Origin of the sequence: Mucilaginibacter gossypiicola, from assembly GCF_900110105.1 — a bacterium.
GTDB lineage: Bacteria > Bacteroidota > Bacteroidia > Sphingobacteriales > Sphingobacteriaceae > Mucilaginibacter > Mucilaginibacter gossypiicola.
Genome location: NZ_FOCL01000013.1, coordinates 57,672 through 115,342 on the forward strand (window position 1 = coordinate 57,672; position 57,671 = coordinate 115,342).

Here is a 57,671-nt window from a genome sequence, read left to right on the forward strand (position 1 = left end):
CTCCCAGGCTGGCGGCAAAGTGCCCGCCATTAACAGATACTACGTCAATAATATACTGGCGTAGCTCCTTGCATACCTGTTCAAGCTCTGTTTCGTTAAGTAGCTTTAAATCAGATGGATAATTTATTTTTTGTAATAAATTCCCGGCCGGTACCTGCATTGACATTTGTAAGGGTATTTAACCTGCAAAATAAACTAATTATTGTTAAAATCAGGGTATATAAATATATTAAATTACTTAACAAACAGGATATGCCAAACAAAATGGTTTGATTAATGCATATTGGATGATGAACAGAAGCAGGGGATTATTTGTTTTTAAGTCTGAAATTCTGGGTTTTGCCCTTTCATTCGTACTGTATTGAATATGGCCGAAATGTGTATTTTTGACCCTTTATGACCGACGATAGTTTTGCCATTAGGTTACCCCAGTTTGAAGGCCCGTTTGACCTGCTGCTGTTTTTCATTGAACGCGATGAGCTGGATATTCATGATATCCCGATAGCCAAAATTGCCGATGATTTTCTGCACTACCTGCACCAGATGACAAGCCTCAATATGGAAATTGCCAGCGAATTTATTTTCGTTGCGGCAACGCTTATGCGCATTAAGGCCAAAATGCTGCTGCCGCGTTATGGTACCGAAGAAGCAGGAGATGATCCGGATACTAAAGAAAACCTGATCAGGAAACTCATCGAGTACAAGAAGTTCAAAGAAGTGTGTGAAGAGATAAGGCCGATGGAAGATGAGCGTTTTAAACAGGAAAAACGGGGCAATATCAAACACGATCTCGAGCAGGTTGAAAAAGTGGCCGTGCCCGGCGAGGAACTATCCGAGTTAACCCTTTACCGCCTCATGGTTGTTTATGAGCGAATGGTCCGTAATTTCACCCGGCGCAGTGAAGAGGTGAAACATACAGTAGTACAATATCCTTACACCATCGAAAAGCAAAAGAAAGCGGTAGCTGACCTGCTCAAAATCAATAAGATGCTTGATTTTAAGGCCATCGCCAAAGAATCTGAAAATAAGGTGCACTTTGTATATAACTTTTTAGCCGTGTTGGAAATGCTGCAACAGGACCTGATCGATATTCAGATAGGGTTGGGATATAATAATTTCTGGATCTCATCGAAAGCCGGGGCCGAAGCAGAAAGCTAAAAGCTTTTTTGAGCTTAAGGCAGAAGGCTTAAAGCAAAAAGCTTTTGTGAAGATTTATAGAAAAGCTTTGAGCCTTTAGCTTTAGGCTTTCAGCTTTTTAATGACCTGTACTCCTGTGGTGTATGGCCAACCCGCTTTTTAAACAGGCGTGCAAAATGCTGCGGGTATTTAAACCCCAGTTCATAAGCTACCTGGTTAATGTTTTTGCTGCCGTCGAAGATCTTTTCCTTGGCCATATCAATCAGTTTGGCCTGGATATATTCCTGGGCAGTTTTGCCTGTTTCCTTTTTGACCAGGTCGCCAAAATAAATGGCCGAAAGGTTCAGTTGCTCCGCACACCAGGCAACAGCGGGCAAGCCAATGGTTTGTGGCTTGTCCGACCCGAAATAATCGTTTAACAGGTTTTCAAATTTTGCTAAAATTCCCTGGTGTATATGATCACGGGTGATGAACTGCCTGTCGTAAAAACGGGTGCAGTAATCCATGAACAATTCGATATTGGCTACGATCAGGCGCTTGCTATGCTTATCCACCCCTCGTTCCAACTCATAATCTATTTTGGAAAAACAATCCAAAACGATATTTCTTTCACGCTCTGACAAGTGCAATGCCTCGTTAGACTGGTAGCCGAAAAAAGTAAACTCCTGGATCCGCTTACCCAGAGAGGTGCCATGTATGAGGTCGGGATGAAAAGCCAGAGCATTTCCTTTAGGCTGATAGATTTCACCATTGCTGTTTATTCCGGCCACCTGCCCGGGGGCGAGTAAAACCAGTGTCCCTTCCTGGTAATCATAGGTGTTTCTGCCGTACACCATGTCGCCACATTTAACATCTTTTAAAAACACAATGTAAAAGCCAAAATACATCCGGGAGCCCGACCGCGGGTCGGCCTTTGACAGATCAACAATGCTTACCAATGGGTGTTTGGTTTCGTTGTTGTTAAATGCATTGTATTCACTTATCGTATTGAAACGGCGCATGCTATCCATATCCACTTTATTTTAGTTCGAATTTACGCTATTAATCAATGCGTTGGCACCAGGGCATACCCAATCGGTAATAATGGTATAAACATCCGTAATCTGTATCCTGTTTGAGCAAATAAAAGACCTCAACTTTGTGATGTTAAATATCAGCTATGCAAAAAGTTAAATTAAATAATGGTGTCGAAATGCCCATCCTCGGGTTTGGTGTGTTCCAGGTAACAGACCTGGCAGAGTGTGAAAGAAGTGTAAGGGACGCTATAGAAATAGGTTATCGTTTGATTGATACGGCGGAGTCTTACATGAACGAAGAAGCTGTAGGTAAGGCTATCAAAACCAGTGGTGTTGCCCGAGAAGAATTGTTTATCACGACCAAGCTCTGGATTCAGTCGGACGGTTATGCCGGGGCAAAAAAAGCTTTTGAAGGCTCACTGAAAAAATTGCAGTTAGATTACCTCGACCTGTACCTGATGCATCAACCATATGGTGATGTTTACGGCGAATGGCGGGCGATGGAAGAACTGTACAAAGAAGGAAAAGTAAGGGCTATCGGCGTAAGTAACTTCCATCCCGACAGGCTGATCGATCTGATCATTCACAACGAGATTGCCCCCGTAGTAAACCAGGTTGAAACCCATCCCTTCCATCAGCAAAACGAGGCACAGCAATTCATGATCGATAATCAGGTGCAGATTGAATCATGGGGCCCATTTGCCGAAGGTAAAAACAACATTTTTCATAATGAACTGCTACAGTCCATCGCCGGGAAGTATAATAAATCAATTGCCCAGGTCATCCTTCGCTGGCTTACACAAAGGGGCGTTGTAGCTATTCCCAAATCGGTACGAAAAGAAAGAATGGCGGAGAATATCAACATTTTTGATTTTGAACTAAGTGCCGAAGATATGGACGCCATTAAAACGTTGGATACCAAAGCAAGTAGCTTTTTTGACCACCGGGATCCGGCGATGGTGAAATGGCTTGGAGAAAGAAAATTGAATAATTAAACCTGCAAAAAATCATGAAAAAAGTATTGTATGTAATGATCCTGTTAGGAGCGATGGCTTCTACCCCTGTAATGGCGCAAACAGCGCCTGTTTTTACAAGAGGCGAATTATCTAAAACCAATAACCATACCGGCGATGTGTGGCTTAGGGAATTGAACAAAGCCGATAGCGTAATTGATTGCAATATCGCTACGGCCACTTTTGCACCGGGGGCTAAACTGGACTGGCATATCCACCCGGCCGGGCAAATCCTGATGATCACCGAAGGCACCGGCTATTACCAGGAAAAAGGTAAACCAATCCAGGTAGTTCATCAGGGTGACGTGATCAAATGCGTTCCCGGCGTAGCGCATTGGCATGGCGCATCGCCTAAATCAACCTTCACTTACATTGCCGTTAGCACCAATGGGGCAACAAATAAAACCCAATGGCTGCAAAAGGTAACCGATGAGGAATATAACAGCGTGAAATAGTTTATCAATACCAATAATCCTGTAAAAATTATGAAAGTATCAATTATCACATTATTCCTGTTAATTGTCGGCGTGCAATTAGCCAGTGCACAAACGCCAAATACATCTCCTACTCCTACCAAAGCAGAACAAGAGATCATCAATCTGTCAAAAACAAAATAGACCTGGATGGCAGATAAAAATGCAGATTCATTAAATGTGCTGTTTGATGAAAAATGTGTGTTTGTTCATATGGGCGGAAGTTGGGGAAAACCACAGGAACTCAACGTCATTAAATCGGGAGGCATCTGGTATAAAAAAGCAGCAGTTTACTCCACTTCAGTGAACATTTTTGGTAACACGGCCATCATGTTAAATGATATCGACCTGCTGGCAGTAGTTGGTGGAAATGAAGTTACCCACGCTTTTATGGTGACCGAGGTATACCTTAAAGAAAGTGGCAAATGGAAGATGGGTTCACTCACTTTCTCGCAATTGCTAAGGCCAGTTAAAATGGAAGCACCGGGTAAGCAATAAAAAATCAAACCTATGAAAAAAGGATTCTTTGTTTTGATGTCAGCTGTACTCTGCTTCATATCTGCCTGTTCCAGCGCGCAATCCACATCGGCAAAAAAGATATTAATCGTATACCTGTCCCGAACAAATAATGCCAGGGCGATAGCCAATATCATACATGAGCAGGTAGGCGGAAAGCTGGTAGCATTGGAGCTGGAAAATCCGTATCCTGAAAATTACCAGGCCATTGTACAACAGGTTGCCAAAGAAAATGAAACCGGCTACCTGCCGCAATTGAAAACGAAAATTGATAGCATCGATCAGTATGATGTGGTATTTGTTGGTTTCCCCACCTGGGGAATGAAGCTGCCCCCGCCGGTGAAAGGTTTTTTAAAGCAATATAATCTGAGAGGGAAAACCATCGTGCCATTCAATACCAATGCGGGCTATGGCATTGGCAGCACTTTTGAAACGGTAAAAGAATTATGCCCCAATAGCAAGGTATCAGATGGCTTTACGACCAAGGGCGGCATTGAACGGGACGGTATTTATTTTGTAATGCAGGGCGAACGGGAAAAGCAAGTGCGTGAGGAAATTAAAGAATGGTTGCAGAAAATTAAGGTTCAGCGGTAATAAACTGTATTGGTTTAAAAATACGGTTAGGAACTTGAGAAATAGACAAGACTTCGGTGTTTACTTAAAAACCGTTATCTTTATATAATTTTTAAGGTTATGGATATCGCATTAAAGTATAAAATAGTGGAAAAAATCATTCAAAGCAATGATGATAATATACTTAATGAAATAAATTCATTGTTGGGTTTGTCCGAAAATGATTTTTGGTCAGACCTTCCAACACCAATTCAGAGAGCTATTGATAAAGCAAAGAATCAGCTCGATCAAGGTGAAGGTATTCCTCACGAAGAAGTAATGGCTAAAATAAAATCCCGTTTTTTGAATAAATAATGCAGCACCAAATTGTTATTTGGTCGCCTGTTGCGGAGCTTACCTATTATGAAATATTGAATATCTTGATGAGAACTGGACTATCAAAGAGGTAATTGCCTTTGTTAAACGTACAGACGAAGTGATTGGTCATATATCAAATAATCCACTACTTTATCCTTACTCTAAACAAAGTGATACACATAAATGTGTTGTTGTAAAACAGGTAAGTTTATTTTACCGTGTAAAATCCAATAATATAATCGAGCTTTTAATGTTCTGGGATAATCGCCTTGATCCAGATAAGCTTAAATTCTAAACCTGCCATGTATAAGTGATTTACAATCATTGTGCTTACATAAACATTTCCTGATAATTTATTCGTTGCAACCACTTGAGTGGCAAATAATATTGTGTTTACTTTTAATTAAGTAAAATCTAACATTGCTTGCGTCTCAAATCTAATATCTCATATCTCAAATCTATCTTTTTCGTTAACTTAGCGCCGTTAAAAACACACAATGAAAAGAGACAAACTGATATTTAAGCTATTGGATGAAGAGCAGCAACGCCAGGAAGAGGGCATTGAACTTATAGCATCTGAGAATTTTGTAAGCAGGCAGGTTATGGAAGCAGCAGGTTCTGTTGCAACCAACAAATATGCCGAAGGTTTACCGGGCAAACGCTATTATGGCGGCTGCCAGGTGGTTGACGAAATTGAAACCATAGCTATCGAACGCGCTAAGCAATTGTTTAATGCCGAGTGGGTTAACGTACAACCACACTCAGGTGCACAGGCAAACGCAGCAGTTATGCTTGCCGTGTTGCAGCCGGGCGATAAAATATTAGGTTTCGATCTTTCTCATGGTGGTCACTTAACCCATGGTTCGCCTGTTAACTTCTCTGGTAAATTGTATGAGCCTCATTTTTATGGTGTAAATAAAGAAACCGGTTTGGTTGACTATGATCAGTTAAAAGAAGTAGCGCTGCGCGAAAAACCAAAACTGATCATCGCAGGTGCTTCGGCATACTCACGCGATTGGGATTATGAATTTATCCGTAAGGTAGCTGATGAGGTTGGTGCTTTGGTACTGGCTGATATTTCGCACCCTGCAGGTTTAATTGCCCGTGGTTTATTGACCGATCCGCTGCCGCATTGCCACATTGTTACTACTACTACCCACAAAACTTTACGCGGTCCGCGTGGTGGTTTGATTATGATGGGCAAGGATTTCGAAAATCCGTTCGGTATCAAAACTCCAAAAGGCGAGATCAGGATGATGTCGTCATTGTTGGATATGGCTGTATTCCCAGGTACACAGGGTGGCCCGTTGGAGCATATCATTGCCGCTAAAGCTGTTGCTTTTGGCGAAGCTTTGAGCGAAAACTACATGAAATACATTGTACAGGTTAAAAAGAATGCCGACGCCATGGCCGAAGCATTTGTGAAACTGGGCTACCAGATCATATCTGGCGGTACCGATAACCACTTGATGTTAATCGACCTGCGCAACAAAAATATCACAGGTAAAGCTGCCGAAAATGCGTTGGTAACTGCGGATATCACCGTGAACAAAAACATGGTGCCTTACGATGATAAATCACCGTTTGTAACTTCAGGTATCCGTGTAGGTACAGCTGCTATCACTACCCGTGGTATGAAAGAAAAACACATGGAGCATATTGTTGAATTGATAGATGCTGTAATTACCGATCCTGAAAATGAACATTCTATCAAGAAAATCCGTAAAAGGGTTCACAAGTTAATGTACGACTTTCCGTTGTACAGAGATAAGGACTCAGAATAAAAAATGACACCAAGGCAGGAAGATCCATCAAACATAGAAGATAAGCGCTTAGCCGCGCTTAAGTCATACAATGTTTTGGATACCATGCCCGAAAAGGAGTATGACGCTATTACGCGTTTAGCTTCCTACATATGCCAGGTACCGGTAGCGTTGATAACACTACTTGATGCCGAAAGGCAATGGTTCAAATCAACATACGGCGTCGACGTGGGGGAAACACCCCGCGCCGACGCTTTTTGCAACCGCACTATCCAATCCGACGCGCTTCTTGAAATAACAGATTCCAAACAGGATGAGGAGTTTAAGGATAACCCCATAGCCAATGAGATGGGCGTTCGCTTTTATGCCGGCGCACCATTAATAGACCCAGATGGTCACAGGCTTGGCTCGTTATGCGTGATTGACACAAAGCCCCGAAAGCTCACTGCCGAACAACGTGATGCACTCCGCACACTGGCAGATGAAGTAATGTCGCACCTGCTGCTCCGTAAGCAAAAGTTGGAGTTAGAGTTAACACTCAAAAGTCACCAGGAATTTCATAATCTCTTTGATAGCTCTCCTGATGTTCATTGTATAATGGACAGGGATTTTAATATCGAGCAAATCAACCGCTCTGTCAAAAATGTTTTAGGTTATTTGCCAGCCGAGGTTATAGGTAAACCTATCTGGAGCTTTTTTCAGGAAGAAGAGCGGGCTAAATCATTGTCGATATTAAAAAATGGCTTAAGCAGGCAACAACGTTATTTTGAAATAGAAGCACATATTATAACGCCACCGGGCGATATTAAATGTGTAAGCTGGACGGTAAGTTTTAAAAATGATAAATGGTTTGCCAGCGGGCGCGATATCAGCTACCAAAAAAAGGTTGCCGATGAACTGGCGTTATTATCACTGGTAGCAAGTAAGGTTACCAGCGGCGTGGTGATCAGCAATGCGGCCGATGAAGTGATGTGGACCAATGAAGCTTTTGAGCAGATAACGGGCTATAATCAGGCCGATGTGGAAAACAGGCGCTTACGCGATGTGCTTAAGGGAGTTCCGTTGGATGCCGAAGCAGTAAAAAGGCTTGATGAAGCCATCCGTAAACAGGTATCTTATGAGGTTGACTTGTTGATAGATAAAAAAGATGGCGAACCGGTGTGGATCTCGGTATTTAATTCAGTGATCCGCGACAGGGCCGGGCAAACAGATAAATTTATCAGGGTTATCATTGATATAACCCAGCGAAAAAAGATTGAGCAAGACCTGGAGATCCTTTCGTTTGCAGCCCGCAAATCGCCAAGCGGTATCCTGATCCGCAGTAATACCGGCGAGGTGGTATGGATGAATGAAGCCCTTGAGAACATAACCGGCTATACCTTTAATGAGATGCAGGGTAAAATGTTTGGTACCATGTTACTGGGCGAAGATACCGACCTTAATGTGTTTAATGCGGCGGTAAAAGCTGTAGAGGAAAAGCGGGGCTATGAGATTGAAATAAAAATATATAAAAAAGATAAAACACCAATCTGGGTGTTTTTGTCGAATAGTCCGCTGTTTAATGAAATAGGCAGCGTTGAACGGCAGATAGCTGTCATGGTTGATATTACGGAGCGCAAGAAAACCGAAGAGCAGTTAACCATGCTTTCGTTGGTGGCCAGCAGTACGGCCAGCGGCGTCGTAATTAATAACAGCGATGGCAAGGTTGAATGGGTGAATAAAGCCTTTGAACAGATCACAGGCTACACTTTGCTTGATGTAGAGAACAACCATCTTGGAGATGTGCTTAAAGGCGAGCTTACGGATGTATCCATTATTCAAAAGGCACGCGAGCTGTCACGCAACAAACAATCGTTTGAGGTTGACCTGCTGGTTTACCGTAAAGACAGGCAGCCATTGTGGATTTCGGTCATTAACTCGGTGATCATTAACAGCAAAGGCGAAGTTGATAAATACATAGAGGTTATCATCGATATCACTGCTAAAAAGAAAGCCGAAATTGAACTGATCACAGCCCGAGAAGAAGCTATACAGCTAAGCCGTGCTAAAGATATGTTCATATCTGTGATGAGCCATGAAATCCGTACACCGCTAAATGCCGTAATTGGTATGTCGCATTTGTTATTGGAGGATGATCCGCTTGACGGGCAAAAAGAGAATTTGAATATCCTGAGGTTCTCTGCCGAAAACCTGATGACGCTGATCAATGATGTGCTTGATTTTGCCAAGATCGAAACCGGAAATGTGGAGCTTGAAAAGGAGCGGGTTGATTTGACAGAGCTTGTTCAAAGCATAACAAGTTCAATGCAATATAAAGCCGGCGAAAAAAATATTTATATTAGCAAAAGCATCGATGAGGCGATACCCAAAGTTGTTTTGGGCGATCGCACCCGGCTGATCCAGATATTATTAAACCTGGTTGGTAATGCCATTAAATTTACTGATAAAGGTGGTGTTACTATCGACCTGCGGGTGATACAGGAAACCGAACAGGATGTACGCATCAGGTTTGCTGTAATTGATACGGGCATAGGCATTGCGGCCAATAAATTGGGCACCATATTTGAACAGTTTAAGCAGGCCGAAATGGATACTACGCGTAAGTACGGGGGCACAGGCCTGGGCCTGGCTATCAGCAAGCGCTTGATAGAGCTGCATGACTCGCGCATAAATGTTGACAGCGTGCCGGGGCAGGGTTCAACCTTTTGGTTTACTATAGGTTTTAAAAAGGGTGATTACCAGTTAAACAGAAATAGCAATAACGTGGAAGAAGGACTTAAAATTAATGTTTTAGTAGTTGATGATAATCAGATAAACCGCCTCCTCATTAACAAAATTTTAAAGAAGTGGGGTGCCAACGCTGATTTTGCCGAAAACGGTATTGAAGCTATTGAAAAGGTTGAAGCAAACCGTAACTATAATGTAGTACTGATGGATATTCACATGCCTGAAATGGGCGGTTTGGAAGCCACAGGCATTATCCGTGCTAAAACAGACAGCTATTTTCAGCAATTGCCAATCATAGCCCTTACGGCCTCCATGCTCAGTAACCAAATGGGCGAGATCAACAATGCCGGTATGAATGATTATATCCTCAAACCTTTTGATCCACGAGTGCTTTATGATAAATTAAGCAGGTATCAGCAGCAGTAGCTTTTAGTGGTTAGAGATTGGTCAAAATCCATGTCATTGCGAGGTACGAAGCAATCGCACGGAAGTATGGCCGCCCTGTATAGCATGCGATTGCCACGTCGCGCCCTTACACCACATTTGCTGCTCCTCGCAATGACAAAGGTTATACCATTAGCAACAAATTAATCCTACACCGCATAAGCTATAGCAGCTATGCTCAACTTCAACCCGGGTACTTTCAATAACTCGGCACCGCAGGCCTCAAGTGTTGAGCCTGTGGTTACTATATCGTCAACAAGTAAAACGTGTTTACCTTCAAGTGCGGCAGGATTTTTAACCGCAAATACATTCTGCATGTTTTCAAACCGGGCAAAGCGCGACCGCTGGGTTTGCGTTTTAGTAGCTACTGTACGCACCAGGCTCTGCTCATCAACAACAGCTTTTAGCTTTTCCGCAAGGCCGTAAGCAAAACAGGCGCTTTGGTTATAACCCCGTTCGCGCAGGCGGCTTGTATGCAGGGGGACAGGAATTATTACATCTGTGGTATTAAAAATATCATTTGAGGCCAGTTGCGCCCCGGCTATACTGCCAAGCAGGTTGCCTATTTGATGCATGCCTTTGTATTTAAAGTGGTGCATCAGGTTCTGGATCTTTCCTCCTTTGTGAAAATAATAAAGTGCATAGACGGCCTCTACATTAATTTTGCCCCAAAACTGCTGGGCTACAACATTGGCAGGCTGCTGATGAAAATTGGTAAAAGGTAAATTAAAGCGGCAATCGCTGCATATAATGTGCTCTCCGGCTACTAAACTTGCCTGGCAGGCCGGGCAAAGCTCAGGAAACAGCAGGGCAGCAAAATCAGCAAGGTAGGCACGCAGTAATTTCATGCCCTTAATTTAATACGGATTTTTTAAACTTCGGCCAGTTTGTCTTTTTCTTTAATGGCAAGCTGCCCGCAGGCCGCATCAATGTCTTTACCACGACTGCGGCGCAGGTGTGTGTTGATGCCTTGTTTGGTAAGGTAGTCTGCAAATGCCTCAACCTTATCTTCGCCGGCGTTGATGTAGCTGGCAAAGGCAATGGGGTTATATTCAATGATGTTAACCTTACAGGGCAGGTGTTTGCAAAACTTGGCAAGTTCTATCGCATCCTGGATGCCATCGTTTACACCATCAAAAATGATGTACTCGTAGGTAACCGGGTTTTTGGTTTTGGCATAGTAATATTTCAAAGCTTCGGCCAATGCCTTTAATGAATTTTGCTCATTAATAGGCATAATGGTATTACGCTTTTCATCGTTTGCAGCATGGAGGGAAAGGGCCAGGTTAAATTTTACCTGGTCGTCGCCCAGTTTTTTGATCATTTTAGCAATGCCGGCAGTTGATACGGTAATCCGTTTAGCAGCCATATTAAGCCCATCTTCAGAAGTAATGCGCTCTATAGACTTCATCATATTGGCATAGTTAAGCAATGGTTCGCCCATGCCCATGTAAACAATATTTGATAAAGGCTGATTATAGTTTTCGCGGGCTTGCTGATCAATTAAAACTACCTGATCGTAAATTTCGTCGGGGTTGAGGTTCCTTTTGCGTTCCATATAACCTGTAGCGCAAAATTTACAGGTAAGGCTGCAACCCACCTGCGATGATACACAGGCCGTCATACGGCCGGGAGTAGGGATTAAAACACCCTCAATTAAATGGTTATCGTGTAAAATAAAAGAATTTTTTATAGTTTTATCAGCACTAACCTGTGAAGAATTAATTTTTACATTATTAATTACAAAATTTGCATCCAGTTTAGCACGGAGTTCTTTTGAAATATTGCTCATCTCGTTGAAAGAAAAGCAAGATTTTTTCCAAAGCCATTCATAAACCTGTTTTGCCCTGAAGCCTTTTTCATCCATGCGGATAAAATGCTCCTGTAAAGCATTCAGACTCAGGCTGCGGATGTCAATTTTATCTTTTGTATTGTTCACAGTGCAAAAGTACTTAAATTTAAAAAAATCTATCTTTTTTTAAAGTCATTCTTTTTGGCTGAATAAAAAACAATAACTAAAAGTTAATTGTACTTATTTTGCAGGATAGTTTGTTTTGAAAAACGTTATGTGTTACGATACCAAGTTTAAATTTTAATGAAAAGTTTTAGAGCCGATTACGTTTTTCCAGTTTATGCCGATCCGATTAAAAATGGTATAGTCACTGTTGATGATCAGGGGAAGATCATCGCTGTTGCCGATAGTAATAAGCACCCGGGAGGAAATGTACAGCAGGTAAGCGGTATTATTTGTCCCGGATTTGTTAATACACACTGCCATACCGAACTTTCACACCTAAAAGATAAAGTAAAACCCAAAGGCGGCCTGGTAAGTTTTATAAAAGACGTACAATCCTTACGCAATACCGATCAGCAGGCAGTTCTTGACGCAATTGTTAAAGCCGATCAGGAAATGTATGATAATGGTATTGTGGCCGTTGGCGATATCTCCAACACTAATAACAGTGTTGAGATGAAGAAACAAAGTAAATTGTACTACCATACCTTTGTTGAAACCTTTGGTTTTTTGCCCGAAAAGGCGACCGAGGTTTTTGAAAAGGCGCTTATCCTGCTCAATGAATTTAAGCCCGGTTCGTGCTCTGTAACCCCGCATGCTCCGTATTCGGTATCAAAAGAGTTATTCAAACTCATCAAAAGACATAGCGATACCGACGATGAAAACCTCATCAGTATCCATAATCAGGAATGTGAAGACGAGAATAAATTTTATCGTTATAAACTTGGTGCGTTTTTAGATCTGTACGAACATTTTGGTATGGATATATCCTATTTTAAGCCGCAGGCCCGTAACTCGGTACAATCTATTATTCCGCTGCTTACCAATAAGCAAAAGGTTTTGCTGGTGCATAACACATGTACCAATTTGAAAGATATTTACTTCATCAAGCGGTTTGACAGGAAGATTAACTGGTGCTTTTGCCCCAATGCAAACCTTTATATTGAAGGGCGTTTGCCTAAAATAGATTTGTTTATTGATCAGGGTTTTAATATTACCCTTGGAACCGACAGTCTTGCATCTAACAATAAATTATGCATCCTGAGCGAAATGCGCGCTATCCAGCAAAAATTCCCTTCAATAAGTTTGCCCCGCCTTGTTGAATGGGGAACCCGCAACGGTGCCGAATACCTGGGGATCAACGATGAAAAAGGCACGCTTGAGGCAGGCAAAACCCCCGGCCTGAACCTGATAAGCGGGCTTGATGGGTTCAAGATCACTCCCGAAACTAAAGTGAAGAAATTGATATAAAAGCAAAAAACCGGCGAAGAGCCGGTTTTTTGCTTTTAATATAACGAATATCTAACTATAAACTATGTCATTGTGAGCGAAGCGCGGCAATCTCGTAGCCAATGCATCTCCGATTTGTATAGCTAAGAGATTGCCACGTCGCCCCGCCGCGCTTTGCTCTACCGCTCCTCGCAATGACATGGATTTTTGCCCTTTGCCCGTTGTTACTTACCCCTTACTCACCGGCACAACTAAATGGATAGTAACCTCCGGCGGAGTGCCGCTTCTGTCGATGCCATATTTTGGAGGCAGCACTTTGAAATCGCCTTTAAATACACCTTCACTGCCTTTATCATCAAAAGTAAAATGGATGGCTTCGGGATTGGTTTTGCCTTTCATGGTTAGCCTGCCGTTGGCAATATAGCCACTGCCGCTTTTTGATACTGAGGTAGATTCAAATTTAATGGTTGGATAGTCGTCTGCGCCCAATGCCGACTTTACGTGGCTGGTTTTAATGAAAAAACCGGTTGCTGCCGTAGTTACATCAATACTTGCCGATATTTTACCGGCTTCGGGATGGTCTTTATCAAAACTGATCTCGGCCTTCAGGCCACTAAATGATCCGCTTACCCTGTGCCCTTCAAAAGTTACCTGGGCCTCATCGCCTTTAACTTTCCAGTTGCTAAAAATCGCAAATGCCGAAAAGGCTGTAAAAGCTATGATCAGCGCCGAAAAAATGATTTTTTTCATAAAATAGATTTTTTTAGAGTTATATCGATCCTGTTAAAATTGTGATATTTTTATTGTAGTTACGCTTGTAAAGTTGAACGGGTTGCTTAGCAGGAAAAAGTTAACTTTGTAATATCTATCTGGAGCCTGTTAATTGTTTTCATATAGATTAACTAAACAATTTTGATAAACAAGCTATTTGGCGCTTCAGGCTTTGTGCGTTTCGCTTTCAGCTTTGATTTAAATACTCACAAACACTGATGATAAAACATCTCAATATTACTGTTAAAGGCAAAGTGCAGGGCGTTTTTTACCGTAAATCAACTAAAGCTGTTGCCGATCAGCTTGGCGTGCGCGGTTTTGTACTAAATGAGCCTAACGGCGATGTGTATATCGAAGCTGAAGCCGATGATACCTTTTTGGATATGTTTCTTGAATGGTGCAATGAAGGACCCCAGGATGCCGAAGTAACTACAGTTGAAAGCCATGAAGGCGAATTGAAAAACTATCGTAATTTTGAGGTTGTTAAAAGGCGCTCATAAATAAATATCATCATTGTCTACCGTTAAAAAATTCGCCGGGCAAACCGCTGTCTATGGTATAAGCACCATTGCCAGCCGGGTGCTCACCTTTATAATGACCCCGCTTTACACGCGGTCTTTCGCAACCGGGGCATATGGTATCATAACTGTTATGTACAGCTATGTATCCATGATGAATGCATTATTGTCGTTCGGAATGGAAACCACCTTTTTCAGATACCTTAATAAACATGAGGATAAAAAACAACAGGTTTATAACAACGCTTTTGCCTCGGTACTTGCCGTAACTGTTATTTTCCTGCTTTGCTCTTTACCTTTCGCGAGCCATTTTGCCGATTTTGTTGACTCGAGCAATGCTAAAAGAATGGCTGCAAAAGGCATCGAGGTTAAAGCCCTTACGGGTACTACGCATGCCGATTTTATGGTGTATGTGTATCTTTTCTTTTCGATAGTTGTTGTCGACGCATGGTGTGCTATACCCTTTGTTAAAATCCGGGCCGAAGGCCGGCCCGGCAGATATGGCATTATCAAACTGGTAAGCGTACTTATTTTTGTTGCATTTAACTTTATTTTCATAAAAGTTATTCCATTTTGGCTCGAACATAATTGGGGGGGCGCAGCGTGGATCATGAAATGGTATATGCCTAAATGGGTAGGTTATGTATTTGTATCCGAATTAATATCAAGCATCATAACACTGATACTGTTAACGCCCGAGTTACTGAAATTGCGCTTTAGTATTGATGGTAAAATGCTGGCAAGTATGTACAGCTATAGCTGGCCGATATTGATAGCCAATTTATCGTACCTGGTAAACGAAAACCTCGACAAGATTTTGCTTAGTAAGCTGCTGCCCGAAAATAGCTTGCTTGACGTTGGTACTTACGGGGCTTGCGCCAAGATCTCTGTTTTCCTGAGTATTTTTGTGAACGCCTTTAGGCTCGGGGCCGAGCCATTTTTCTTTAGCCAGGCCAAGAACAAAAATGCCGGACAAACCTACGCCCGCATCATGGATTATTTTGTGATAACTATCTGCATCATATTTGTGGGCATTGTAGCCAATATCGAGATACTGAAATATTTTATAAAAGGCGAAGATGCAAAACAAACCGCCTTGTACTGGACAGGGTTACGCGTAATACCCCCGCTGCTTTTAGGTTATGTGAGCCTGGGTATTTACATGAACCTGTCGGTATGGTACAAACTATCCGATCAAACCCGGTATGGTTTATACATATCAGGTATTGGGGCAGTAATTACTATTGTGCTTAACGTGATCTTTATTCCTAAATACAGTTACATGGCTTCGGCCTGGATCTCCCTTACGGCGTATGCAACCATGATGGTGCTATCGTACATATGGGGGCAAAAAAATTATCCTATCCCGTACAACTTAAAAAAGAATATAGCGTATATAATTGTCGCTATAGTGTTTGTTTTTCTGTCATTTACGGTATTTAAGCGTAATATTTTTGTTGGAAACGGGCTTTTACTGTTATTTGCGGCCGGGACGCTTTACTTTGAGCGCAATGAGTTAAAAGCTATATTTAAACGATGATAATCCGCGTAATTAATAAATCAAAAAATACGTTGCCTGCCTATGAAACGGCTCATGCAGCGGGTATGGACCTGCGTGCCGATGTAGAAACTACAGTAGTACTTAAACCAATGGAGCGTAAACTCATTCCAACAGGTTTATACATCGAACTACCTGAGGGTTTCGAAGCTCAGATCCGCCCGAGAAGTGGATTGGCATTTAAGCATGGTATCGGCATCGTTAATTCGCCGGGTACCATTGATGCCGATTATCGTGGCGAGATCAAAGTATTGCTGATCAATTTCTCGACAGAAGATTTTGAGATCAATACCGGCGACAGGATAGCCCAAATGGTGGTTGCCAAACATGAACGGGTTAACTGGGAGCAGGTAGAAGTGCTGAACGAAACCCAAAGGGGAGAAGGCGGTTACGGGCACACAGGGAAGGTTTAGGTAGAAGCAAGACTTTTAGAGTCAAGAGACAAGAAAGAAATAGAAATAAGACCATAAGAGTCAAGAAGCAAGAAGATGAAAATCTGCAGCGAAATAAAACATTTAAAAAGAAATCAAGATAAGATGCCGGTTGCGTTTTCTGTCTTGTTTCTTGCTTCTTTACTCTTGCCCCTGGCTACTCATGCTCAACATAAAAAATCCGGCGATAATAAATCCCTCTCATCGGCAGGTAAGGTAATGAGCTACCAGGACAGTGCGTTAGTGAAACAGCTTTTCTTTTCGGCCCTGCGCGAAAAAACGATTGAAAACTATAAGCTTGCTACCGAAATGTTTGAACGCATTTTACAGGCCGATCCTGCAAATGATGCTTCAATGTACGAACTGGCAAACCTTAAACGTCAGCAAAATGACTTTGCAGGCTCCGAGCCCCTTTTGGAGCAGGCTGTAGCTATAAATAAAGATAATGAATGGTATTGGGGCGCACTGGCTGATAGCTATGAAAAAACAAATACCATTGATAAGCTTGAGAATGTTTTTAACCAGTTGATCAGGCTTAATCCCGATAAGCCGGAATATTACTTTGATAAAGCCAATGCTTTCAACATCTTAAAAAGATATGATGATGCGTTAAAAGTATATGATGAGCTCGAAAAGCTTAACGGCCCAAGCGATGATCTTTTAGCCAACCGCCAAAAGATCTATCTAAAGCAGGGCAAAATTGATCAGGCTGCCGCCGAACTGGAAAAGCAGATAGCCGCTAATCCGCATGAGATCCGTTATTACCTTGCCCTTGGCGAAATATACAACTCTAACGGATTTGCAGATAAGGCCTTTAAAACTTTGCAACAAGCCGAAAAGCTTGATCCGCGTAATGGCATGGTGCATTTTGCGCTGGCCGATATCTATCGCGATAAAAAAAATAACGAAGCCAGTTTTAACGAGCTTACCCAGGGATTTGCCATACCCGATATAGGCATCGATCAAAAAATAAATATTATATCAGGATACTTTCCAAAGTTTCCGGATGCCAATGCCAAAGCCAGTGCGCTTGAGTTGAGCCGCATTTTAACTGTAGCTCATCCTAATGATGCCAGGGCTTATGCCATTTATGGTGACATGCTTATCCAGAATGAAAAATACAAAGAAGCGAGGCCGGTGGTAAAAAAGTCGGTACAGCTTAATGATCAGGTATACAATGTTCAGGAACAGTTAGTACGGCTGGAGTTAGGCGATAATGACCTGGATTCGGCTATTAAAGACGGAGAAAAGGCGCTGTCGTTATTTCCTAACCAGGCCTGGATGAACTACCTTGTAGGTGTTGCCTGGGCGCAAAAAAAGGATAATAACAAAGCCGTAGGTTATTTAAAAAATGCTACTTCATTAGAACTTCAGGATAAGCAGCTACTTTCGTTAAGTTTTTCATTATTGGGCGATTGTTATCACGAGCTCAAAAACATTAAGAGCTCTGATGAAAGTTATGATAAGGCACTTACCTACAATCCGGATAATGCATTCACTTTAAACAATTATGCTTATTATTTATCGTTAAGGAATGAGCAGTTGGAAAAGGCGGCAACAATGTCGTTACACTCCAATGAGTTACAACCTAACACAGCATCGTTTGAAGATACTTATGCCTGGATACTGTTTAAACAAAAAAAGTATGCCCAGGCAAAAGAGTGGATGGAGAAAGCCCTGGCGCATGATAAAGATAATAGTGGCGTTAAGTACGAACATTATGGCGATATTTTGTTTTTCCTTGGGAATGCTGATGCTGCCGTAACTAACTGGAAAAAGGCTAAGGGCTTTGGTGAACAATCACCGGTTTTAGATCGTAAGATAAATGAAAAAAAATATAGCGAATAGTTTACTTATAGCTTGCTGCCTGCTGGTAATGGTAAGTTGTAAGGCGCGTAAACAGGTATTAGTTGCCCGTAAGGCCGATTCGACTGCAAAAACCAATGATGTTGTCAGCAAACTGGCAGCCATAAGGTCGAGCCAGGTGAACTTTACAACATTTGCAGGCAAGGCAAAAACCAAGCTTAGCATCAATAACAACAGTAATGATGTTACGCTCAATATCAGGATAGCAAAAGATAAAAGGATCTGGGTTTCTATCACGGCGGTATTAGGCATTGAGGCCGCCCGCGCTGTGATAACACCCGATAGTATCATGATCATTAACCGGCTGCAAAGTGTTTATATTAAAAAGCCATTCAGCTATATATATACTTACGCCAGCAAGCAGGTTAATTATAAAACGCTCGAATCATTGCTGATTGGTAACGCGGTGCCCGAGCTGGTTAATGAACAGGCAACTATTGATCATGCAGATGGCAACACAACCTTGAGTGGAGTTTTGAATGATCTGGTTTACAAGCTGATACTTGGTCCGGATAATAAGGTTACGCAAACTAATTTAGATAATCAAAGCCAGGCGCAATCGTTACAGGTTACCAATAATACCTTTATCCAGGCAACAAACAGGGTACTGCCATCACAAATAGATATAGCATCTGTAGTAAAAGATAAAAAAATACAAGTTAATTTGCATTATACTAAGGCCGATTTTGAAGTAGAGCAAAACTACCCGTTCAGCATTCCTGATGGGTACGAGCCGGGCAAATAATTAATATGTTTACTTGATGAAGTTTATAAAAGCAGTTTTCTTTTTACTATTGGTACTGGCAGCAGTTAATGTTCATGCGCAAAGCAGTGACGAACTGAAACGTCGTAAAGCTCAGCTAAACAAAGAGCTTGAACAATTAAATGAAGATTACAATGAAACTTTAAACAACAAAAAGGCTTCATTAAAGCAACTAAGCATACTCAAGGCGCAGATAAACCTAAGGCAGGAAAAAATAGAGAACATCAACTCGGAGGTGAGGCTTTTGGATAACCAAATCTCTGAGAGCAATAATAACGTACGTAGCTTACAGTCACAGTTAGACCAGCTTAAAAAGGAATACGCAGGTATGATCCTGTTTGCATATCGCAATCAGAGTGCCTATAATAAAATGATGTTCCTTTTTGCATCAAAAGACTTTAACCAGGCCTATAAGCGTTTAAAATATTTACAGCAGTTTGGCACCTACCGCGAGCGGCAGGCAAGCTATATTCAAGGCACGCAAAAAGAGCTGCATGTTAAAATTAATGAGCTTGACCGTACAAAGGACGAAAAAAATGACCTTTTAAAGGATCAGCAAAAGGAAAAAGAAACACTGGGTAATGAGCGTAATAACCAGGTTAAGGTAGTAAGCGATTTGTCGCAGCATGAGGGGATATTGAAGAAACAACAGAAAGACCTTCAGGCCAAGATCGTCAAAACTACCCGTGCTATTAACGACGCTATCCGCAGGGAAATTGAGGAAGCGAGGCGAAGGGCGGAAGAAGAGGAACGACGCAGGGCTGAAGAAGCCGCAAGGCTGGCCGCTGCACGCGCAAAAGCCGAAAATAAGCCTGCTCCCGCTGCACCTGCCCCAGCTAAGCCGGCTGCAACACGCAGTAATTCAAGTGTGTTGAATGCTACACCTGAAGCCGCCAAGCTGTCGAACGACTTTTTGGGTAACCGTGGCGGTTTGCCATGGCCGGTATCAAATGGAATAATTACCCAGGGCTTTGGTACTTATACCACGCCAGAGGGCATCAGGAGCGAAAGTACAGGTGTTGATATCCGTACTAACCAGGGCAGCACTGTAAGGGCTGTATTTGATGGTACGGTTGTAAAAGTGGGAGATGTGAGCGGTACTTACCTGGTAATTATATTGCATGGAGAGTACTTTACTGCTTATAGTAATTTACGGTCGGTAACTGTTGCACGCGGCCAAAAGGTGAGCACCAAACAAGCCATCGGCACGGTAGCTACCGATCCGTCAACCGGTGAAACCGAGGCGCATTTTGAAATTTATAAGGGAACAACTCCGGTTAACCCTAAGATATGGCTGGCGCCTAACTAATTAGTTATGAACTATAAGAAATTTTAATTGTATATATTTGTATCCTTAAATAGAATGCTATGTTAAGTTCAGTTTTGTTATTTTTAAATATTGGTACAGGCGAGATGGTACTGATACTTTTTGCAGCATTAATGCTATTTGGCGGCGAAAAGCTGCCAGGTTTGGCAAAAAGCCTGGGTAAAGGCATCCGTGAGTTTAAAGATGCCTCCGAAGATGTTAAACGTGAGATCAACAACCAGATCAATAATTACGAAGACAGAAAGCCGGAGCCTAAAAAAGAAGAAGCCCCGCTTATAGATGAAAAAGCTTCAGAAGCTCCCGAAGCTACAACTGAGCATGAAACGCCGGTTGTTGAAAATACTGTTCCAAATACAATGCCAATGAGTGGTTACCATGTAAATACTCCTGCCGAGCCGGAACATCATAGTCATATCAATTTAGATAAAGGTACTGCTGAAAATCATTCAGAAACAGAAAAGCACGAAGAATATAAATCTTAATATAATTTAATCATACATAAAAACTTAAAATCATGGGTGGATTAGGCGCACCAGAAATTATTCTGATCATCATTGCGATACTTTTATTATTTGGCGGTAAAAAAATCCCTGAACTAATGAGAGGCTTAGGAAAAGGCGTTAAGGAATTTAAAGACGCGCAAAACGGCGAAGGCTCATCTTCATCATCATCTGAAGAAAAAAAAGCTTAATACCCTAACAGGGATTAGGTTTTACTACCGTTTTTACTTAGTATATGAACTTATCTGTTGATTTATTTCTTATTTCAACAGATAAGTTTTTTATTTTAGCCCCATGGCTAATATTTATTCCTCTTTAACCGAAATAAAGAGCGGGTTGCAACGTGCAGAAATTACTGTTGAAGGTCTTGTAAAAGGCTATTTGCTTGAGATTGAAAAAAATGCTCATTTAAACGCTTTTAATGAAGTGTTTGCTGATGAAGCGTTGGTTGCTGCACAAAATGTTGATAACAAAATAAAAAATGGCACCGCCGGTAAATTAGCCGGTATGGTTATCGGTATTAAAGATAACATCTGCTATAAAGGGCACCAGGTTAGTGCTTCTTCAAAAATCTTAACCGGTTTTACTTCCATATTTTCGTCAACCGTAGTTGAACGCCTGCTGGCCGAAGATGCGGTGATCATTGGTCGCTGCAATTGCGATGAGTTTGCTATGGGCGCAACTAATGAGTCGTCATATTTTGGCCCGGTAAAAAACCATGCCGATGAAACTAAAGTAGCCGGTGGTTCATCAGGTGGATCGGCTGTAGCTGTGCAAGCCGGGATGTGTCATGCAGCTATTGGTACAGATACCGGCGGTTCGGTAAGGCAACCTGCTTCGTTTTGCGGCGTTGTTGGGTTAAAACCTACTTACGGAACAATTTCAAGGCATGGCATCATTGCCTATGCTTCGTCGTTTGACCAGGTAGGGCCCATTACCAAGTCGGTTGAAGATGCAGCGTTATTACTTGAAGTACTTGCCGGTCCGGATGATTTCGACAGCACACTGTCACAAACCCCGCCGCCTGCATCATACACTAACCTTCAAAAACCGGGTAAAAAGAAGATAGCTTACCTTCAGGAAGCGATATCAAGCCCGGGTGTGGATACCGAAGTAAAAGATAACCTTGTACAATACATTGATAAACTGCGTGCCGATGGGCATACAGTTACCCCAATAGCTTTTGAACTGCTGGATTATCTGGTACCAACCTATTATATCCTGGCCATGGCCGAAGCATCGTCAAACCTGGCAAGGTATGATGGTGTACATTACGGATATCGTAGTCCGCTGGCTACCGATCTGCAATCAACCTATAAACGTTCCCGCTCTGAAGGGTTTGGTAAAGAAGTAAAGCGCCGTATTATGCTGGGTACTTTTGTATTAAGCGCGGGTTATTACGACGCCTATTATGCAAAAGCACAAAAAGTACGCAGGCTGATCCAGGAAAAAACTAATGAAATACTGGAAGAGTATGATTTTATATTAGTACCATCAGCGCCGGAACCAGCCTTTGAAATAGGCAAGGAAGAGAAAGATCCGGTGGTAATGTATCTTTCTGACATTTTTACCGTACAAGCCTCACTAACCGGTGTTCCGGCTATATCAATACCTACGGGCAATAACAGCAATGGTTTGCCGTTAGGTTTACAGTTATTAACAAAGCACTTTGGCGAGCAGCAACTGTTAGATTTTGCCAAATATTTTCTCGATCTGTAATAAAAATGATATTTTAGTAAAATGCTGATGCTTTGGGCATTATAAATTAATCAAATCCCTGAATAAATGAAGAGATTATTTACGCTGACCATTTGCCTCTTATCACTCCAACTTTTACAAGCCGAAACAAACACAGTAAATTCGGCAAAATCATTCAAGCAAATAAACCGGGTAACTAAATTTAACCCTGATATTGTAAACGCCGATACTACTATTTTACCGGTGCTTAACCAGTCAATGCCGTTAAGTTCGTATGGTGGTTTGTATAAGCGCAGGTTGGATTCTATCCGTAAAGATATTCAGCTTGATTATAATGAATATGTGCAGGCTTATATCGATCTGTACATGCACAACCGCGATGAGATGGGCCAGGTGGCAGGCTTAACTAAATATTACTTTCCTATTTACGAAAAAGCTTTCCGCGAAGCGGGCATACCCGAAGAAATAAAATTCCTGTCGATAGTTGAATCCAAACTTGATCCTAATGCGGTATCAAGGGTGGGGGCAACCGGACTTTGGCAATTTATGGGTACCACGGCTAAGATCTATGGTTTAAATATGGATAACTATATTGATGAGCGCCGTGATCCTATCCAATCAAGCTATGCTGCTGCTGCCTATTTAAAAGATGCATACCAGGAATTTGGCGATTGGCTGCTGGCCATAGCTTCATACAATTGCGGTAAAAGCAACGTGGAACGCGCGGTTGAAAAAGCCGGAGGTGTAACCGATTTTTGGAGCATTCGTCAGTACCTGCCTGCCGAAACACGGGGCTATGTGCCTGCTTTTATTGCTATGAACTATGTGATGAACTATTTTAATAAACATAACATCGTGGCACAGGCCTGCAATTTTTCTACCCGCACTGATACAGTGATGGTAAAAAGGGTAGTACCACTGAGCAACGTTGCCCAGGCGCTTGATGTTAGTTTGAGGGAGATCACCATTCTTAACCCATCGTACCGGATGGCTGTAGTTAACGGCAGCCCTAAAACACCGCGTAGGCTTATTATTCCGCAAACAGCAAAAGATAATTATGCTGCGTTGTATAATGTGCTAAATGGCGTTGATGTTCCGATACCTGCTGCCCCTAAGCCTGCTGCTTATGCTGCTGTGCAATACGCTTCGGTAAAATCTGAACGTCATATACCAACACATCATAAAGTTAAAAGAGGCGAAACGCTGGCCTCTATTGCCGATAAATTTGGCTGTGAGGTATCAGACCTTAAAGTTTGGAACCATTTAAAAACTAATAAAGCGCCGGTAGGAGCAATGTTGAAAGTATCGGCCGGCGAAGTTGCTGCCAATGTGCAGGATGATGGGCCGTACTCGAAGAATTAAGTTCTTTTAGTCGGAAAGTCCGATGTCCGTAAGTCCGAAAGTTGAAATCCAGCTTTCGGATTTTTTTAGGGGGGGATAAAAATCCGCCGCCGCTCGCCTCCTGACGAGTGGCAACTATCGATCGGCCTCTGGCCGCCGTAGCAAAAGTAGCTTAGCTGTTTTTTAAACTTGCATTCGTTTGCAACGAGCGCTTAACCTGGTTTGACGATTGCATCGCTGGTCGCGTTATAAACGCTAACGCAAGTTAAGCGCTCGTTGCAAACGAGCGCAAGAGAGTAAATTGTTTAAGAAATAAAAAAACATGTATTGCGAGCTTAGCGCGGCAAACTTGTAGCCAATGCATGTCCGATCTGTATAGCTACGGGATTGCCACGTCGCCCCCAATGCTGTTGCCCTACGCAGCTCCTCGCAATGACATGTTTTTTTGTTAACACCATCTAAATATCCTGATAGATTTTTTTGCCCCATCAGGGTCTCTCGCAGATTTAAGTTAACCCGCAAAATTGCTTGTCGCTTAACGGCAAGACGTCGTGTTTTGCCCCTCTGGGGCAAATGGCATTTCTATACTTTTTATGCTACAAACCTTTTGCACCTCTGGTGCATCTGTCCTTAAGCACATCTCTATTAATACCTATTTATTAACCAATAAAAATCCCCCAGAGGGGGAATAGGTTTGTAGAAATAACGTCCCACCCCTTATCCGAACCCCAGAGGGGTTCAACTCGCGCTGATTGGTCAATCGGCAATAATCATTTTGTGGGTTAAGTTAAACTCGCAGAGAACCCTGATGTATACGGCATGTAGTTTCAAAAGCAAAAAAAGCTTCGTAGATTTATTTCAACCAATCATGCATCAACATGGAGAAGCCAAAAGAAACTATTGATGAATACATCGCCGCTTTCCCGGAGGAGGTTCGGCAGAAACTTCAAACTGTGCGTGCTACTATAAAAGCTGCCGCGCCAGATGCTGAAGAAGCTATCAAGTACGCCATCCCAACATTTATTCTTAATGGTAACCTGGTGCACTTTGGAGGCTTTAAAAATCACATCGGCTTTTATCCAGCACCACAGGGGTTGGAAGAATTTAAAGAAGAACTTTCGGGTTATAAAGGGGCTAAAGGATCGGTTCAATTCCCGCTTGACGAACCTATGCCACTTGAGCTGATCACTAAAATTGTAAAGTTCAGGGTGCAGAAAAATATGGAAAAGGCAAAGAAGAAAAAATAGAATATTGCCAAATCCATTCTTTTAAACACATCTTATCAAAACATTAACCGTATTTTATCCTCTTTTTAGCATAATCGTAAAAAGGGGCTTTTTTATGCTTGTTCCGTAAAAAGAATTGTAATTTTGGGCGCTTCAATTTGAAAAAAATGAATAAAACTAACCGAAAACAGGACGCGCTAAACTACCACTCGCAAGGCCGTCCCGGGAAGATACAAGTTGTACCTACCAAACCAACAAATTCGCAGCGTGACTTAACCATGGCCTACTCTCCAGGTGTAGCCGAACCATGTTTAAAGATTGCCGACAATACCGAAGATGTTTATAAATATACCGCCAAAGGTAACCTGGTAGCTGTGATCAGCAATGGTACTGCCGTACTTGGCTTAGGCAATATTGGTCCTGAAGCCAGCAAACCGGTAATGGAAGGGAAGGGCCTGCTGTTTAAGATCTATGCTGATATTGATGTATTCGACCTTGAGCTGAATGCCAAAAGTGTAGATGATTTTGTGAACATTGTAAAAGCACTTGAACCTACTTTCGGCGGCGTAAATCTGGAAGATATCTCGGCTCCAACCTGCTTTGAAATTGAGCGCAGGTTAAAGGCCGAAATGAATATCCCTGTAATGCATGACGACCAGCATGGTACCGCCATTATATCCGGCGCAGCTTTAATGAATGCCTGCGAAATTCAGGGTAAAAAGCTGGATAAGATAAAAATGGTCGTTAACGGCGCCGGCGCGGCAGCCGTATCCTGCTCAAAAATGTACCTGTCATTAGGGGTTAAAAAAGAGAACCTGGTGATGTTTGACATTAACGGGGTGTTAAACCAGGAGCGTACCGATCTTGACGATATCAGGATGGAGTTTGCTACCAACCGCAAAGATGTTAAAAACCTTGCTGATGCCATGAAGGATGCCGATGTGTTTGTTGGTCTTTCGGCAGGTAACGTGGTAACGCCCGATATGTTGAAAACCATGGCTAAAAAGCCTATTGTTTTTGCTATGGCCAACCCGGTGCCCGAAATTGACTATGACCTTGCAGCGGGCACGCGTGATGATATCATTATGGCAACCGGCCGTTCCGACTTTCCTAACCAGGTAAACAACGTGCTCGGTTTTCCTTACATTTTCCGCGGGGCGCTTGACGTAAGGGCTACTGCCATTAACGAGGAAATGAAGATTGCCGCAACGCATGCTATAGCCGAATTAGCTAAAAAGCCCGTTCCGGAAGCGGTTAACCTGGCCTATAACCTTACCAACCTCAAATTTGGTAAAGACTATATTATCCCTAAGCCGATGGATCAAAGGTTGATCACCGAAGTATCTATGGCGGTGGCAAAAGCTGCCATTGATTCGGGGGTAGCCCGTAAGGTGATTGCCGATTGGGATGCTTATGCCGAGGAACTGAGGGTACGCCTGGGTACCAACGATAAATTGCTGCGTAACCTTACAGCTAAAGCTAAGCAGGATCCTAAGCGCGTTGTATTTGCTGAGGCTGATAACTATAAGATCTTAAGATCGGCACAGATCGTAAAAGAAGAAGGGATCGCTACCCCTATTTTGCTGGGCAATATCGACAGGATCAAAAAGATCATCCGCGATAATGACCTTGATTTGGGTGATGTACATATCATTGATCCGCGCGAGGGCTGTGAACATATTGATGAATATGCGCAATACCTATACAATAAGCGTCAGCGCAGGGGTGTTACCTTGTATGAAGCTAAAAAACTACTGGTAGACCGTAACTATTATGGCGCCTGCATGGTGCAGTTTGGCAGGGCTGATGCTTTGATCTCCGGCTTAACCAAAAACTATGTAACCACGGTAAAACCCGCATTGCAGATCATCGGCACCGAAGAAGGGGTTAACCGTGTTGCCGGTATGTACATGATGATCACAGCTAAAGGGCCTGTGTTTTTTGGCGATACAACAGTGAATGTTAACCCGAGTGTTAATGACCTGGTTGATATTACTGTACTGATTGAACGCTCGGTGAAGCAATTCAACATCAGCCCGAGAATTGCGGTATTATCATACTCCAACTTTGGATCAAACGAGGGAGAAGTGCCTGAAAAAACGCGCGAAACAGTGGCGATACTACATGAAAAATATCCCGACATGGTTGTTGACGGTGATATGCAGGCCAACTTTGCATTGAATGCCGATTTGCTTGATGATAACTTTCCGTTTTCAACGCTTAACGGCAAGCCGGCAAATACGCTGATCTTCCCTAACCTGGAATCGGGCAATATAGCCTATAAACTTTTACAGGAAATTGGTGGGGCCGAAGCCGTTGGGCCAATATTGGTTGGCTTAAAGAAATCGGTACACGTGTTGCAATTGGGCAGTTCGGTACGTGAAATTGTAAATATGGTAACCATTGCAGTGGTTGATGCCCAGGCAAAAGCCGCTACTAATAGTTAATATATAAAGTAATAAATAATACATTTTTTAATAAAGACGCTGGTATTTAAATGCTTAGCGTCTTTATTTTTTTAGGTGAGTATATAGCTGCTTTTTGTTTGTCATTATATGAACATAATGACGCCGGAATTTTATCTTTGGATAATCACTGTAAAGGCTGTTTTGCCATTAACATCATTGTTTAATAAACTTAATAAAGTAATAATATATGTATGATTATATTAGTGGAAAACTAATGTTCAAAAGCCCGTCGTATGTGGTTATAGATGCGGGAGGGGTGGGGTATCATATTAATATTTCGGTAAATACCTATTCGGGCATCGGCGACGACGAAAAATGTAAACTCTTTGCGTGGTTGCACGTAAAAGAGGATGCGCATACGCTTTATGGCTTTGCTACAGAGGGTGAGCGCAGATTGTTCTTACATCTGATCTCTATTTCGGGTATCGGGCCAAATACGGCAAGGATGATGTTATCATCCATAAGCCCGGCCGAGATCCAGGTTGCTATTGTGAATGGTAATGTATCATTGATACAGCGGATAAAAGGGATTGGCCCTAAGTCTGCCCAGCGTATCATTTTGGAGCTGCAGGATAAGCTGCGTAAGGAAGGTCCTGATACTTTGACGGTTGTGCCGGTAAGCCAAACTGTTAAGGACGAAGCCCTTTCGGCATTGGTGATGCTGGGTTTTGCGCGTAATGCAGCCGAGAAGGTATTAGATCAGGAGATAAAGAAAAATAATGGTGAATTAACGGTTGAAGAGCTTATTAAGTTCGCGTTAAAAACTCTATAATTACGGATAAATATCTACTAACTTTTGACCAAAGTATTTACTTATAAGACACTTATAAGTGTGTTGTTCATTGTGGTGTTCGGGGGGCTGGGTAATGTGTATGCACAACAAAAGCCCTCGCCTGCGGCTAAAAATGATACAACCAAATCAAATGCACCAATAAACCTAACCGCGCCACGAAGCCAGCGGATGAGGGAAGGTATTTTCAATGCCGACCCGGCAGGCCTGGTGCGTACTATTGAATATGATCCGGCTACAAACCGCTATATTTTATACGAAAGGGTAGGTAATTTACTTTACCGCCCGCCGCAATACCTCACTTTCGAGCAGTATTTAAAACTTAAAGAAAGGTCAACCCAACGGGGCTATTTTCAGCAACTGGCAGATAATTATGCTTATGATTCGCAGCAGCCGGGCTTTATTCCGCCTATAAAGGTGAGGAGCCATACGTTTGAGCAGATTTTTGGCAGCTCGGTTATCGATATCCGCCCGCAGGGATCGGCAGAGATGATCATGGCCGGGCAGGTAAATAAAAACCAAAATCCACTTTTTAATACCCGGCAGCGCAGTCAGTTCAACTTTAATTTTGATCAGCGCATCCAGTTGAACGTAACCGGTAATATAGGCGATAAATTAAAGATCACCACTAACTATAATACCGATGCGCAGTTCCAGTTTGAAAACCAGATCAAGCTGGATTATACAGGCTCGCCCGATGAGATCATCCAGAAAATTGAAGCCGGTACTGTTAGTATGCCGCTTAATACCACGCTGATTACTGGTAGTCAGGCACTTTTCGGCGTAAAAACCAAACTGAAATTTGGCCGGCTGGATGTTACCAGTATCTTTTCGCAGCAGCGCTCACAGTCAAAAACGATAACCATTACCAACGGATCGCAACAGGGGGAGTTTCGTTTAACACCTGCCGATTACGAAGCCAACAAACACTTCTTCCTGTCGCAATATTTCAGGAATAATTATAACCGGGCACTGGCCAATATTCCCATTATCAGCTCAAACGTTAACATTACCAAAATTGAGGTCTGGACAACTAATCGTACCAACGTAACCACCGATTCGCGGGATATCTTAGCGTTTATCGACCTTGGTGAAAATAATCCTTATAATAAAACGAGAATTGTTGGTGGCGGCAGTGCGCTGCCTGCCGGCTTTAAAGGGCCCGGTTTTGCACAGCAGTCAAACAACTTGTTAACCGTTTTGCCGCAAAATGCAAGGCTCACCAACTCCAATGATGTTGCCAGCTTTTTCCAGGGATCGGGCAGTACGGATAACTATTCAAAATTAACATATGCCCGCAAGCTTACTGATAAGGAGTATACCCTGCATCCGCAATTGGGTTATATCTCCTTAAATTACCCCTTAAATAATGATGAGGTTTTGGCAGTTGCTTACCAGTATACCGTTAACGGTGTACAATACCAGGTGGGAGAGTTTAGCAGCGACGTGGCAGTTAACCCAAATACGCCCAATGTACTGTTTGTGAAATTGCTTAAAGGCGAGCTGCTGAAAACCAACCTGCCAACCTGGGATCTGATGATGAAAAACATCTATTCCCTTGGTGCATTTCAGATAGCGCCTACCGATTTTAAACTGACAGTTACCCGCCTCGACGATAAAACGGGGATTGAAAAAACAGTGATGGAAGAAGGGCAAAACCTAAAAGGTAAGCTATGGCTTCAGGTAGCAGGGCTTGATAACCTCAACCAGCAAAGCGACAAAAAGCCCGATGGCTACTTCGACTTTTTGGAGGGGATCACCATCGATTCACAAAACGGGCGAATCTCGTTCCCGGTAGTGGAGCCCTTTGGTTCGGACCTTGCATCAAAATTTACCGCTGGCGAAACTGACCTGGTTAAACGATACGTTTATCAGCCATTGTATGATTCAACCAAAACCATCGCGCAGCAATATTTTCCGGCTTTAAACAGGTATGTGATTAAGGGAACCTATACTTCAACGGGAGGTTCTGAATACCAGTTAAACGCGGTCAATATTCCGCAGGGTTCGGTAATAGTAACCGCCGGTACAGTAAAGTTAACTGAGGGTAACGATTATACGGTTGATTATAATGCCGGGCGGATCAGGATCCTGAACCAGGCGTTGTTATCTTCGGGTCAGCCTATTACTGTGAAATTAGAGAATAATGAATTGTTTGGTGTACAACAAAAGTCGTTATACGGTACAAGGCTTGATTATCATGCCAGCGATAAACTTCAATTAGGTGCTACCTTGATGCACCTTACCGAGCAGCCCATCACGCAAAATGAAATTGCGGGCGAAGAGTCCATATCAAACACCATTTGGGGTTTTGATGCCAACTATAGTTCAAACTCCAGGTTTTTAACCAGATTGGTTGATAAAATTCCCGGTATTCATACCAAGGTGCCATCATCCATTAATTTTTATGGCGAGTTTGCCAAACTGATGCCTGGCAGCCCAAGTGCATTGAATTTTGCAGGCTCAAAAAACGGTACATCCTATCTTGATGATTTTGAAAACAGCCAATCGGTAATAGATATTAAAGGAGCAAACAGCTGGCAAATTTCTGGTACCCCGCAGTTGTTTGGCGAATCGGCTTTGTTCGATAATTTGAGTTATGGCTACAATCGCGCACGGTTAGCGTTTTACAATATCGACCCTATATTTTATACCAGCGCAGGATCTATCCCAATATCCAAAAGCGAACTTTCCAACCATTATGTAAGGCAGGTAATTGAGCAGGAAGTTTTCCCTTATAAGCAATCGGCTACCGGACAGCCGCTTAGCCTGGCTACCCTGAACATGGCTTTTTATCCAACCATCCGCGGGCCGTACAATTATGCTACCACCGGCATTAATCCCGATGGTACTTTGCAAAATCCCAAAACACGCTGGGGCGGTATGTTCAGGAAACTGGAAACTAACGATTTTGAATCATTAAACGTATCATATATTGAGTTTTGGGTGCTCGATCCGTTTATTTACAAACCAAATTCGGCCGGTGGCGACCTGTACTTTAACTTAGGCTCCATCTCTGAAGATATCCTGAAAGACGGCCGAAAAAGCTTAGAAAACAGTTTGCCTGTTGATGGCGATATGACCAAGGTTGATGAGACCAACTGGGGCAGGGTATCCAAGTTGCAGCCGGTTATCAACGCTTTTGATAATAACCCTGATGCCCGTAAACTGCAGGACGTTGGTTTAGACGGTATGAACGACCAGGATGAGCAAACTAAATTTGCGCCCGTTGTTCAGCAGATCAAAGGACAACTGAATGCACAGGCCGCAACCACGTATGCAGCCGACCCATCATCTGACGATTATCAGTATTACCAGGGCCCGGCGCTTGACCAGGCCCGCGCCGGCATTCTTGACCGTTATAGCAAATACAATGGTACTGATGGTAACTCTAAAACAGCACAGCAATCACAAGCCGAACTTGGTTTGCAAAACTCGGCTTCTACCTCCCTGCCCGATGGTGAGGATATTAACCGTGACAACAACATGAGCCAGGAAGATTCATACTTCCAGTATAAAGTATCTATGCGCCCTGCCGATATGGTTGTTGGGCAAAATTATATCAGCGATAAGGTTACCGCCCAGGTGAAACTACCCAATGGTACAACGCAGGCGGTTAACTGGTATCAGTTCCGGATCCCTATTACCGATTACCAGTCGAAAGTGGGCAACATCCAGGATTTTAAGGCCATCCGTTTTATGAGGATGTTCATGACCAACTTTGCCGATACCGCTGTGCTTCGTTTTGCTACTTTAGAATTGGTGCGCGGTGAGTGGCGTGCTTTCAATACTGAAAAGAATCCGTTGAACGTGATTGCCGACCCGGCTATCTCAAACCCGCCGATAGATAATTCGACCATTGATGTGCAGGCAGTAAATATTGAGGAAAATGGTAACCGTACACCTATCCCTTATGTAGTACCTCCGGGTATTAACCGTCAGCGTAATTACAATAACCTGCAAACCAATACCAAGCTTAACGAGCAATCGCTGTCGTTAAATGTTAAAAGCTTACGCGATGGATATTCAAGGGCTGCTTTCCGTACTTTTTATAACGATTTGCGTAAGTACAAACGAATGCAAATGTTTATTCATGCCGAAGGCGATTATTTGAAAGATAATGATCTGAACGCATTTATCCGTCTTGGTGTTGATTACCAGGATAACTATTATGAGTACGAACTGCCTTTAAAAATAACCCAGCCGGGCACCAGCGACGCGGCATCTATCTGGCCCGATGTTAACCAGATGGACCTCGAACTTGATTTGCTTGTGCGCGCAAAGCTGGCACGTAACCACTCCAACGTAGCATACAATCAGCTATTCAAATACACCGAAGGTGATAAGGTGGTTTATATTAAAGGCCAGCCCGATTTAAGTAAACTGCGTACTATTATGCTTGGTGTGCGCAACCCTTATAAAGGAACAAATGCCATACCGGATGACGGGCTGGATAAATCAGGTACCGTTTGGTTTGATGAGCTGCGCCTTACTGATTTTGATCAGCGTGGCGGATGGGCCGCCACCGCGAGGATGGATGCCAAGCTTGCCGACTTTGCCGATATAACCGTATCTGGCAGTAAAACAACCATTGGTTTCGGTACCCTTGATTCGCGACTGAACGACAGGAGCCAGAGCGATGACCAAACCTATGATGTATCGGCCAATGTTGAGCTGGGTAAGTTTTTCCCGGATAAAAGTGGTATTCATATTCCCGCTTATATCAATTTATCGTCGCAAAGAAGCATGCCGCAATATGATCCCGGCGCGCCCGATGTTGAGCTAAAGGCATCGCTTGCTGCTGCTACAAGCACCAAAGAACGTGACTCTATCAGAAATGCGGCTATCGATATTACTACTCGTAAAAGTATCAACTTTACCAATGTACATAAGGCGCGTACCAATCAAAACGCCATAAACCATATTTGGGATATCGAAAATTTTAATGCCAGCTATGCTTACACCGAATACAATCACCATGATTTTGTGACGCAGAATGATGTAGAGAAAACATATAACCTTACACTGGCTTACAACTACACCAATCAACCCAAATACTATAGCCCTTTTGCCAAGATCATTAAGAGCAATATGCTGGCCTTGTTCCGGGACCTCAACTTTAGCTTGCTGCCGTCGCGGTTAAATTTCAGTATTAATTTCGATCGTTTTTATTCCGAGAATACCCTGCGCGATAATGATCCTAATAATTATATCCCCATTCCTACAACTACGTTCAACAAATATTTCAACATAACCCGTGTTTATGGTATAGGCTGGAACCTGTCCAAATCACTGCAAATGGATATCGACGCTACAAATCTTTCGGTTGTAGATGAGCCTGCCGGGCGCATCAATGGTTTAAAGCGCGATACGCTTTGGGATAACCTGAAAAAATTGGGTCGAACAACCAATTATAACCACACCATTAACTTTAACTATACGGTACCTATCAATAAAATTCCGGGGTTGGATTGGGTGTCGGCTGTGGCACGTTATAGCACCCACTTTAACTGGCAAACACAACCGCTGTTTGCTATTAACAGTACCGATTATGATGTAGGTAACAGTATTCAAAATTCAAGGGCAATTCAACTTAATCCAACCTTGAACATGGTTTCGCTGTATAATAAGTTTCCTTTTATCCGCAAGGCCAATAATCCAAACAAAAAGAGCAACATCCTGATAGGGCTGTTAACCAGTATTAAAAACCTGAGTGCTACTTATACCCGAACGCAGGGTACATTTTTACCAGGCTATTTACCGCAGTCGGGCTTTTTTGGTGCCGATGGCAGCGCTCCCGGTTTAGGCTTTTTATTAGGCAGCCAGACAGATATCCGGGCTAAGGCAGTCGCCAACGGCTGGATCACTAAGGATACCCTGCAAAATCAGTTATATACCACATCGCTAAATGAAGATATGCATTTCAGGGGTATCATCGAACCTTTTAAGGACCTGCGTATCGAGCTTACCGCCTTTAAAACCCAGGACCATAATTACCAGGCAAACTTTAAATACCTGGCATCAAGCAATAGCATTGAAACCTTAAGCCCGGTTACATCGGGTAACTACAGTGTGTCGTTCCTGACCATTGGTACCGCCTTTGAATCGGCAAAAGGGATTAACAACGTGTCAAGTACTTTCCAAAAGTTTTTAGATGCCCGTACGGTAATATCTCAAAGACTGGGGCACACCAATCCAAACTCAAGTGGTGTTACCGATGGATATGCTGATGGTTACGGGCCAAATTCACAAAACGTATTGGTGCCTGCGTTTTTAGCTGCTTATGGAGGTAAAAATGCATCGGGCAGTAACTTGTCGCAATTTCCTAAAATCCCTATCCCTAACTGGCAGGTTACGTATAACGGGCTAAGCAAGATTTCCTGGTTCCAGGATATTTTTGATTCGTTCGATCTGAGCCACGGTTATCGCTCGTCATACAATGTAAGTGGTTTTACATCATTGCTACAATACCAGGAAGCTCACGGAGCATCTTCGGCGCGCGATTTAAACAACGACTTTCTGCCGCTGTACCAGTTTTCGCAGGTTACTATTTTTGAGCAGTTTGTGCCGTTGCTGGGTGCAAGCATGCGTTTCAAGAACAGTATGACCGCCAATGCCGAGTTTCGTCAAAGCCGTTCGTTAAGCCTGAGTATGCTTAACAGTCAGCTGGCACAGCAAAATGAAAAGATCATAGTTTTGGGCTTTGGCTACCACACCAAAGATTTTCATTTCCCGTTTGGCTGGTTTGAGGGCCTCCAGCATAAGGATGTAAACTTCAAGCTCGATTTTTCGCTTCGTGATAATAAAACGCTTATTTATCGGGCAGATGTTGAATCGGCCGAGATCTCATCAGGTGCGCAGAACATTACTGTCAGGCCGTCTATTGATTATGTGATCAACCAGCGCTTTAACCTGAATTTATTTTACGATTCAAATCTTACCAAACCCTATACCTCGCAAACGTTTAATACATCATTTACCAATTTTGGCATTAATTTGAAGTTGTTGTTGCAATAAGATTGAATGAGATACGGTGCCTGATAAAGAAGCGTCATTGCGAGGTACGAAGCAATCGCGAACTTTACAGGGCAGCTTGCATAGCTACTCTGCCCGTTGGGGATTGCTTCGTACCTCGCAATGACGTGGCGGAGACGTTATTTTCATAACCTTATCAAAACTTCCCCTGGTCCATTAGTTTCTTCCGCTCTGCTTTCCTCTTTTGACGTTCTGCTTTATTCTTTAAACGTTCCTCTTTGTTTTTCAGATGCTCGTCAATACGGTCTTTAGTGGCTTTTTGTTTTTCTTCATCGAGGCCGATGCAAGGCTTTATGCCAGTGAGCAACGTTTTCCAAACGGTTTTAAAAAATGGTGAATCTTTAGGACGTTTATAGATCACCGTTGCCGAGGTAAGTTTTCCTTTATCATCAGGGTTACTGCGCCTGATCACAAACAGGTTGGCAAATATCGACATGATCGATTTTCTTTTAAACCGATCGTTAACGGTATCGGGTTTTAATAAAACCACCTTTAGGTCATTATATAAAAAATCAACCTTCCCTTTAAATACTTTACTGTTGGCCTGGATATCGAAGCTGAATTTTTTAACATTGCCCGACGTCATTTTTACCATGGCCAAAGGCATGGTAGCAGGATTTAACCTTCCAAATTCCATTGGGCCTAATGTGCCTTTATAGCTAAAGGCTGCATCTTCATCACTTAAATTAAATTTTAATTGTACATCAAGCCTGCCACGGTTCATAAAATAAGTGGTGAGGTTAATAGTGGTAATGTTGTTTTTAGCAATAGCCGATGGATTATTGGTAATATTATAAATAACTCCGCTGGTATTATTAAATGCAACCGTGCCTGTCTTTTGCGATTTTTTATTGAACTCATTATAAATCACATCAACGTGCCTGATTTTCGTGGTATCTATCCGCAAATCAAGATTTAGCTTCCTGATCATCATGTTAGGAAAGGTTTTAACCTTGTCGGTAAGTGAATCCGGCTTTTTACCGGGATTGGTAAAGGCTGTGATCTTGCCATTAGCAAGAGTTAAACTTGAGGCAGATACAGTACGATATTTATGATAATTTAAATAATCAAAGTTGTTAAGCTGCACCGAATCAGCCAGCAGCCCAAGCCGATCTTTTTGGCTTTTGCCAAAAAATACATCTGATTTGGCGGGCTGCATAGCAAGCCCTTCAATGTTGAGCCTTGAAGTAAGGGTTGAAAGTTTGAGGTGCCTGATCTTATAAGTGTACAACCCGCTTGGAGTTTCCCCTGTGTAATTATTCAATTCGGTAATAATATCCTTACAATAAAGCAGACGCGATTTATCGTATTGCGTAGCCGAGTCTATCAGCAGGTCGGTAGCGCTTAAGTTCAGTTCTTTAAGTTTTGAAATAGCTACTTTATTGCCCGAATAATCCTCGTATTTTAAGTTAACATCATTCAGTAAAATAGTGCCTATCTGGATACACCTCAGGCTTTTAGAGATGCGCTGCCAGGCGGTTCGGTGATCTTTAACTACGGTATCTTTAGTGTGGTTTAGCTGGTAACTTACATTTAACTGCGGCTCATTAAGAATGATTTGGCCGATATTTAGCTTTTTTTGAAAATACAGGCTAAATGGATGTACATGATTAAGTACCAGTCGTTTTACTTTAAGTTCAACAAGCGTATTAGGTGCCAGGTGCAGCCGCTTTTTTTGATTGTAAACAGTTGTATCCGGCTTAAGGGTTATATTGTAAATAATGATTTTTCCCGACAGGATATGCAGTTCAGCATCCGAAAAATCAGCTGTATAAAGGCTATCGCTGCTGCTTAATACTACGTCTTTTACTTTGCCGGCCAATATGGGCGACCAATACCTGTTTACTACCGCAGCCAGCAGTAATATTACTATAACCGGTATCAGCACAAATTTAAATGTCCTTTTTTGCCACTTATGCTTTAAAAAATTTAGTGCCATTTACCGGTTGTTACTTTTTACTTGTGCTTTAATGCTTTAACAGCAAGTTAGTAACTTTTGTTATAGTGTGGCGGGGCGATAAGTTATTTTTTGTTAAAACTCATATTTATTTCATCATTATTAAGACTGGTTTATATACTGGTACTTAACCTAAATAATGGTTTTCCTTAACTGCGAAGCAACCCCCGGGAAAATGATGGCGTTATATCTATTACATAACCATTATTAACATCTAATTCAGACTCCCGATGAAAACAAAAATGTACTTAGCCCTGACAGGCTCAATTGCCTTAACTTTATTAGTGGCATCGTGTAAAAAAAATCACGACAACAATCCAACCAAGTCTGCGGCTGTTACCGGCGTGCAGCTTACTTCAAACAGCACCTTTGGTAGCATTATTACAGACAACAATGGCCGTGCACTTTACCTTTTCTCTGATGATGCAGCTAACGTTTCAACCTGTACCGGTGGCTGCGCTGTTGTCTGGCCTGCGTTTTATAAAGAAAATCCATCCATAGGCACAGGTTTATCAGCAACCGATTTGGGCGTTATCACCAATGCCGACGGCAACAAACAAACCACCTATAAAGGCTGGCCTTTATATTATTATGCAAAAGATGTAGCCGCTACCGACGTTAATGGTGATGGTGTTGGTAAATCATGGTTTGTAGCGAAGGCTGATTACACTGTAATGGTTTCCTATGCACAGCTGATTGGGCACGATGGTAATCAATATACCAGCAAGGGACTTGCCGGTGCCGAAAACTCGCAGTATATCACCGATGCTAACGGGCATACTTTGTATCTGTTCACTAAAGATGCATCTAAAACAAACAAGTTTAGCACAGGGGTAGCCGCACATGATGCCATTTGGCCAATTGATGTGGTAACAGCGGTTCAAAGCGTTCCATCTATTTTAAACAAATCCGATTTTGATGTGATCACCGTTTTCGGGCAAATGCAATTGGTTTATAAGGGGCACCCGTTATATTATTTTGGTCAGGATAATGGCGTTAAAGGAAGCACCAAAGGCGTTAGTTTTCCTACTGGTGGCGCAGCTATCTGGCAAATCAATAATACCAGCACGGTTGCCTTATAGTAAGTTTTAGTTAAAAACCGGCTTTAATGAACGGGTAATACAGCTGTATTACCCGTTTTTTGTAAAAGTAAAACGCGATTTTATTTAATACTGACAATATGTCATTTAGGTATTTAAATTTTGTTTATTTTTGCAAACTAATTTTTTATATAAATGATGGATTTGCTTATTCCGGATAAAACACATGATGAGAGCAGGCAGGGTGAGGCGTTAATGTTAAAAGCCGAAGCAGCTAAAAACAATGGTCGCAAGCTTTATATTGAAAGTTATGGCTGTGCCATGAACTTTTCTGATAGTGAGATTGTGGCTTCTATTTTGGCTGAACGTGGTTTTGAAACTACGCCCGATTATAGCGTTGCCGATGTTATTTTCATCAACACCTGTTCTATCCGCGAAAACGCTGAACAGCGCGTACGAAACCGCTTAAAGGAATTTACCGTTGCCAAAGTAAAAAATCCGGGACTGGTAGTAGGTGTGTTGGGCTGCATGGCCGAACGTCTTAAATCAAAATTCCTGGAAGAAGAAAAATTAGTTGACGTTGTTGTTGGTCCGGATGCATACCGCGATTTGCCAAACCTGATTGATCGGGTTGACGATGGGCAAAAAGCGGTTAACGTATTGCTGTCGCGAGAGGAAACTTATGCCGATATCAGCCCGGTACGTTTAAATAGCAATGGCATTAACGCTTTCGTATCAATTATGCGCGGATGCGATAACATGTGTTCGTTTTGCGTGGTGCCATTTACCCGTGGCCGCGAACGCAGCCGCGATCCGAAATCAATAGTAGCCGAATGCCAGGACTTGTTTGATAAAGGCTACCGCGAGGTTACTTTGTTAGGCCAAAATGTGGATTCATATAAGTGGAAGTCGAAAGCTGAAGGTTCTGAGTCGGATGCTATAAGTTCAGTATCAGAAGCTGAAACCAATTTCGCCAACCTGCTGGAGATGGTAGCCTTGATCAGCCCTGATCTGCGGGTTAGGTTTTCAACCTCGCATCCAAAGGATATTACCGATGAGGTGCTTTATGCCATTAATAAATACGATAACATCTGTAACTATATCCACCTGCCGGTACAATCAGGCAACAGCCGCATCCTTGACCTGATGAACCGTACTTACGATCGTGAGTGGTACATCAACAGGATCGACGCTATCCGTCGCATCATCCCTGATTGCGCAATATCAACCGATGTAATTACCGGTTTTTGCAGCGAAACGGATGAGGAACACAAGGATACTGTAAGCATGATGGATTACGTGAAGTATGATTTTGCCTACATGTTTAAATATAGTGAAAGACCGGGTACTTTAGCGGCAAAGCGTTACGCGGATGATATCCCTGAAGAGGTAAAACAAAAGCGCTTAACCGAAATAGTAGCCAAGCAGCAGGAGTATTCATTTTACAGGATGCAGGCCCGCATAGGCAGGGTAGAGCGCGTACTGATTGAGGGTTTCTCTAAAAAATCAGACAAAGACTATTGCGGCCGCAGCGATCAAAACGCGATGGTAATTTTCCCTGTTGGAGAAGGCTACAAACCAGGAGAATACGTTAACGTACTTATCGAACGCAGCACAACAGCTACGTTGATCGGCCGCGTCGTATAGAGGCAAGAAGTCAAGATTCAGGAATCAAGAAAGACGATAAAGAGAATAAGACTAAGATAATGATGAGGCATAATTTTAAGAGCTTGAAGATTTGGCAAAAGTCGATGGAGCTTACTGATTTAACTTATGATTATTGTAAAGCATTACCTATCGAGGAAAGATATAATCTGATTGACCAATTAAATAGGTGTTCCTGTTCAGTTCCGTCTAACATAGCGGAAGGTTCAGGTAAAAGAACTAAAGCACATTTTGCCGAATTCTTAACCACGTCCCTTACCTCATCTTTTGAAGTAGAGACACAATTATTAATATGTGAACGAAGGGGCTACGGCTCTAAAGAGAAATTAAAGGAATGTTTAGACCTTGTTGTTGAAGTTCAAAAAATGATATTCTCTTTTAGAGAATACATTTTGAACTCTGATGATGAATAAAAACATGATCTTATATAAAAGACAAGATGTATATAAGAAGTTATATTTGGGTAGAAGGCTTCTCTGCTCAAATCTTGCTTCCTGACTCTTGACTTCTTGAATCTTTTTTAACATGGAAGTACAGGAAATAAAACAACGCTTCGGGATCATTGGCAATTCGCCATTGCTTAACCGGGCTATAACTATAGCAAATCAGGTTTCGCCTACTGATATTTCGGTATTAATTACCGGTGAGAGTGGTAGTGGTAAGGAGGTTTTTTCGCACATCATACACCAGATGAGCCCGCGTAAACATGGGCCATTTATTGCGGTAAACTGCGGTGCAATACCTGAAGGTACTATCGATTCGGAGCTTTTCGGTCACGAAAAAGGTGCCTATACCGGTGCCGTTGGCGAACGTAAAGGTTATTTTGAAACGGTAAATGGTGGCACCATATTTTTAGATGAGATTGCTGAAATGCCGCTTGGTACCCAGGCCCGTTTGCTAAGGGTGCTTGAATCGGGACAGTATATCAAAGTAGGTTCGTCGAAAGTTGAAAAAACTAACGTGCGGGTTATTGCTGCTACAAACGTTGATGTATACGATGCGGTAAAGAACGGCAAATTTCGTGAAGACCTTTACTATCGTTTAAATACGGTGCCCTTAAAAATACCGCCATTGCGCGACAGGAAAGAGGATGTATTTCTGCTGTTCCGCAAGTTTACAGCTGATTTTACTGATAAATACCGCACACCGCCAATTCAGCTGGATGATGATGCTCAACAGGTATTAACAAATTATTCGTGGCCGGGTAACGTAAGGCAGTTGAAAAACATGGCCGAACAATTGGCCGTACTTGAGCGCGACAGGATCATTACTGCTCAAACCCTGCTTACATATATTCCTCATGAGGCCGGCACACGTAACCTGCCGATGCGCCTGGAGAATCAGCCTAAGGAAGATTTTTCTGAGCGTGATATCCTGTATAAAGTGCTGTTTGATATGAAGCGTGATATGGTGGAGTTGAAAAAGCTGGTAGCCGATATTATTGAGCATGGAGGTGTTTCGCCGCATTATGCCAATAATCCGCAGACATTAAATCAGCTTTATCGCGATATTGAACTGCATGGTACCAACGAGCCACAATTTACCTTGCAACAACCCGTTAATACCGTTACAAACAGCAGCAGCAATAGCAGTAGTACTATCGACGGTTTTAATATAACGCACGATGCCGAAGAGGTAGAAGAATCACTGTCGCTGATTGAAAAAGAATCGGACCTGATCCGTAAGGCGTTGAAAAAACATAAAGGCAAACGCAAGCTGGCCGCTAATGAACTGGGGATTTCTGAGCGTACGTTATACAGGAAAATAAAAGAACTAAACTTATAAAATTGATGAAAAAACTTTTGGGAATTATTTCAGTGTGTGTGTTGGTGCTTATGTGTCCATCATGTTACACTCTCAAAAATCAATCAATCCCGCCCACTTTGAAGACCCTCAATGTTCAGTTCTTTGAAAACAATGCTGCGCTGGTGGTTAATAATCTGAGCCAAACTTTCACCGAAGCGTTAAAAGACAGGGTTCGTACACAAACCAGCCTAAGCTTAGTCCGCGGCGAGGCCGATGCAACCATGTCGGGCGCTATTACCGGTTATTCTATTGCTCCGGCATCTATTCAAGCAACATCGAATAATGTGGCACCAATTGCTGATGCTAACAGGCTTACTATTACCGTTCGTGTTAAATTTTCATTTGATGCCGCGAAAACTCCGGCAGATAAAAAGCTTAGTTTTGAGCAAAGTTTTACTAAGTTTGCCGATTACCGGGGGGATATTTCTTCGCAGGAGCAGGCACTTATTCAGCAAATTAATAAACAATTAATTGACGATATTTTTAACGCGGCCTTCTCTAATTGGTAGGCAATTTGTATTTTCAACCACGTGGATCAATATTTGAATAGCAGGCAATACGAAATATTAGATGAACTGTTGGCTAATCCGGCCGAAACAGGTTCTTTTTATGGTTATAACCTGCAACAGTTGGTTGATGCCTATCCGCAAAGCGGTATTTTGCGTGCTTTGCTTGCCCATGCAGGTTCGGTTAAAGATGTGCAGCGTGCGGCAGTTTATTACAAGCCTGTTTTATTACACAAGTTAATTCACGAACCAGAAGGCCTTGCTCAGGTAAATGCATCACAGGTGATTAACCTGCTTGAGCCTGTGGCTGTAAACAATACTCCGGCTTCCGAAAACTATTTCAGTATAGGCTCAGCTGATGACCAGGAGGATGCTTTACCGCCGATACCGGAAGATACAGCGTTCACTTCAACTGAGGAAATAACCAGTTTTGATTTCACCATTGCCGACGAGCATAAGCAGGACGTGGTAACCGATACGCCGGCGATAACTGAACCGCAACCAGTTTCATCCGCACATGATATAGATGATGAGGTTTATGATGAAATTGTTGGGATTGAAAACATAAGTATCGGTGGGGTCAATGCGAACGAACCTGCTACCCATGTTGAAGCTGAACCGGAACCAAGCGATAAAAATGAAGATGTTGCCGACGCGGAACTTCTTATGCCGCCGCTGGTTCCAGACGAAACCAGGCAGTTAAAAGACGATGTGACTGAAAAATGGATCATCAGTAACATTGCATCAACCGATTATTTTTTGTTTGATAATTCGGTTGCTGATACAAGAGCCGAAGATAAGGTTGCCTTGCAGGAAGCTAATTTACAGCAAACGGAAACTGCAACGGCCGGGCAGCACGAGGTATTGTCAAAGTACAACGACGAAAAGATGCCTTATACCTTTATGTGGTGGTTAGATAAAACCCGTAAAGAATATGCATCAACTTATCAGCCTTATAATATTGAAACGGTAGCCTCGCCGAGTGCACCTGCAGCCGCTGATAATCAAACTGCGGATGCATTACAGCATCAGTATTACGAAAATATCTTCCATTCGCAATCTCTTGAGGAGCTGGAGAAAACCCCTCAGCCGGATGTGCCGGAGATAAAAAGGAAGGAAGACCTCATCATTGAGAAATTTATTAAGGAGGAACCACAGATCAGGCCGCCATCTATTGATAAGCTCGATAATGAAAATAAGGCAAAGAAGAGCTCGGAAGACAGAAATGACCTGGTAAGTGAAACTTTAGCCCAGATTTACATTGACCAGATGTTATATCACAAGGCTATTGCAACTTACAAAAAATTGATCTTGAAATTCCCGGAAAAAAGCCGTTACTTTGCAAGCCAAATTGAGCAGTTAGAAAAGAAAACTAATTAATATAAAGAAATGTATATCGTTTTAATCATTGTTACCGTAATTGTATGCGCTCTGTTAGGGCTTATCGTACTTATCCAAAACCCTAAAGGCGGTGGTTTGGCATCAAATTTTTCAAGCTCATCACAATTAATGGGTGTACAAAAAACCGGCGATTTTTTAGAAAAAGGTACCTGGGCTTTAGCTATCGCCCTGATGGTATTGTCATTGGCTATTAACGTAGCCGTAAAAGGAGGTTCATCTACAAATGCAGATAACCCTGCACTGCGTGAGCAAATAGAAAAAGCTTCAAAACCAACTAACTCGGTTCCATCAGCAACTCCGGCGTTAACGCCATCTACTACTGCGCCTGCTCCTAAAGCTGATAGCAGCAAAAAATAATAAAGTAATTAATTAAGATATATTGAAGGCCTCTGGGAATGTCCAGAGGCTTTTTTGTTTTCACCATATCAGGGTGTTATTCGCGGATAAAAAAAGCGTCATTGCGAGGTACGAAGCAATCCCCGACCTACAGAGTCGTCTTGTATAGTTCGCGATTGCTTCGTGCCTCGCAATGACGCGGTGGAAACGTCATTTATAAAACAAACCCAACAAAAAACGCCCCGATTTTCGTCGGGGCGTTTTTATTACAAAAAGTAATTTAAATTATAAAATCAGGATCAATACCAAAATAATGATAATGATAGCACCTAATGAAAGGTAAATGCCGCCACCGCCAAGGGCATTGGCTTCTTTTTTCATCCCTTTAAGTTCTGTACGCAATTCTTTACGCTCCTCTTTGGTAAGCTGCGATTTGTCCATTGCTTTGATCTCATTAACACGGGCTTTTATTTCCTCAACACGGGCTTGTTTTTGCTCGGTTGTCATGGTTGCTATTTCTTCCTTGCTTAGCGGGGTAAGCGCGTGGCTGTCAGCGGCAAATGTATTTAAAGCACTAAATGACAACAGCAAGGTAAGAGCTAATAAATAAACTTTAGTTTTCATAGTTTTAATAATTTAAGTGGTTCTTTCTATGAAAGAGAAAAAGTGTGAAAAATGTTTTATCTAAGTATAAAATTATTGTAACCAAAATGTTTATAAGCAAACAAAATAAGCCGATTCAAAAACATGTCCTACGCTTAATTTTTGGATAGCCTCTTTTTCTTTAATATCTACATGTTTGCCTTCTGTATCTGCGCAGCCAAGCCATGGTTCTATACAAACAAAATCGGCTCCGGGTTTAGCCCATAAACCAAGATAATTGAAATGCGGAAATTCAAGCGCCAGGGTTTGATCATGCTTGTCGCTTTTAATAGTTACCATCCTCGATTTTAAATCTTTAAAAACAAGGGCATCGTCATTAAACAGATCGCGGGTTAAATAAAGCTTTTTATTAGGAGTTGGTACAGGATGTGTTACACCGTTAAAAAAGCCATCTTTTGATAAAAGATGAGTGTCAAAATGTTCTTCGGTTTCAAACTCCAGGTAATAGTCTTCATAGCTTTCGCCTTTGTTAAAAGGAACGTTAAAAGCGGGGTGCCCGCCAACAGAAAAATATATCGATTTTTTATCAAGGTTGATCACTTTATAAGTTATGCGGAGCGCGTTATCAATAAGATGATACAGGATCTGAAAATCAAATTTAAAAGGATAAACTTTTAGCGTGTTTTCACAATTAGGCAACGAATAACTCGCCGACGCTTCATCCGACTCCAATAAAAAAAACTCCGACTGCCTCGCAAACCCATGGCGCGACATAGCATATTTTTCACCATTAACCAGAAGCTCATTATTGATCAGGCCGCCAACAATTGGAAAAAGGTTAGGAGCATGCCACGGCCAAATTTTTTCATCGGCCTGCCACATGTGTTCAACGCCTGTGGCCTTATTGATAAATGAACTAAGCTGTGCGCCTTTGGTGTCGATAGCTACTTTAATGTGCTCGTTTTCTAAATGAGTGATCATGGGAGTATAATTAATGTTAAAGCCCGGCTTTTATAAATTAAGGCCGGGCTTTAAACCAATATATAAAGGATTCGTTAATTGGACAACTTCCGGTTGAACGAAGTTAACAAATCAATCATCATCCTGTTCTTTTTTAGGTTCTAAAATTACAAATGCACTCCTTTTTGGCGCGGGCATGACAGATGATTCACCTTTTACGTACTTCCAAACCACTTCATTCAGGTCGATGTCAGGCGCTGCGTCTTCTTTAGCAAAATTGAACAGTTCAGAACGTTTGCTGCTTTCGTTTACAGCTATGTTGCGCTGTTCCAGATCAACCTGTGCAGGTTTGGCAGTATATGGCGTAAAATCTGGCTTGCTCGTAAAGCAATCGTACAACGGCATAGCGGCTGCGTCATATTGGCTCATTGGAGGTAAACCTAAAATAAGCTCCATGGTACGCAAAACGCCCGATGTTGAATACATGCCGTGGATAACCGCATTGCGTTTTACATAAGGCCCTGCAACAAATACAGGTGAGCGGTGAGCGTCAATATGGTCGGGGCCGTTTTGGGCATCATCTTCCAGGATAAACACTACCGACTCTTTCCAGATAGGGCTATGTGATAAATGCTCGATAAACTGCCCAATAGCAAGGTCATTATCGCCAACAGCGGCAATGGGTGATATTGCACCTTTACGCTGCCCGCTGGTATGGTCGTTTGAAATGCGTACCGTGTTGAAGTGCGGTACAGCATTTATAGTCAATAACGAATCAAAGTCATGCGCCCAGATCTCGGTACGTTTTACATCTTTAACACTTAAATCGAATCCTGGTGACTGCAGGCAAAAATGCCCCTCAAGTGATTTTAAGTTTGCCTTGCCGGGGTTGCCATCGCTTACAAACTCGCCATAGGTACGATAACTTACCCCTGCGCGTTTGCAATAATCCCATATAAAACCATCGCGTGGGTAGGCTGCTTTGCGGGTACCTTCAAAGTCATAGTTACCGCCGCGGCCACCATAGCTGGTAGGCCATGTTTTTTCCACAAAATCGGTAGCGTAGGCTGCCATGCTCCAGTTGTGACCATCGGCGCTTACCTCGGCATCAACGTAAAAATTGTCAAGGAGCACAAATTCGTTGGCAATGGCATGATGGTTAGGAGTTACCTTATTACCGAAAATACATAGCGATGTATCGCCGTTGCCCTGCGGCATATCGCCTAAAACCTGGTCGTAAGTGCGGTTTTCCTTAATGATATAGAAAACGTATTTAATAGGCGATTTTTCACCCATCCGGCGAGGGATAGGATTGCCTTCTTCGCCTTTGGCTGTTTTTTCAACTTTAGCGCTAAACGGTGTATTGGCATAAACCTGTTTGGTATAAGTTTTCAGTTCGGCGTCGGTTGGGGTATTGATGAACGATAAGGTACCTTTAAACAGGCCGCCAATATATTGCTCACGGCTGTTGATAGCACCTTGCTTATAACCGCTGTTATCGGTTTTTTTAACTGGTTGTGGGCCCCTCGGGTTAGCCATTGATGAAAAGCCCTTCCCGTTTGATACCAGGATTTTGCTACCTAGCACTTTTACATTGGTGGGGTACCAGCCAACCGGAATAAAACCTTTGCTTTTGCTGCTGCCCGGAATAGTTACATCAAATACGGCAAGGCAGTTATTATCCGCATTGGCTATATAAAGGGTTTTCCCATTTTGCGATAAGGCCAAACCGTTACTGGTTGAACCTGTAAGGCGGGTAGGGTAAAGGGCAGTAGAAATGGTTTCAACTATTTTATGTGTAGCTGTATTTACCACAGATACGGCATTGTCGTTGGCATCGGCCACGTACAGAAATTTCCCTTTCTTATCTAAAAGCAGCTCGTTAGGGTGGCTGCTGGTTTTGATAGTGCTGAGTGTTTGTTTTTCAATGTTGTAAAAGCCGAGCATATCTCCTCCCCATAAAGAAATATACAACGTTTTTTCATCGGGCGATAAAATACAGCTGTAAGCTTCGGCAGGTAGTTTTACCTGTTTTAGGATGTCTTTTTTATCAGGATCGATAATGTAAAGCGTACTGTCTTCTTTAGTAACCGAATACAGGCGGCTGTTGGTTTTGTTAGTTACCATACCTGTAGGGCATACCTTATTCTTAGGCCATGCATTTGGGGCTAACTTAATGGTATCTGGTGTTCCAAGCTTGTTGCCGGCAATGTTAAATACCAGGATCCAGTTATCATTGCCGCCCGATGCATACAATTTTTTCTCGTCGCGGCTGAAAGCAAGGCCATACCATGATTTTTTAACTATTACTTCATCAAGCAGTTTTTCGTTTTTGGGGTCGATCAGCTGAACCGACTGTGTACTTTGGCCGTTATTGGTAACTGCCAGTAATTTGCCTGATGACGACAGTTGCATATTAAGCGGCAAATCACCAAGGGGCAGCGAATTTCCGGCAGGACTAAGCTTCCATCCGTTGGGTAACAATACCTGCCCTGTTTGTTCAATTTTACCCGGAGTTTGCGCGAACGATTGTAGCGCCGTACTTAAAAGAGCAATGCCGGCGATGAATTTTAGTTTCATAAGAAAACGATTGTAGCCAAAATTACAAATTCGTTTTATTCCGAAAGGCCTATTAACGGAAACTTAACATAACTTTATATCTACAGATTTTCTACAGAATTTAAAATAGTTATTTTAGTAAACTTGAATTTGAACAATTACTCCCTGCTATGTTTAATTTATTCAGAAAGAAGCAAATACCACTCATAACACATCAATATAAAAACTTGATTATTGCCCTGCCTGCACATTGGCAGTATGAATCTGAAGGGGAAGATCAGGAAGCTTGTTTTGATCCGAAATCGAAAAGTACCCTGCGTTTTAATATTATCGGGGCAATTCCTCCGGACGGAATTAGCGAGGACGAAAATTTAAAACTTTTGATTGCCGATTTGCCTTATGCAACCACGGTACATGGAAACCTTTTGGCAGGACCTGCTTATAAAGAGTCGGAAGATAATGGTACAAAGATTACGCTTATCACCTGGCGATTGATAAAGCCTGAAAAAACGATGGCGGTTATCACCTATGCCGTTTTATCTGCTGAGAAAGATTCAACATCAGAAAAGGAAATCCTAACCCTGATCCGAACTTCGTTGCTAAATGCACAATTAACATAGTAAATGCAATTTAGATATTTCAAAACGCTATATTAGGGGTACACGCTACTTAAACTTTATATCTATGAAAACTATTAAATTCTTCGCTTTTTTTGCGTTTATGCTGACTATGTCCTTTAAAGGTTTTTCACAAACCAAAACAGGGCAGGTTTATCTGATCCGGGTAACCGGTTATACTGGTTCAATGGTTAATTACAGGTTTTATATCGATGACAAGCTGGTTTGTAAACTAAAAAACAAATCATTCTCGATACATGATTTAGCCGAAGGCCAGCACACGGTAAGCGTGGTAAGCGGCGGGATCTCAAACGGAAAAAAATCGGAACCGTTAACAATAACTGTTGTAGAAGGAAAAGTAAATTACGTAAGCGTTGTTAGCACCCAGGCCGGATATGTAAACAAAATTACCTGCCAGGAAATCACTCAAAACTCGGCCGATCCGCTTTTGGCGAAAGCTAAGCAAAATAAAAACTGCGAAACAGCCAACTAAACGCTGTTAGTTAACCAGCTGTTTTTTAAACTGGTTAGGACTGATACCTGTTTCCTTTTTAAACAACCGCGAAAAATACGGGAGATTTTCAAAGCCGAGTTCATAAGCTATCTCAGAAACGCTTTGGTAATCACTTTTAAGCCGGTTTTTTGCCTCGTTTATAAGATAAATATGTATCAGTTCTATTGCCGTTTTTCCTGTTTCCTGCTTCAGCATGTCACTTAGGTATCGGGGAGATAAATTAAGCTGTGATGCCAATGCATTAACAGATGGCAACCCCTGGGTTAACAGCAGTCCGTTTTTAAAGTAAGCCGCCAGCACTTCATTAAACTTTGATACGGTTTTACCCGAAAGCTCTGTACGGTTAATAAACTGGCGTTTGTAAAACCGTTGTGAATATTTTAGGATCGAATCAATATGGGTGAGCATAATATCGCGGCTGTACTCATCGGTATTGTTACGGTATTCGGCTTCTATCTTGTAATAGAGGTCCCACATGATCTGCTCTTCCGACGGTGAAAGGTGCAGGGCTTCGTTTGCTTCGTAATCAAAAAAAGCATATTTGCTTATTTCATTATGCAGGAAGTGGCCGTTCAGGAAATCCTCGTGAATGAACATGATAAACGCGTCCTCGTCATACTCCACACTGTTAAACTGAATTACCTGGCGGGGCTTAATGAACATCATGCTGCCGTTATCGTGATCGTATTTGGTACGGCCATACATAATTTGGCCGGCTTTAAGTTTTTTAAACCCGATCATGTAAAAATCAGAAGTAAATTCCCTGTCGCCAAACCCGCAGGTATGGGTGCACCTGTACAGGCTGAAGAGCGGGTTCTCCGGCATCGGGAAACCGTTAGCGCGGTGCATGTCGGTCAAATTTTTAAAATGCTGCATGATGAATAAAGTTAAACAAATCTACGCCGAATTACGGCGTAGATTATGTCAGCAGAATACATTTATATAAAAGCTGAGCGTGCAAAGCCTGAAGCTAAAGATTAACAGCCTTTATATAATATTAATTATTTACCGTGTGCAGCGTTAGCTATTTCGCTCCAGCTATCCCACTCGGCGGCACGGCCTTCATAGGTTTGTTTAACCCAGGGCTGCGCATATTTCCCAAGGAACAAACGTAGCGGAGGGTTTTCGCTGTCAATCAGTTTCAGCACGGCATCTGTAGTGGCTTCCGGTACGCCGAAAATATCGTCGGTTAAGCCTGCCTGGAAAGCGGCGCGTACGGCATCGTATTCGGGCATTGCTGTTGTTTGTGCAGCAGAAGCACCTGCCCAATCTGTTGCAAAGCCATTAGGCTCAATAAGCGAAACATTAATACCGAAACCTTTTACTTCGGCCGCCAGGGTTTCACTTAAACCTTCTACTGCAAACTTAGATGCATTGTATATACCCAATACTGGCAGGGTAACCAAACCCAGTACACTCGAAAGCTGGATGATGTGGCCTTGGCCTTGCTCGCGCATTACAGGTAACACAGCTTGTGATAGCCATAGTAAACCAAAAAAGTTGGTTTCCATTTGCTCACGGGCTTCCTGCTCTGTAGTTTCTTCAATGCTGCCGAATAAGCCGTAACCTGCGTTATTGATCAGTACATCAATACTACCGAAATGTTCTTTTGCTTTGCTGATGGCTGCAAAATCTGCTGCGCGATCATTAACATCCAGTTGCAGCGGTAAAATGTTATCGCCATATTTATTTACCAGGTCATCCAGAGTGCTCAAATCACGAGCAGTTGCTACTACTTTATCGCCTCTTTGCAATAATGCTTCGGCCCATAATTTACCGAAGCCACGTGATGCGCCGGTAATGAAAATTGTCTTTGCCATTGTTATTGTTTTAAATGTTAGGACAAAATTAGGGGGACAAGCGCAGGGCAATTTATACAGAAGTGGGGAACACTGATACATTTTTACGCCGGTGCTTGTAATTGGTAATCAGTATGTCATTAGAAGTAAGATGTCGGCAAAACCGCTTAGATAAAAAAACAAAACCCATCTCAAAAGGATGGGTTTTGTTTTGCGTTAAGCTCCCTCTCCAAAGGAGAGGGTTGGGGGAGGTTATCTGCTTTTCAATACCAAAGTACTGCCTTGTAAGCCATCAGCCGAAGCGGTTAATGTAATCGTGCCGGCTTTTTCTTTGGCCTGCACAATGGCTAAGGCCAAGCCATGGAATGCCTTACGGTAATCTGCTTTGAACGGATCATGGCTAACCGGATCGCCGTTATCAACACTGGCAATAAAACCTTCGCCGTTAATTTTAAAGTTTACTTTATTATCGGCATCAGGTACAACATTGCCGTCCTTATCCAGGATTTTTACAGTGATAAATGATAAATCTTTGCCATCGGCCTTGATTTGGGAACGATCTGCAATCAGCTCAATTTTGGCAGGGGCACCGGCGGTATGGATCTCGCGGGTTAATACCGTTTTGCCATTTTTACGGGATACCGCTTTTAAGGTGCCCGGTTCATATTTTACGCGCCACATTACATGCAGGTCGTCGCCGGTTTTCTTTTGAATACCTAATGACTTGCCGTTCAGGTAAAGCTCAACTTCGTCGGCATTATTATAATATGCCCAGATATCGATCATTTTACCTGGTTCCCAGTTCCAGTGAGGGAATATGTGCAGTACCGGTTTGTTTGTCCACTCACTTTGGTACATATAATATACATCCTTAGGGAAGCCTGCCAGGTCAATTATCCCGAAGTAAGAGCTGCGCGATGGCCATGAGTATGGGGTTGGCTCGCCCAGGTAATCGAAACCGGTCCAGATGAACATGCCCGAAAGGAAGTCGTACTTTTTCATCACCTTCCAGGTCATTTCATGGGTTGAGCCCCATGGTGGTCGGGTGTTGTCATAGGCCGAAACATTATTGCCTTCTCTTAAAAAAGGTTTATCATAGCTTGTTGGCCAAACCCTGATGCTATCCGATGGCATTTCATAATAACCACGGGTTTCCAAACCCGAGGTAGTTTCGGTAGCAATGAACTTTTTACCCGGGTAACGGTCATGAAATTTAGCATAATCAAACTGGTGATAGTTATAACCAATCAAATCAATAGCTCCCGATTTTACAATTTTGTTTGTGGTATCAGGGCGATCATTAGCGGTGGTAAGCGGGCGGGTTTTATCCAAGCTGTGAACAATGGCAGCCAGTTCGGGAGCAATACGCAATGCGCTGCTATCGGCCTGTTGAGGAATCTCGTTACCAATACTCCAGATCATGATGCTGGGGTGATTGCGGTCGCGTTTTACCTGATCTTCCAGATCGCGTTTATGCCATTCTTTAAAATACAGGTGATAGTCATAAGTAGCCTTTTTCCATTCCCAGCAATCAAAAGCTTCATCCATTACTATGAAGCCCATTTTATCGCAAAGATCAAGCAGTTCGGGGGCCGGAGGGTTGTGCGAGGTACGGATGCCATTGCAACCCATAGCCTTTAGCATTTGCAACTGGCGTTCAAGCGCGCGCGTATTAACAGCAGCCCCGAGGCTTCCCAGGTCATGGTGATCACATACGCCCAGGATTTTCATTGGTTTACCATTCAGGCTAAAACCTTTATCTGCATCAAAATTAAAATAACGGATCCCGACGGTTGTAGTATATTCATCCAATACCGTTTTGCCTTCAATTAGTTGGGTAACCGCTTTATATAAGTAAGGTTTGTCTACCGACCAAAGCACCGGGTTTTTAACAGTGAGTGTATGAGCCACAGTTAGTGCAGTATCCTTGCTTTTTGCTGCAGATAAAGCTTCGCCGGCTAATGATACCGGTTTACCGGCAGCATCATAAAGTTTGGTGCTTATCATTAGCCCGGGCGCCTTTTGGTAATTATGCAATTGCACCTGCACATTTACTTTGGCAGAAGCATTGCTCACATTAGTTGTGGTTACATAAGTGCCCCAGTGGTCAATAGCGGTTTTGTTGGTAGTAACCAGCCACACATGGCGGTAAATACCCGAGCCCGAATACCAGCGTGAGTTTGGCTGAACCGAGTTATCAACCTTAACGGCTATAACGTTGTTGCCGCCAAAGTTTAAATAGGGGGTAAGCTCATACCTGAATGAGATATACCCATTGGGTCTGAACCCAAGGTGATGCCCATTGATCCATACATCGCTTTTTTGATATACGCCATCAAAATCAATATAAACCAGTTTGCCTTTTGAGGCTGCCGGAACAGTAAATGTTTTGCGGTACCAGCCAATGCCGCCGGGTAAAGCGCCGCCTTCGGGCGTGGCAGGGTTATCTTTTGAAAACGTGCCTTCAATACTCCAATCGTGCGGCAGGTTTAATACGCGCCATTTGCTATCATTAAGGGTTACCTTTTCGCCGCTTTCAACAGCGCCAAGGTTAAAGCGCCAGCTTTTATCAAAGTCGAGTTTTTGGCGGGTTTGGGCAAAGGGTTTTAGCGTAGCCAGCATCAGGATAGCAAGCATTGTACACTTATAAACCTTAGCCCCTTGTGATTTTATTGATGACATAATATCGTTTGGGGATTAATTGTATTTTGGACACTAAATTATAAATAATAGCTTAAAAGCAAAGGGATGCTGTAAATAAGTAGATATAAAACTTCAACCTTGAAACAGGATTGCGGGTTACAATGTTTGCCGCCGATCATAGGGTCAATTCCAACGCTTTTTTAATCCTTCCCAAAAACCTAAAATGCTAAGGTTAATCTTTCGTTGCGTTTCTTTTGCTTTTGGGCTTTTATGGACTAATACCGGCGAATTATCATTTTTTAACAAAGCGTCCCTTTTAACCCTCTCTTTTCTTATGCTTTGCTCAAATCTTTGAAGCTCGGTAAAGATCCATTTATTATAATTTAATAATTCTTGGGATGGGTTTGACGGTAGTTTAGATGTAATTATTTGTTCTGTAATCGTTTTAAACCAGCTGAAAAATTTCATCTCAAGGGATTGCCATTGCTCTTCGTGAATTTCAGCATAATTTAATACAGCATCCTGGTACATTATTTTCCACTTGTCTAATTCTAAAGGAATATAATTGACCTCTTTTTTATTAAATTTAATGTAAAAGCCGCTTGACCAATCTTGTTGCTGATCAAGTCGGCCGTCCCCAAAATCGATCTTATTGAGGGAATCTTCCTTTATTACCACATCGTCTTCTCCAACAAAACTTTGCAAACCCTCTGTATAAAAGTCATCATACGCTCCCTGCAAAATAAGTTCAAGGTATCCATAGTCGGTAAATACGTTATTCCTATCTGGCTTTTGGCTAAAGTCTATCGAATAGTAATAAAGTGGAACCCTTTCAAAATATAATCGTATTGTGTTTTTATCTAAAAAGTTCCATTCTAATAATATAACCTGGGTGGCATCCAATTTTTCTTCCATGAGTTGTAAATGAGGATAGCAGCATATGAAAAATAAAAGTACTCAGTTATTTTTAAGGGTGGGATTTTATTGGATTAAATAACAAGTGAAATCTTCAGGCTCGGGTTTCTTTATAATAGTGGAAAAATTAATTTCAAATCATTTGATACTATTTTTCATCATAATCCGTTTCAAGGTTCAATGAAAGCAATCGCCTTTATCATGTTAGTTTTTATGGTGCTCATTTCCACAATACAAGGGAAAGCGGAGCCGGTGAATAACATGTCGAAAGAATGCTGTCATCATATGGCTAATATGCCGCAGAAACATCATGGCGGTCAAAAAGGATGCGATGGTGGTATGTGCATGACCGTACTGTCATGCAATAATTGCTGTTTCTTAAAAGCTGAACCTATCAGCACTGAGGTTGTTGCTGTCTCTGTTAACAACAAAAACACCCTGCCTTATCTTACAGGTAATTTATCCGATTACGCAAACACCTGCTGGAACCCTCCGAAAGTTTAATGAAGAGAACATCTGCCTATTTTCAATAGTGTATCTTTTTATTAAACAATCAATTTAAAAATCATGAAAAAATTTCTTTTCATCACCACTGTGATGCTGTTTACTATATGTAATATTTCGTTTGCTAACACACCTTGCTGCAACAACAAAATGAACCATTGCACCAAATGTGCAAAGTCATGTACCAAGCCAACGTGTTTAGATAACTGCAGCAAATCATGCAAAGCCTCGGGCAATTGCAATAAAACCTGCAGCAAATAAAAAAAGCGGCCCCCGGTGAAAACCGGGGGCCGCTTTTTTTAACAGGTGTTTTTAATGAACCCTATCTGTTTTATATATGCCCAGCGGACCATCAATAATGTCAGCTATCTGCTGGCTGAACAACTGAAAATGCTCCTGCTTAACATGCTGATCAAGCCCTTCCTGACTGGCCCAGGTTTCGTGGAAAATAAACTGGGTTTCGTCTGTGGTTGATTGATACAGCTCGTATTGTAAACATGCTTCTTCCTGGCGGGACGCAGCAACCAGCTTATCCAAAAAATCTTTCATTTGGGCAGTGGTGCCAGCCTTACACTTCACTAAGGCTGTTAAGTAAATTTTCATGGCTTGGGTTGTTTTGTGTAAATAGTTTGTTTAAATGTTCCTGGTAGCGTTGCAGGTTCTCCTCAATATTAGCGTTTTTCATCACATCATAAAAGTGAATACTTTCTAAGGGTTGCATGCCTGTAAAAGCATTCATGCGGTGAAAGCCGAACATCGGACCTTCGTCAACACTGTGCTCATTAAAAAACTCGCCGGGTAGGGTAAAAGCTGTAACCGGTGCATTCCATGAGGTGGTAAGCAGGTATTTTTTGCCATGCATCAGTCCGCCGGTACCATAATTAATACCGGGGTTTTCGGCGGTACGGCCGTCGCTGCGATAAATGCCGTTTTGATAGCCGGCTGTGAAAACTTCATCGATGTATTTTTTTAAGGCATGCGGCACCTGGAACCACCAAACAGGAGTGTGGTAAATGATTATGTCGGCCCATTTATAGTTTTCCGCTTCCTGCATAGGGTCATAAGCGTTATTCACGTCGGTTGAACGCACTTCAAAGTCAGGATGTTCAATGAAATATTGTACTGTAGTATCTAATAGTGTTTTATTGAATTTTCCGCCGGAGTGACCGAAGATCTGTCCACCGTTTATTACAAATATGTTCTTCATTTATTTTCGTGTTTTAATTTTTGTCAAAATTACGGTTGGATTATCTACTATTAAAATAGTATAATTTATACTTTTGTATTATAATTATAATAGATAAGCTATGGTTAATTTTGAATGGTTCCGCACGTTTAAGGCGATATATGAAACTGGTTCGCTAACCGGTGCGGCCGAGGCCTTGTTTATTTCCCAGCCGGGAGTGAGCCTGCATTTAAGCTCGCTGGAGAGTTATGTAGGCTACAAACTATTTGATCGTACTTCGCGGAAAATGGTATCTACCGAGCGGGGCAAGATCCTGTACAATTATATCCAGGAGTCTATTAGTAAGCTGGAAGAAGCTGAGCGGCATTTTCATAAAAGCACCGAAAAGGATGTGCCTACTATAAGTATAGGCATGTGCTTTGAGACTTTTCAGTTCACGCTCGAATCGTATCTGCCGACGCTGCCCTTTAACGTGATCATCAAATTTGGCGAATACCCCGAAATGCTGGCCGATTTGGATGGCGGTATCCTTGATATGATTGTAACACCCCATAAGGGCGACTATAAAGGGTTGGAGTATAAACCGTTTTTTAAGAGCGGATAGTGGTGCTGGCCGGGGCGCAAACACCCACCGATGAATTTAATGAACTATTGAAAACTAAGGACCTTAACCAGATTCAAACCTGGCTTAAGGCCCAAATCTGGTACGGCTCATCTGGTGATATGGAGCACCTTCGGCGTTTCTGGCATATCAACTTTGGTAAGAGGCCCGATTTTAAACCCAATTTCATTGTGCCCAACATGGGCTCTATTCTGCGTTGCCTGAGCGACGGCAAGGGAATTGCAGTGATCCCTGATTTTCTTTCGCGAAAGGAGAGGGATAGCGGTAATATCAAATTGCTTTGGGAAGGATATAATTTAATCGAGAACACATTGTACTTTGGCACCCGCAAAAAATCAATTTATGCAGAGCAGATAGCCATGGTACAGGAAATTTTTGAGCGGGAGATGGTGTAGATGAACAATCGACATATTTAGAGGCTCGGACATCATAAATCATGTCATTGCGAGGAGCAGAACGGGAATGAGTCTTAGGCGCGACGCG

At 42.4% G+C, this 57,671-nt stretch carries 51 protein-coding genes (1 of these 51 only partly in view); 36 read left to right on the top strand and 15 right to left on the bottom strand.

The window, feature by feature from the left end; all coding sequences use genetic code 11:
* Window positions 1-160, bottom strand: partial view of a 1-deoxy-D-xylulose-5-phosphate synthase gene (gene dxs, locus BMX50_RS28670; protein WP_091219002.1) — the 5' portion only. 1,772 nt of this gene lie to the left of the window's left edge; the window shows 160 of its 1,932 coding nt (coding positions 1-160); it begins with the start codon at window positions 158-160; its stop codon lies beyond the left edge, outside the window.
* 236 nt (window positions 161-396) lie between these two features.
* Between dxs and BMX50_RS28675 the strand changes: the two genes are divergently transcribed.
* Window positions 397-1,158 carry a segregation and condensation protein A gene (locus BMX50_RS28675; RefSeq protein ID WP_091219007.1) on the top strand — a complete coding sequence of 254 codons (762 nt, stop codon included), beginning with the start codon at window positions 397-399 and terminating at the stop codon, window positions 1,156-1,158.
* An 89-nt stretch (window positions 1,159-1,247) separates the two neighbouring features.
* Here BMX50_RS28675 and BMX50_RS28680 read toward each other — a convergent pair whose 3' ends face one another.
* Window positions 1,248-2,147, bottom strand: a complete 900-nt coding sequence (locus tag BMX50_RS28680; protein ID WP_091219011.1) for a helix-turn-helix domain-containing protein — start codon at window positions 2,145-2,147, stop codon at window positions 1,248-1,250.
* 149 nt (window positions 2,148-2,296) lie between these two features.
* Between BMX50_RS28680 and BMX50_RS28685 the strand changes: the two genes are divergently transcribed.
* The 8 genes from BMX50_RS28685 (at window position 2,297) to BMX50_RS28715 (ending at window position 10,001) form a co-directional block, all read left to right on the top strand.
* Window positions 2,297-3,148 (top strand): aldo/keto reductase, encoded by an 852-nt coding sequence (locus BMX50_RS28685; protein WP_091219016.1) that lies wholly within the window; start codon window positions 2,297-2,299, stop codon window positions 3,146-3,148.
* A gap of 14 nt (window positions 3,149-3,162) precedes the next feature.
* Entirely contained in the window at window positions 3,163-3,621 is a 459-nt protein-coding gene (locus tag BMX50_RS28690) for a cupin domain-containing protein (RefSeq protein ID WP_091219019.1), read from the top strand.
* A gap of 30 nt (window positions 3,622-3,651) precedes the next feature.
* Window positions 3,652-3,783 (top strand): hypothetical protein, encoded by a 132-nt coding sequence (locus BMX50_RS35080; protein ID WP_262494052.1) that lies wholly within the window; start codon window positions 3,652-3,654, stop codon window positions 3,781-3,783.
* Window positions 3,784-3,789: 6 nt separating this feature from the next.
* Complete coding sequence (locus tag BMX50_RS28695) at window positions 3,790-4,137, top strand: nuclear transport factor 2 family protein (protein WP_244281132.1); 348 nt, start codon at window positions 3,790-3,792, stop codon at window positions 4,135-4,137.
* Between the two features lie 12 nt (window positions 4,138-4,149).
* Complete coding sequence (locus BMX50_RS28700; protein WP_091219022.1) at window positions 4,150-4,749, top strand: flavodoxin; 600 nt, start codon at window positions 4,150-4,152, stop codon at window positions 4,747-4,749.
* 99 nt (window positions 4,750-4,848) lie between these two features.
* Window positions 4,849-5,082: a hypothetical protein gene (locus BMX50_RS28705; RefSeq protein ID WP_091219025.1), complete on the top strand. Its 234-nt coding sequence runs from the start codon at window positions 4,849-4,851 to the stop codon at window positions 5,080-5,082.
* Between the two features lie 500 nt (window positions 5,083-5,582).
* Complete coding sequence (locus BMX50_RS28710; protein ID WP_091219028.1) at window positions 5,583-6,869, top strand: serine hydroxymethyltransferase; 1,287 nt, start codon at window positions 5,583-5,585, stop codon at window positions 6,867-6,869.
* A gap of 3 nt (window positions 6,870-6,872) precedes the next feature.
* On the top strand, window positions 6,873-10,001 hold the full coding sequence (locus BMX50_RS28715; protein ID WP_091219031.1) for a PAS domain S-box protein: 3,129 nt from the start codon (window positions 6,873-6,875) through the stop codon (window positions 9,999-10,001).
* Between the two features lie 167 nt (window positions 10,002-10,168).
* On the opposite strand, the gene BMX50_RS28720 is transcribed toward BMX50_RS28715, so the two are convergent.
* Complete coding sequence (locus BMX50_RS28720) at window positions 10,169-10,867, bottom strand: ComF family protein (protein ID WP_091219040.1); 699 nt, start codon at window positions 10,865-10,867, stop codon at window positions 10,169-10,171.
* A gap of 23 nt (window positions 10,868-10,890) precedes the next feature.
* Window positions 10,891-11,958 (bottom strand): dual-specificity RNA methyltransferase RlmN, encoded by a 1,068-nt coding sequence (rlmN, locus tag BMX50_RS28725; RefSeq protein ID WP_091219047.1) that lies wholly within the window; start codon window positions 11,956-11,958, stop codon window positions 10,891-10,893.
* 156 nt (window positions 11,959-12,114) lie between these two features.
* Here rlmN and BMX50_RS28730 point away from each other — a divergent pair, with 156 nt between their 5' ends.
* Window positions 12,115-13,284: an amidohydrolase family protein gene (locus BMX50_RS28730; protein ID WP_091219052.1), complete on the top strand. Its 1,170-nt coding sequence runs from the start codon at window positions 12,115-12,117 to the stop codon at window positions 13,282-13,284.
* A 207-nt stretch (window positions 13,285-13,491) separates the two neighbouring features.
* Here the strand turns inward: BMX50_RS28730 and BMX50_RS28735 are convergent, their stop codons facing one another.
* The gene (locus tag BMX50_RS28735; protein ID WP_091219056.1) at window positions 13,492-14,013 is read right to left on the bottom strand and encodes a YceI family protein; all 522 of its coding nucleotides are present in this window, start codon (window positions 14,011-14,013) and stop codon (window positions 13,492-13,494) included.
* Between the two features lie 242 nt (window positions 14,014-14,255).
* Between BMX50_RS28735 and BMX50_RS28740 the strand changes: the two genes are divergently transcribed.
* From BMX50_RS28740 to sov, 14 genes are all read left to right on the top strand, one after another.
* A complete protein-coding gene (locus BMX50_RS28740; RefSeq protein ID WP_091219341.1) occupies window positions 14,256-14,534 on the top strand; it encodes an acylphosphatase in 279 nt (92 codons plus the stop codon).
* 13 nt (window positions 14,535-14,547) lie between these two features.
* On the top strand, window positions 14,548-16,092 hold the full coding sequence (locus tag BMX50_RS28745) for an oligosaccharide flippase family protein (RefSeq protein ID WP_091219059.1): 1,545 nt from the start codon (window positions 14,548-14,550) through the stop codon (window positions 16,090-16,092).
* Window positions 16,089-16,523, top strand: coding sequence for a dUTP diphosphatase (dut, locus tag BMX50_RS28750; protein WP_091219063.1), 435 nt, complete (start codon window positions 16,089-16,091; stop codon window positions 16,521-16,523). Before BMX50_RS28745 ends, dut begins: the two co-directional genes overlap by 4 nt.
* Before the next feature lie 123 nt (window positions 16,524-16,646).
* Window positions 16,647-18,389: a tetratricopeptide repeat protein gene (locus tag BMX50_RS28755; RefSeq protein WP_167668133.1), complete on the top strand. Its 1,743-nt coding sequence runs from the start codon at window positions 16,647-16,649 to the stop codon at window positions 18,387-18,389.
* A complete protein-coding gene (locus tag BMX50_RS28760; protein ID WP_091219071.1) occupies window positions 18,367-19,152 on the top strand; it encodes a lipoprotein insertase outer membrane protein LolB1 in 786 nt (261 codons plus the stop codon). Before BMX50_RS28755 ends, BMX50_RS28760 begins: the two co-directional genes overlap by 23 nt.
* A 16-nt stretch (window positions 19,153-19,168) precedes the next feature.
* Window positions 19,169-20,479 (top strand): murein hydrolase activator EnvC family protein, encoded by a 1,311-nt coding sequence (locus BMX50_RS28765; RefSeq protein ID WP_091219076.1) that lies wholly within the window; start codon window positions 19,169-19,171, stop codon window positions 20,477-20,479.
* A 59-nt stretch (window positions 20,480-20,538) separates the two neighbouring features.
* Window positions 20,539-20,979: a Sec-independent protein translocase subunit TatA/TatB gene (locus BMX50_RS28770; RefSeq protein WP_091219079.1), complete on the top strand. Its 441-nt coding sequence runs from the start codon at window positions 20,539-20,541 to the stop codon at window positions 20,977-20,979.
* Window positions 20,980-21,011: 32 nt separating this feature from the next.
* A complete protein-coding gene (locus BMX50_RS28775; protein WP_091219083.1) occupies window positions 21,012-21,188 on the top strand; it encodes a Sec-independent protein translocase subunit TatA/TatB in 177 nt (58 codons plus the stop codon).
* Between the two features lie 103 nt (window positions 21,189-21,291).
* Window positions 21,292-22,716, top strand: a complete 1,425-nt coding sequence (gene gatA / locus BMX50_RS28780) for an Asp-tRNA(Asn)/Glu-tRNA(Gln) amidotransferase subunit GatA (RefSeq protein ID WP_091219088.1) — start codon at window positions 21,292-21,294, stop codon at window positions 22,714-22,716.
* 66 nt (window positions 22,717-22,782) lie between these two features.
* The gene (locus tag BMX50_RS28785; protein WP_091219091.1) at window positions 22,783-24,057 is read left to right on the top strand and encodes a lytic transglycosylase domain-containing protein; all 1,275 of its coding nucleotides are present in this window, start codon (window positions 22,783-22,785) and stop codon (window positions 24,055-24,057) included.
* 857 nt (window positions 24,058-24,914) lie between these two features.
* Complete coding sequence (locus BMX50_RS28790) at window positions 24,915-25,283, top strand: iron chaperone (RefSeq protein ID WP_091219094.1); 369 nt, start codon at window positions 24,915-24,917, stop codon at window positions 25,281-25,283.
* 146 nt (window positions 25,284-25,429) lie between these two features.
* Complete coding sequence (locus BMX50_RS28795; RefSeq protein WP_091219099.1) at window positions 25,430-27,709, top strand: NADP-dependent malic enzyme; 2,280 nt, start codon at window positions 25,430-25,432, stop codon at window positions 27,707-27,709.
* A gap of 208 nt (window positions 27,710-27,917) precedes the next feature.
* Window positions 27,918-28,502, top strand: a complete 585-nt coding sequence (gene ruvA / locus BMX50_RS28800) for a Holliday junction branch migration protein RuvA (RefSeq protein WP_091219102.1) — start codon at window positions 27,918-27,920, stop codon at window positions 28,500-28,502.
* Between the two features lie 24 nt (window positions 28,503-28,526).
* Window positions 28,527-35,537: a T9SS outer membrane translocon Sov/SprA gene (sov, locus tag BMX50_RS28805; RefSeq protein ID WP_244281133.1), complete on the top strand. Its 7,011-nt coding sequence runs from the start codon at window positions 28,527-28,529 to the stop codon at window positions 35,535-35,537.
* Between the two features lie 154 nt (window positions 35,538-35,691).
* On the opposite strand, the gene BMX50_RS28810 is transcribed toward sov, so the two are convergent.
* On the bottom strand, window positions 35,692-37,494 hold the full coding sequence (locus BMX50_RS28810; protein ID WP_091219105.1) for a hypothetical protein: 1,803 nt from the start codon (window positions 37,492-37,494) through the stop codon (window positions 35,692-35,694).
* Between the two features lie 248 nt (window positions 37,495-37,742).
* On the opposite strand from BMX50_RS28810, the gene BMX50_RS28815 reads away from it, so the two are divergent.
* The 7 genes from BMX50_RS28815 to secG all read left to right on the top strand — a co-directional run bounded on the left by BMX50_RS28815 (window position 37,743) and on the right by secG (window position 44,287).
* Window positions 37,743-38,594 (top strand): hypothetical protein, encoded by an 852-nt coding sequence (locus BMX50_RS28815; protein ID WP_091219109.1) that lies wholly within the window; start codon window positions 37,743-37,745, stop codon window positions 38,592-38,594.
* Between the two features lie 153 nt (window positions 38,595-38,747).
* Window positions 38,748-40,199 carry a tRNA (N6-isopentenyl adenosine(37)-C2)-methylthiotransferase MiaB gene (miaB, locus tag BMX50_RS28820; protein WP_091219112.1) on the top strand — a complete coding sequence of 484 codons (1,452 nt, stop codon included), beginning with the start codon at window positions 38,748-38,750 and terminating at the stop codon, window positions 40,197-40,199.
* A gap of 59 nt (window positions 40,200-40,258) precedes the next feature.
* On the top strand, window positions 40,259-40,630 hold the full coding sequence (locus BMX50_RS28825; RefSeq protein ID WP_208864827.1) for a four helix bundle protein: 372 nt from the start codon (window positions 40,259-40,261) through the stop codon (window positions 40,628-40,630).
* Between the two features lie 112 nt (window positions 40,631-40,742).
* Entirely contained in the window at window positions 40,743-42,002 is a 1,260-nt protein-coding gene (locus tag BMX50_RS28830) for a sigma-54 interaction domain-containing protein (protein WP_091219116.1), read from the top strand.
* 5 nt (window positions 42,003-42,007) lie between these two features.
* Window positions 42,008-42,532 carry an LptE family protein gene (locus tag BMX50_RS28835; protein WP_091219120.1) on the top strand — a complete coding sequence of 175 codons (525 nt, stop codon included), beginning with the start codon at window positions 42,008-42,010 and terminating at the stop codon, window positions 42,530-42,532.
* A 21-nt stretch (window positions 42,533-42,553) separates the two neighbouring features.
* Window positions 42,554-43,909, top strand: a complete 1,356-nt coding sequence (locus BMX50_RS28840) for a hypothetical protein (protein WP_091219123.1) — start codon at window positions 42,554-42,556, stop codon at window positions 43,907-43,909.
* 9 nt (window positions 43,910-43,918) lie between these two features.
* Window positions 43,919-44,287, top strand: coding sequence for a preprotein translocase subunit SecG (gene secG / locus BMX50_RS28845; RefSeq protein ID WP_091219126.1), 369 nt, complete (start codon window positions 43,919-43,921; stop codon window positions 44,285-44,287).
* 264 nt (window positions 44,288-44,551) lie between these two features.
* On the opposite strand, the gene BMX50_RS28850 is transcribed toward secG, so the two are convergent.
* The 3 genes from BMX50_RS28850 to BMX50_RS28860 all read right to left on the bottom strand — a co-directional run bounded on the left by BMX50_RS28850 (window position 44,552) and on the right by BMX50_RS28860 (window position 48,409).
* Window positions 44,552-44,890, bottom strand: coding sequence for a hypothetical protein (locus BMX50_RS28850; RefSeq protein ID WP_091219129.1), 339 nt, complete (start codon window positions 44,888-44,890; stop codon window positions 44,552-44,554).
* Between the two features lie 90 nt (window positions 44,891-44,980).
* Window positions 44,981-45,850 carry an aldose 1-epimerase family protein gene (locus tag BMX50_RS28855; protein ID WP_244281134.1) on the bottom strand — a complete coding sequence of 290 codons (870 nt, stop codon included), beginning with the start codon at window positions 45,848-45,850 and terminating at the stop codon, window positions 44,981-44,983.
* A gap of 111 nt (window positions 45,851-45,961) precedes the next feature.
* On the bottom strand, window positions 45,962-48,409 hold the full coding sequence (locus tag BMX50_RS28860) for a bifunctional YncE family protein/alkaline phosphatase family protein (protein ID WP_091219132.1): 2,448 nt from the start codon (window positions 48,407-48,409) through the stop codon (window positions 45,962-45,964).
* Window positions 48,410-48,558: 149 nt separating this feature from the next.
* Between BMX50_RS28860 and BMX50_RS28865 the strand changes: the two genes are divergently transcribed.
* Entirely contained in the window at window positions 48,559-49,008 is a 450-nt protein-coding gene (locus tag BMX50_RS28865) for a hypothetical protein (RefSeq protein WP_091219135.1), read from the top strand.
* Window positions 49,009-49,072: 64 nt separating this feature from the next.
* On the top strand, window positions 49,073-49,498 hold the full coding sequence (locus BMX50_RS28870) for a hypothetical protein (RefSeq protein ID WP_091219138.1): 426 nt from the start codon (window positions 49,073-49,075) through the stop codon (window positions 49,496-49,498).
* A 6-nt stretch (window positions 49,499-49,504) separates the two neighbouring features.
* Here the strand turns inward: BMX50_RS28870 and BMX50_RS28875 are convergent, their stop codons facing one another.
* The 4 genes from BMX50_RS28875 to BMX50_RS28890 form a co-directional block, all read right to left on the bottom strand.
* On the bottom strand, window positions 49,505-50,395 hold the full coding sequence (locus BMX50_RS28875) for a helix-turn-helix domain-containing protein (protein WP_091219141.1): 891 nt from the start codon (window positions 50,393-50,395) through the stop codon (window positions 49,505-49,507).
* A gap of 125 nt (window positions 50,396-50,520) precedes the next feature.
* The gene (locus BMX50_RS28880) at window positions 50,521-51,339 is read right to left on the bottom strand and encodes an SDR family NAD(P)-dependent oxidoreductase (protein ID WP_091219144.1); all 819 of its coding nucleotides are present in this window, start codon (window positions 51,337-51,339) and stop codon (window positions 50,521-50,523) included.
* A gap of 231 nt (window positions 51,340-51,570) precedes the next feature.
* Window positions 51,571-54,000 carry a beta-galactosidase GalB gene (gene galB, locus BMX50_RS28885; protein WP_244281135.1) on the bottom strand — a complete coding sequence of 810 codons (2,430 nt, stop codon included), beginning with the start codon at window positions 53,998-54,000 and terminating at the stop codon, window positions 51,571-51,573.
* Window positions 54,001-54,144: 144 nt separating this feature from the next.
* Window positions 54,145-54,876, bottom strand: a complete 732-nt coding sequence (locus tag BMX50_RS28890) for a hypothetical protein (RefSeq protein ID WP_091219147.1) — start codon at window positions 54,874-54,876, stop codon at window positions 54,145-54,147.
* 180 nt (window positions 54,877-55,056) lie between these two features.
* Here BMX50_RS28890 and BMX50_RS28895 point away from each other — a divergent pair, with 180 nt between their 5' ends.
* Window positions 55,057-55,380: a hypothetical protein gene (locus tag BMX50_RS28895; protein WP_091219151.1), complete on the top strand. Its 324-nt coding sequence runs from the start codon at window positions 55,057-55,059 to the stop codon at window positions 55,378-55,380.
* A 312-nt stretch (window positions 55,381-55,692) separates the two neighbouring features.
* Here BMX50_RS28895 and BMX50_RS28905 read toward each other — a convergent pair whose 3' ends face one another.
* Complete coding sequence (locus BMX50_RS28905; RefSeq protein ID WP_091219160.1) at window positions 55,693-55,983, bottom strand: putative quinol monooxygenase; 291 nt, start codon at window positions 55,981-55,983, stop codon at window positions 55,693-55,695.
* Window positions 55,949-56,587, bottom strand: a complete 639-nt coding sequence (locus BMX50_RS28910) for an NAD(P)H-dependent oxidoreductase (RefSeq protein WP_091219163.1) — start codon at window positions 56,585-56,587, stop codon at window positions 55,949-55,951. Before BMX50_RS28910 ends, BMX50_RS28905 begins: the two co-directional genes overlap by 35 nt.
* A gap of 100 nt (window positions 56,588-56,687) precedes the next feature.
* Here BMX50_RS28910 and BMX50_RS34970 point away from each other — a divergent pair, with 100 nt between their 5' ends.
* Window positions 56,688-57,170, top strand: coding sequence for a LysR family transcriptional regulator (locus BMX50_RS34970; protein ID WP_244281136.1), 483 nt, complete (start codon window positions 56,688-56,690; stop codon window positions 57,168-57,170).
* A 47-nt stretch (window positions 57,171-57,217) separates the two neighbouring features.
* Window positions 57,218-57,583, top strand: a complete 366-nt coding sequence (locus BMX50_RS34975; RefSeq protein ID WP_244281137.1) for a hypothetical protein — start codon at window positions 57,218-57,220, stop codon at window positions 57,581-57,583.
* Window positions 57,584-57,671: the final 88 nt, after the last annotated feature.

What these genes read in the sequence shown, in the direction of transcription:
- BMX50_RS28765 (WP_091219076.1), top strand. Translation starts at nt 19,169, where the DNA reads ATGAAGTTTATAAAAGCAGTTTTCTTTTTACTATTGGTACTGGCAGCA.
- BMX50_RS28705 (WP_091219025.1), top strand. Translation starts at nt 4,849, where the DNA reads ATGGATATCGCATTAAAGTATAAAATAGTGGAAAAAATCATTCAAAGC.
- BMX50_RS28830 (WP_091219116.1), top strand. Translation starts at nt 40,743, where the DNA reads ATGGAAGTACAGGAAATAAAACAACGCTTCGGGATCATTGGCAATTCG.
- miaB (WP_091219112.1), top strand. Translation starts at nt 38,748, where the DNA reads ATGATGGATTTGCTTATTCCGGATAAAACACATGATGAGAGCAGGCAG.
- BMX50_RS28775 (WP_091219083.1), top strand. Translation starts at nt 21,012, where the DNA reads ATGGGTGGATTAGGCGCACCAGAAATTATTCTGATCATCATTGCGATA.
- BMX50_RS35080 (WP_262494052.1), top strand. Translation starts at nt 3,652, where the DNA reads ATGAAAGTATCAATTATCACATTATTCCTGTTAATTGTCGGCGTGCAA.
- BMX50_RS28675 (WP_091219007.1), top strand. Translation starts at nt 397, where the DNA reads ATGACCGACGATAGTTTTGCCATTAGGTTACCCCAGTTTGAAGGCCCG.
- BMX50_RS28895 (WP_091219151.1), top strand. Translation starts at nt 55,057, where the DNA reads ATGAAAGCAATCGCCTTTATCATGTTAGTTTTTATGGTGCTCATTTCC.
- BMX50_RS28870 (WP_091219138.1), top strand. Translation starts at nt 49,073, where the DNA reads ATGAAAACTATTAAATTCTTCGCTTTTTTTGCGTTTATGCTGACTATG.
- secG (WP_091219126.1), top strand. Translation starts at nt 43,919, where the DNA reads ATGTATATCGTTTTAATCATTGTTACCGTAATTGTATGCGCTCTGTTA.
- BMX50_RS28690 (WP_091219019.1), top strand. Translation starts at nt 3,163, where the DNA reads ATGAAAAAAGTATTGTATGTAATGATCCTGTTAGGAGCGATGGCTTCT.
- BMX50_RS28680 (WP_091219011.1), bottom strand. Translation starts at nt 2,147, where the DNA reads ATGGATAGCATGCGCCGTTTCAATACGATAAGTGAATACAATGCATTT.
- BMX50_RS28715 (WP_091219031.1), top strand. Translation starts at nt 6,873, where the DNA reads ATGACACCAAGGCAGGAAGATCCATCAAACATAGAAGATAAGCGCTTA.
- BMX50_RS28825 (WP_208864827.1), top strand. Translation starts at nt 40,259, where the DNA reads ATGATGAGGCATAATTTTAAGAGCTTGAAGATTTGGCAAAAGTCGATG.
- dut (WP_091219063.1), top strand. Translation starts at nt 16,089, where the DNA reads ATGATAATCCGCGTAATTAATAAATCAAAAAATACGTTGCCTGCCTAT.
- BMX50_RS28795 (WP_091219099.1), top strand. Translation starts at nt 25,430, where the DNA reads ATGAATAAAACTAACCGAAAACAGGACGCGCTAAACTACCACTCGCAA.
- BMX50_RS28755 (WP_167668133.1), top strand. Translation starts at nt 16,647, where the DNA reads ATGCCGGTTGCGTTTTCTGTCTTGTTTCTTGCTTCTTTACTCTTGCCC.
- BMX50_RS28860 (WP_091219132.1), bottom strand. Translation starts at nt 48,409, where the DNA reads ATGAAACTAAAATTCATCGCCGGCATTGCTCTTTTAAGTACGGCGCTA.
- BMX50_RS28735 (WP_091219056.1), bottom strand. Translation starts at nt 14,013, where the DNA reads ATGAAAAAAATCATTTTTTCGGCGCTGATCATAGCTTTTACAGCCTTT.
- BMX50_RS28700 (WP_091219022.1), top strand. Translation starts at nt 4,150, where the DNA reads ATGAAAAAAGGATTCTTTGTTTTGATGTCAGCTGTACTCTGCTTCATA.
- BMX50_RS28770 (WP_091219079.1), top strand. Translation starts at nt 20,539, where the DNA reads ATGTTAAGTTCAGTTTTGTTATTTTTAAATATTGGTACAGGCGAGATG.
- BMX50_RS28815 (WP_091219109.1), top strand. Translation starts at nt 37,743, where the DNA reads ATGAAAACAAAAATGTACTTAGCCCTGACAGGCTCAATTGCCTTAACT.
- BMX50_RS28790 (WP_091219094.1), top strand. Translation starts at nt 24,915, where the DNA reads ATGGAGAAGCCAAAAGAAACTATTGATGAATACATCGCCGCTTTCCCG.
- BMX50_RS34970 (WP_244281136.1), top strand. Translation starts at nt 56,688, where the DNA reads ATGGTTAATTTTGAATGGTTCCGCACGTTTAAGGCGATATATGAAACT.
- BMX50_RS28695 (WP_244281132.1), top strand. Translation starts at nt 3,790, where the DNA reads ATGGCAGATAAAAATGCAGATTCATTAAATGTGCTGTTTGATGAAAAA.
- BMX50_RS28910 (WP_091219163.1), bottom strand. Translation starts at nt 56,587, where the DNA reads ATGAAGAACATATTTGTAATAAACGGTGGACAGATCTTCGGTCACTCC.
- BMX50_RS28810 (WP_091219105.1), bottom strand. Translation starts at nt 37,494, where the DNA reads ATGGCACTAAATTTTTTAAAGCATAAGTGGCAAAAAAGGACATTTAAA.
- BMX50_RS28865 (WP_091219135.1), top strand. Translation starts at nt 48,559, where the DNA reads ATGTTTAATTTATTCAGAAAGAAGCAAATACCACTCATAACACATCAA.
- BMX50_RS28710 (WP_091219028.1), top strand. Translation starts at nt 5,583, where the DNA reads ATGAAAAGAGACAAACTGATATTTAAGCTATTGGATGAAGAGCAGCAA.
- gatA (WP_091219088.1), top strand. Translation starts at nt 21,292, where the DNA reads ATGGCTAATATTTATTCCTCTTTAACCGAAATAAAGAGCGGGTTGCAA.
- BMX50_RS28835 (WP_091219120.1), top strand. Translation starts at nt 42,008, where the DNA reads ATGAAAAAACTTTTGGGAATTATTTCAGTGTGTGTGTTGGTGCTTATG.
- galB (WP_244281135.1), bottom strand. Translation starts at nt 54,000, where the DNA reads ATGTCATCAATAAAATCACAAGGGGCTAAGGTTTATAAGTGTACAATG.
- BMX50_RS28855 (WP_244281134.1), bottom strand. Translation starts at nt 45,850, where the DNA reads ATGATCACTCATTTAGAAAACGAGCACATTAAAGTAGCTATCGACACC.
- BMX50_RS28720 (WP_091219040.1), bottom strand. Translation starts at nt 10,867, where the DNA reads ATGAAATTACTGCGTGCCTACCTTGCTGATTTTGCTGCCCTGCTGTTT.
- ruvA (WP_091219102.1), top strand. Translation starts at nt 27,918, where the DNA reads ATGTATGATTATATTAGTGGAAAACTAATGTTCAAAAGCCCGTCGTAT.
- BMX50_RS28905 (WP_091219160.1), bottom strand. Translation starts at nt 55,983, where the DNA reads ATGAAAATTTACTTAACAGCCTTAGTGAAGTGTAAGGCTGGCACCACT.
- BMX50_RS28880 (WP_091219144.1), bottom strand. Translation starts at nt 51,339, where the DNA reads ATGGCAAAGACAATTTTCATTACCGGCGCATCACGTGGCTTCGGTAAA.
- BMX50_RS28685 (WP_091219016.1), top strand. Translation starts at nt 2,297, where the DNA reads ATGCAAAAAGTTAAATTAAATAATGGTGTCGAAATGCCCATCCTCGGG.
- BMX50_RS28785 (WP_091219091.1), top strand. Translation starts at nt 22,783, where the DNA reads ATGAAGAGATTATTTACGCTGACCATTTGCCTCTTATCACTCCAACTT.
- BMX50_RS28730 (WP_091219052.1), top strand. Translation starts at nt 12,115, where the DNA reads ATGAAAAGTTTTAGAGCCGATTACGTTTTTCCAGTTTATGCCGATCCG.
- BMX50_RS28875 (WP_091219141.1), bottom strand. Translation starts at nt 50,395, where the DNA reads ATGCAGCATTTTAAAAATTTGACCGACATGCACCGCGCTAACGGTTTC.
- BMX50_RS28760 (WP_091219071.1), top strand. Translation starts at nt 18,367, where the DNA reads ATGAAAAAAAATATAGCGAATAGTTTACTTATAGCTTGCTGCCTGCTG.
- BMX50_RS28890 (WP_091219147.1), bottom strand. Translation starts at nt 54,876, where the DNA reads ATGGAAGAAAAATTGGATGCCACCCAGGTTATATTATTAGAATGGAAC.
- BMX50_RS28850 (WP_091219129.1), bottom strand. Translation starts at nt 44,890, where the DNA reads ATGAAAACTAAAGTTTATTTATTAGCTCTTACCTTGCTGTTGTCATTT.